Genomic DNA, 54,963 nt, shown 5'->3' on the forward strand with positions numbered 1-54,963 from the left:
GTGTTCGACGGTGACGCGGTCGTTGAGTGCGACCGGCAGCCGGTCGCCGATGGGTTCGACGCGCGGACGGAGCACGTGCTGGGCGATGCCGATCGCGGCCACGTCGCCGAGGGTCTGCGCCACCCGTAATTGGCTGCGGTGCAGGGCGTTCGAGGTGCGGCCCAGGATCGTGAGCACCCCGAGTCGATCGGTGCGCAGGCGCAGCGGCACGGCGTAGGCCGAGCGGTAGCCCTGTCGCCGCGCGTGCCGGGCGAAATCCGGCCAGACCACCGCCGCCGCGCTGAGATCATCGGCCACACACCGGGTTCCGGTGCGGTAGGTGTGACGACCCGGGCCGTCGATCGCCTCGACCAACGGGCGCGCCCGCTCGTCCGTGGCGGCGAGCAGGCGCAGCTCCCCCCGATGGTTCGCCACGAACAGCCCGGCATCGCCGCCACCGGTGAGCGCCACACAGGCGTCGACGAGTTGCTGCGCGAGTTCCACGACATCGAAATCGCCGGTGAGTGTGTCGACGGACCGCACCAGCACGTCCAGCAGCGGTGGCGGTGCGCCCATGGTGGTCTCCTGGCCTGTCGCGGTGGTGCCTGTTCGTGCGGTGGTGCCTGTTCGTTCCGGGCCGACCCGGTGCCGCCGCGTCGGTCGCCGCCGATCGCCCGGCGACAGGACTGCGGGCGGGACCCGCGGGGCGGATGCGGAGCCGATTCCTCATCGTCGCATCGCGGACCGGACGAGTCGACGGGGCGATCGGAGGGCATTGCCGTGCCCCGGCATCGCCTGTCCACTCGGCGCTCGAGCCCGAACAACTGCGCACCCGCGGACCGGCATGGTGGCAGGCCGGGACATCGGCGCGCGAGGTGATCACGGTGGTGCCCGCGTGCCGTCGAGGGGCAGGAGCCGGAGCGGTGCGAGACGGAGCAACCCCAGCGGGTCGAGGTACTCGGGCCGTCCGCGGCGGCCCGCCTCCCGCCGCAGTCCCCAGTGCAGGCACGCCGGTGCGTGGCACCCGGGGTGGCCGGCCTCGAGCGTCCCGAGCACCGTGCCGCGCGTGACCCGGTGCCCGACCGTGACCGCGGGCTGCACCGGCTCGTAGGTGGTGCGCAGCCCGCCGGGATGATCGACCGAGACCACGCGCTTGCCCGCCACCGTTCCGGCGAACACCACGATGCCGTCTCCGGCGGCCAGCACCGGCTGACCGGGCATCCCGGCGAGATCGACCCCGCGGTGCCCCGGCAGCCAGTCCCGCTCGGGCTTGTCGAAACGCCGTTCGATCTGTGGCCGAGGCCGCAACGGCCACCCGAACGCACCCCGCGCCGCGGCGACCGAAGGCACATCGGCAGGCGCTTCGCGCGTCACGGGGGCCGCGCTCGCCGGGGCCGATCCGGTCGACACCGTGGCCACACCGCTCGGCAACAGCAGCGCCAGGACCAGCAGTCCACCGAAGACCGATGCCCGCACCGCATGCCGCGCGCCCCCGCGGATCGTCGCTCCGGGAGGGGCGGAAACCAGTCCTCCGGTCACGACGGTCCCCCGGAGGTCCTCATCGGCACCACCGAAACCACCCCGACTCCGATCGCCGACCCGGTCGGCAGCGGTGCGATCCGCCGCCACGCGCGCCCGGGCGGCTCGATGAGTCGGCAGGCCGCCCCGGTGATCCCGGGCTGCTCGCACACCACCGGCGAACCGGTGCCGGACGGGAGCTCCGCGCGGCCGGGCGGCGCGCCGCTCCCGGTCGGCACCGGCGGCGCGAAGAGGCTGGTGAACAGCGCGGACGCGAAGAACAGCGGCACCAGCATGGTCATGGTGACGGAGAAGCGAGACATGCCGTCGAGCCTGCCGCCGCGTTCCGTCCGCCGGTACCGTCGAACCGGCGATTGGGGATGACGGACGGCCTGGGGACAGACCCGATTTAGCTGGTGGGCCGCACAGACCGTAGACTGGTCGAGCGGTTCGTGCCCGGCATGGACCGACTTCGCGCGCCACCCGTGCTTGTTCGAAGCGGCGCCGTTCGTGAATCCGAGCCCACATCTCGTGTCCTCGCTTCGCGCGGCCCGCACGGACAGGGAATCGCCGGCTGGTCCCGATCACCGATCGGGTCCGACGATTCGGCGGCGCCAGGGCAGATGGTCGCCGACCACCTGCGTCAACCGGCAACGAAAGAGAGATACGGGAGCCATGGCTGTCGTAACCATGAAGCAGCTGCTCGACAGCGGCGCACACTTCGGACACCAGACCCGGCGCTGGAACCCGAAGATGAAGCGGTTCATCTTCACCGACCGCAACGGCATCTACATCATCGACCTGCAGCAGACGCTGACCTACATCGACAAGGCGTACGAGTTCGTCAAGGAGACGGTCGCCCACGGTGGCACCGTGCTCTTCGTCGGTACCAAGAAGCAGGCGCAGGAGTCGATCGCGGCCGAGGCCACCCGCGTGGGCATGCCCTACGTGAACCAGCGGTGGCTGGGCGGCATGCTCACCAACTTCTCCACCGTGCACAAGCGCCTGCAGCGCCTCAAGGAGCTCGAGGCGATGGAGCAGACCGGTGGCTTCGAGGGTCGCACCAAGAAGGAAATCCTCATGCTCACGCGTGAGATGAACAAGCTGGAGCGCACCCTCGGCGGTATCCGCGACATGCAGAAGGTGCCCTCGGCCATCTGGGTCGTCGACACCAACAAGGAGCACATCGCCGTCGGCGAGGCGCGCAAGCTGAACATCCCGGTCATCGCGATCCTGGACACCAACTGCGACCCCGACCTGGTCGACTACCCGATCCCGGGCAACGACGACGCCATCCGTTCGGCCGCGCTGCTGACCAAGGTCGTCGCCTCCGCGGTGGCCGAGGGCGTGCAGGCCCGCGCGGGCCTGGCCTCCGGCGACGCCAAGCCCGAGGCGGGCGCGGGCGAGCCGCTGGCCGAGTGGGAGCAGGAGCTGCTGGCGCAGGCGAACCCGAACGCGGAGGGCTCGGCCGAGGCCGCGCCCGCTGCCGCGACCGAGGAAGCCCCGGCCGCGCAGACCCCGGCCGACTTCTGAGTCGTTCGGAGCCGTTCGTTCACCTTGCCGACCCTTCTGCGTTCAGGAGCGGTCGGCAAGGTGGTTTTCCCACCCCGACCTAGACACTGAGGAGGCTCGCCACCGATGGCGAACTACACCGCTGCCGATGTGAAGCGGCTCCGCGAGCTCACCGGCTCCGGAATGATGGACTGCAAGAACGCGCTGGCCGAGACCGACGGCGACTTCGACAAGGCCGTCGAGCTGCTGCGCATCAAGGGCGCCAAGGACGTGGGCAAGCGCGCCGAGCGCACCACCGCCGAGGGCCTGGTCGCCGCCAAGGACGGCGTGATGATCGAGATCAACTCCGAGACCGACTTCGTCGCCAAGAACGACGAGTTCCAGGCGCTCGCGAACCAGATCGTCACCGCCGCCGCGGCCGCCAAGACCGCCGACCTGGACAGCCTCAAGGCGCTGGACCTGGGCGACGGCCGTACCGCCGACGCCGCCCTGCAGGAGCTGGCCGCCAAGATCGGCGAGAAGCTCGAGCTGCGCCGCGTGGTGTCGCTCGACGGCCCGGTCGCCACCTACCTGCACAAGCGTGCCTCCGACCTGCCGCCCGCCGTCGGCGTGCTGGTGGAGTACCAGGGTGCGGGCGACGCCGCGGCCGAGGCCGCCCGTGCCGCCGCCATGCAGGTCGCCGCGCTCAAGGCCAAGTACGTGACCCGCGACGAGGTCCCCGCCGACATCGTGGAGAACGAGCGCCGCATCGCCGAGCAGACCGCTCGGGAGGAGGGCAAGCCCGAGGCCGCCCTGCCCAAGATCACCGAGGGCCGCGTCAACGGCTTCTTCAAGGACGTCGTCCTGCTGGAGCAGCCGTCGGTGACCGACAACAAGAAGACCGTCAAGCAGCAGCTGGACGAGGCCGGTGTCACCGTCACCCGCTTCGCCCGCTTCGAGGTCGGCCAGGCCTGACCCCGAGCTCAGGCAGGCCCCCCGCGTGACAACGGCGTCGTGCGGGGGGCCTGTTGCTTTGTCCGGGTGCCGAATCACGCGATCGATATTCCGGGGCGCGGATCGGACATATCGCGCCGTACGGCGGAGAATTGCCGCCTTTTCCGGGGGTCTGACGCATCGCGGTCACTCGGGTAAGGCAGGATGAGGAGGCTTTGTTGGGCGGCTTGCGAGCCTGCCGGAAGGTCACCGACCGATGGCTCACACCAGGTGGGCAGACCCCGATCACCGAAGGAGAAGAGCACCGATGACGGACCCGGGTACCGACCGTCCAGGATATCGCCGGGTACTTCTCAAACTGGGTGGTGAAATGTTCGGCGGCGGCAAGGTCGGACTCGATCCCGACGTCGTCGAAACGGTCGCCGAGCAGATCGCCGAGGTGGTCGCCGGCGGGGTGCAGGTGGCCGTGGTGATCGGCGGCGGCAACTTCTTCCGCGGCGCCGAACTCGAGGAACGCGGTATGGAGCGGGCCCGCTCGGACTACATGGGCATGCTCGGCACCGTCATGAACAGCCTTGCGCTGCAAGACTTCCTGCAGAAGCAAGGGGTGGACACCCGGGTGCAGACGGCCATCACGATGGGTCAGGTGGCCGAGCCGTATCTGCCGTTGCGCGCCAAGCGGCACCTGGAGAAGGGCCGCGTGGTGATCTTCGGCGCGGGCATGGGCATGCCGTACTTCTCCACCGACACCACCGCCGCGCAGCGCGCCCTCGAGATCGGGGCCGACGTGGTGCTGATGGCCAAGGCGGTGGACGGTGTGTTCGACGCCGATCCGCGCGTGGTGCAGACCGCCACGATGTACACCGAGATCACCCACAAAGAGGTGATCGAGCGCGGCCTCAAGGTCGCCGATGCGACGGCCTTCAGTCTGTGTATGGACAACCAGATGCCCATCCTGGTGTTCAATTTGTTGACGAAGGGCAATATCGCCCGAGCGGTCGCCGGTGAGAAGATCGGCACATTGGTTCGTTCCTGAGCCCGCGACTTGCGGATCATGACGATGACGACGCTGTGGAGGAAATGGTCGTGATTGAAGAAGCGCTCTTCGACGCCGAGGAGAAGATGGAGAAGGCCGTCTCGGTGGCGAAGGACGATCTCGGGACCATCCGGACCGGCCGCGCGAATCCGGGCATGTTCGCCCGGGTGGTCGTGGACTACTACGGATCGCCCACGCCGGTCACCCAGATGTCCAGCATCACCGTGCCCGAACCGCGGATGGTGGTGATCAAGCCGTACGAGGCGGGGCAGCTCGGCGCGATCGAGACCGCGATCCGCAACTCCGATCTCGGCGTGAATCCCACCAACAACGGTGACATCCTGCGCATCACCATCCCGCAGCTCACCGAGGAGCGTCGCCGCGAGCTGGTCAAGCAGGCCAAGGGCAAGGGCGAGGACGCGAAGGTCGCCATCCGCAATGTCCGTCGCAAGGCGATGGACGAGCTGGCCCGCATCCAGAAGGATGGCGAGGCGGGCGAGGACGAGGTCGGGCGCGCCGAGAAGGAACTCGACAAGACCACCGCCAAATACGTGAGCCAGATCGACGAACTGGTCAAGCACAAGGAAGCCGAACTCCTCGAGGTCTGAGGCCAGATCCGAGGGCCCGCCCGGGCGGGGGACGAACGGAACGACGAGTGAGCGACGGGACAATCGTGGCCGAGAAAGCCGCCGCCGAAGGTGCGGCCGACGAGCCGATGCCGGCGAACGGCACACCTGAAACGATCCACGCGCACCAGGGCGATCCCGCGCCCGCGGCCACCAAATCCCGGGCGGGCCGTGACCTGCCCGCCGCGCTCGCCGTCGGCTTCGGTCTCGGGCTCTCGCTCATCGCGATTCTGCTGTTCGCGCCGCTGGTCTTCATCCCGTTCGCGGCCACCGGGATCGGTGTCGCGACCTGGGAGGTGGCCAAGCGGCTGCGTGAGGCCGACGTCCTGGTGCCGCGCATTCCGCTGATCGTCGGCGGGCAGGCCGTGTTCTGGGCGGGCTGGCCCTTCGGCGCGGAGGGCGTGGTGGCCGCTTTCGCCGCGACCGCGCTGAGCTGCATGGTGTGGCGACTGTTCGACCACGGGCTGCGCACCGCGCCACGGAACTTCCTGCGCGACACCGCCATCACGGTCTTCACCCTCGCCTGGATCCCGCTGCTGGCCGCCTTCGCGACGCTGCTGCTGCTCGAGGAGGACGGCAACCTGCGGGTGCTGACCTTCATGATCCTGGTGGTCTGCTCCGACGTCGGTGGATACGTCGCCGGCGTGCTGTTCGGCAGGCATCCGATGGTGCCCTCGATCAGCCCGAAGAAGTCCTGGGAGGGCTTCTGTGGGTCGCTGGTGTTCAGCGTCATCGGCGGCCTGCTGACCGTCACCCTGCTGTTGCAGGCGAATTCGATGATCGGCGTGGTGCTGGGCGTCGGCCTGGTGCTGGTGGCCACCGTGGGCGACCTCATCGAATCCCAGATCAAGCGGGAACTCGGCATCAAGGACATGGGCACGCTGCTGCCCGGCCACGGCGGCATCATGGACCGGCTCGACTCGATGCTGCCCTCGGCGTTCGTCGCGTGGCTGGTGCTCAGCACCCTGATCTGAGCGGCGCGGGGCCGCGACATCCGGGGAAATCCCGGCGGCCGGTGCGGCGATCGGCCATGATCGAGCCATGGCCGCGAATCCCGAATACGATCCCGACGCGAGCGGGCGGGATGTGCCGCCCGTCGTCGGGGAGACCACCACGCGCTCCATCTCCTCCAAGACCGGCTACACCTGGGTCGGGTTGGTGGCGGGCACGCTGATCCTGGTCGTGCTGTTGATCTTCATCCTGCAGAATCTCGACACCGTCGAGGTGCAGCTGTTCTTCTGGGAGTTCAACCTCCCGCTCGGGGTGGCGGTGCTGCTGTCGGTGATCGGCGGCGCGCTGGTGATGGCGCTGGTCGGCGGCGTGCGGATTCTCCAGTTGCGGCGCGCCGCCAAGCACTGATTCCGGGCGGCTGCACGGCACCCGGGCGGAGATGGGACACTGGAAGCACTATGACGGTCTCCCTCCCCCTGGTTTTCGACGCTCCGCGCCGTGGCATGCCGCCCCGGCACCTCGCCGACCTCGATGCCGAGCAGCGGCGCGCGGCGGTCGCCGAGCTCGGGCTGCCGAAATTCCGGGCCGACCAGATCGCCCGCCAGTACTACGGGCGGCTGGAGGCCGATCCGGCGCGGATGACCGATCTGCCTGCCCCGGTCCGCGAGCAGATCGGCGCGGCGCTGTTCCCGCGCCTGCTGGACGTGGTCAAGCACGTGGCCTGCGACGACGGCCGCACCCGCAAGACGCTGTGGCGGGCCGGTGACGGCACGTTGCTGGAGAGCGTGCTCATGCGCTACGCCGACCGCAACACCCTGTGCATCTCCAGCCAGGCCGGCTGCGGCATGGCCTGCCCCTTCTGTGCCACCGGTCAGGGTGGGCTGAACCGCAACCTGTCCACCGCCGAGATCGTCGACCAGGTGCGCGCGGCCGCGGCCGCCCTGCGCGACGGTGCGGTCGCGGGCGGGCCGGGCCGGCTGTCCAACATCGTGTTCATGGGCATGGGCGAGCCGCTGGCGAACTACAAGCGCGTGGTCGCCGCGGTGCGCCGCATCACCGCACCCGCTCCCGACGGGCTCGGCATCTCCCAGCGCAACGTCGTCGTCTCCACCGTCGGCTTGGCCCCCGCCATCCGCAAGCTGGCCGACGAGGGGCTCTCGGTCACCCTCGCGGTCTCCCTGCACACCCCCGACGACGAGCTGCGCGACACCCTGGTGCCGGTGAACAACCGCTGGCCCGTCGCCGAGGTGCTCGACGCCGCCCGCTACTACGCCGACACGACCGGCCGCCGGGTGTCGGTCGAGTACGCGCTCATCCGCGACATCAACGATCAGCCCTGGCGCGCCGACATGCTCGGTGCGAAGCTGCACAAGGCGCTGGGCTCGCGGGTGCACGTCAACGTGATCCCGCTCAACCCGACTCCGGGCAGCAAGTGGGATGCCAGCCCGAAGCCGGTCGAGCGGGAATTCGTGCGCCGTGTCAACGAGCAGGGCGTGCCGTGCACGGTGCGCGACACGCGCGGCCAGGAGATCGCCGCGGCGTGCGGACAGCTCGCCGCCGAGAACTGACCCGACGACGCGCCACCGCCGGGTCAGGGCAGCCGCCGCGGGGTCAGGGAATCAGCACGGTTCGACCCACCGCGGTCCTGGTCTCGATCGCGGCGTGCGCGCCGGCCGCCTGATCCAACGGAAAGGTCTGGCCGACAACGACTTCCAGGTGTCCTTCGGCGGCCATCCGGAGGGCCTCGGCGCCGAGCGCACGCCAGTCGGGTTTGCCAGCCTGCAGATCGAACAGGCCGACGACCTCGACACCGCGGGCGCGGGCGGCCGCGGCGTGCGCGCCGGCGAACTCGCCGGAGGCGGAGCCGTAGCCGAGGAACCGGCCGCCGTCGGCGGTGACGGCCAGGGCGCCATCGCCGAGCGCGCCGCCCACCCCGTCGAACACCACGTGGAAGCCGGAGCCACCGGTGGCGGCGCGGGCGTGCTCGGCCCAGTCGGGTTCGCTGTAGTCGATGCTCAGGTGGGCGCCGAGGCGGTGGGCGAGCTCGAGTTTGGCCGCGCCGCGCGCCGCCGCCACCACCTTCGCCCCCGCCCGATGTGCCAGCTGGGTCAGCAGGGTGCCGAGACCGCCCGCCGCCGCGGTGACGAGCACCAGGTCACCGGGCTGTACGGTGGCGCGATCGAACGCGGCCAGGGCGGTGCGGCCGTCGTGGACGAGCGCGACCGCCCGGTCGATGTCCAGGCCCGCCGGCACCGCGAGCAGGGTCTGCTCCGTGACGAGCGCACGCTCGGCGTAGCCGCCGGTCGGCACCCCGCCACCGATACCGCTGGCCGCGGTCGGCCCGACCACCCGCGCGCCCAGCCACGCGGTGTCCACCCCGGGACCGACGGCCCGCACGGTGCCACCGACGCCGCCGCCGGGGACATAGGGCGGCCGTACCGGGAAGAAATCGGTGCCCCAGCCGGACCGCAACCGGGTGTCGAGGAACATCACGTCGGCCGCCGCGACCTCGATCAAAACCTCGCCGGTCGCGGGTACGGGATCGGGTAGCTCGCGGACGGCGAGCACCTCGGGTCCGCCGAATCGGGTTGCCTGCACGGCACGCATGGTGTCTTCTCGGGATCGGGGTCGGTGACACCACCAGCCTGTAACCTCGAGCGAGGTTCAGGTCAAGATCGGCGTTCCGGCGCGGTGCCGAAGCGGTTCTTGGCCGGGCGGTTGGTGGCCGCGCGGTGCTCGGCCCGCTTGGCCTTGATGCGCTCGTTCTCGCGCTGCACCTGCGCGTAGTTCTCGCGCTCCCGGATCAGCCATTCCGGCGGATCGGCCAGCAGCGCGGCGATCTCGTCGGCGGTGAGGGCGTCGGAGACCTCGGCGCGGGCCAGGCCACTGTTGGAGACGCCGAGCTTGCGGGCGGTGACGTCGCGCGGGAACGGGCCGGTGCGGCGCAGTTCGGTGAGCCAGGCCGGGGGATCGGTGCGCAGCCGTTCCAGCTCGGCCCGCGAAATGGGGGAGTTGCGGAACTCCTCGGGCGCGGCCGGAAGGTAGATGCCGAGCTTGTTCGCCGCCGTCAGCGGCTTCATCATCTGCGATTTCTGCTCCGGACTCACCGCAACAGCCTAGCGGGCGGCGGGGGCCGCTCCCGCGCCGCCCGTGCAATACGCTGGCTGGAATGAGCCGGTACGCCTCGATCGATCCCACCCGCTTGCGCTGGTTCGCGGAGGTCGCCGAACAGCTGCACTTCACGCGCGCGGCCAAGACGCTCGGGATCGCGCGGCAACGGCTCAGCGCCACCGTCATCGAGCTGGAGAACGAACTCGGGGTGCGGCTGTTCGTGCCCGGGGCACAGCCCACGCAGTTGACCGAGGACGGCGCGGACCTGCTTCGGGCCGCCCGCGAAATCCTGTCCACGCCAGCGGAATCCGAGCCGGCGGCCCGCACGCCGGAACGGTTGCGGGTGGGCTTCGTGCCGGGTGTGACGGTGTCGAAGTGGGAGCGGATCTGGGGCGAGCGGTTCCCGGACACCCCGCTCGAGACCGTGCCGATCGCCGCCGCCGAACAGCGCGGGGCGCTCGACGACGGCCGGGTCGACATGTGCTTCGTGCGCCAGCCGATCGAGCGTGACGGGCTCGGCGTGATCCCGCTCTATCGTGAGCTGCCGGTGGTGGTCGTGCCGAAGGAGCACGAGATCTCGCTGTTCGACGAGGTGAGCGTGGCGGATCTGGCGGGCGAGCGGCTCCAGGACGCCGCGGACATCGACCAGGCCGCGGTCGTGCTCGAGATGGTCGCCGCCGGTGTCGGGCCCGCCATCGTGCCGCATTCCATCGCCCGGCTGCACGCGCGCCGTGACCTGGTGTATCGGACCGTGACCGATCATCCCGACACCGAGATCGCGCTGGCCTGGCCGAGCGAGCGGACCACCGTGCTGGTGGAGGAGTTCATCGGCGTGGTGCGCGGACGATCGGCCCGGAGTTCACGCGGACCCTCGGGACCGGCAGCGAACGCGAAATCCACGGGAAAACAGGCCGCGGGAAAACAGGCCACGGGCAAACAGGCCGCGGGAAAAAAGGCCACGGGGAAGAAGGGTGCGGGAAAGAAGAGTGCGGCGACGGGCGCCGAGAAGGCCGCGTCGCCGCGCGCGGGTGCCCGGCGCGGAAGCGCCGGGCGGCGGGGCCGCTGAGCGGCGACTAGCGCGGCTTGCGGCGGTAGATCCAGTCGTAACCGATGATCGCGAAGATCGCCAGGGCGAAGCCGACCAGGAAGATGTTCTCGATGTTGCCGTGGTGGTTGCCGATGATCATCGCCAGCAGGATCAGCGCGACGATGATGCCCGCGGCCTTGAAGGTGCGGGGCGCCTCGCCGCTCCAGCCCCATTCGGCCGAGGGGACCTCGGCGGTGTCCACGTGAGTGACGACGGCGCGCTCGGTGTGGGCGGGTTCGATGTCCGTGGCGGCCACGATCGCTCCTTTGTCGGGTACCGAAGGGACGGTACGCAGTCGGCTTGCTGCCGCATATCGTGACATACGACGCCGCGTCGTTGGAAGTCGGCCCCGGCCGTGCGCCCGCCGTCGCGGTGTCCGGGCATGCGCCACAATGACGGGGTGTCCGACATCGTGAGAGTCCTGCTGCTGGGCAGCACCGGATCCATTGGTACCCAGGCGCTGGAGGTCATCGCGGCCAACCCCGACAAGTTCGAGGTGGTCGGGTTGGCCGCGCGCGGCGGCAATCCGGCCCTGCTCGCCGAGCAGATGGCCGCCACCGGCACCCGCAATGTCGCGGTGGCCGATCCGGCGGCGGGCGCGGCGTTGGACATCGAGCTGGCCGGGCCGCACGCCGTGACCGAACTGGTGCGCCGCACCGAGGCGGACGTGGTGCTCAACGCGCTGGTCGGTTCGCTCGGCCTGGAACCCACCCTCGCGACGCTGACAGCGGGCACCCGGCTCGCCCTGGCCAACAAGGAATCACTGGTCGCGGGCGGGTCGCTGGTGACCCGCGCGGCCGCCCCCGGCCAGATCGTGCCGGTCGACTCCGAGCACTCGGCGCTGGCGCAGTGCCTGCGCGGCGGCCGCGCCGACGAGGTGGACCGGCTGGTCCTCACCGCCTCCGGCGGCCCCTTCCGCGGCTGGACCGCCCAGATGCTGGAGTCGGTGAATCCCGAGGCGGCGAAGGCGCACCCGACCTGGTCGATGGGGCTGATGAACACGCTGAACTCGGCGTCGCTGGTGAACAAGGGGCTCGAACTCATCGAGACCCACCTGCTGTTCGGTATTCCGTACGACCGCATCGACGTCACGGTGCACCCGCAGTCGATCGTGCACTCGATGGTCACCTTCGTGGACGGCTCGACGCTGGCCCAGGCCAGCCCGCCGGACATGAAGCTGCCCATCGCGCTCGCGCTCGGCTGGCCGGACCGGGTGCCCGGCGCGGCCGTGGCCTGCGATTTCAGCACCGCCTCGACCTGGACCTTCGAGCCGGTCGACACCGAGGTGTTCCCGGCCGTCGAGCTGGCCAGGCAGGCCGGGCAGGCGGGCGGCAGCGTCACCGCGGTGTACAACGCCGCCAACGAGGTCGCGGTGCAGGCGTTCCTGGACGGGCGGATCCGCTTTCCCGAGATCGTGCGCACGGTCGCCCGGGCGGTGGAGGCGGCCGACCGGTGGCGCGCCGAACCGGAGACGGTCGAGGACGTGCTGGCCGCCGACCGCTGGGCCCGGGGTCGGGCCGCCGAACTCGTCGGAGCGTGAGGGAATCGGCGCGCCGACCGGGCCCGCCCTGGCAGACTGGGTGAGGGCCGGGGGAGCGGACCGATAGTGTGGTCGGGTGCTCGCGGCCGTACGGCGCGCGTGCGCGGAATGTCGACGAGCTGCGCAACGCAGGAGGGCTGGAGAGCTAATGGTGTTCGCCGTCGGGTTCGTGCTGTTCGCACTCGGCATCCTCATCTCGGTGGCATTGCACGAATGCGGGCACATGTGGGCGGCGCAGGCCACCGGCATGCGGGTTCGCCGCTACTTCATCGGTTTCGGGCCGACGCTGTGGTCGTTCCGCCGGGGTGAGACCGAGTACGGCCTCAAGGCGATTCCGCTCGGCGGCTTCTGCGACATCGCGGGCATGACGGCGCTGGACGAGGTGCGGCCCGAGGAACTGGACCGGGCCATGTACCGCCAGGCCACCTGGAAGCGCCTGGTCGTGATGGTCGGCGGCATCGTGATGAACTTCCTGCTCGGCTTCCTGCTGATCGTGGTGCTCGCGATCGGCTGGGGCCTGCCCAACCTCGACGAACCCGCCCCTGTCGTCGGCCAGATGCAATGCGTCGCGGACCAGAATCCCGACCGCAGCCAGCAGCAGTGCACCGGCGCCGGACCCGCCGAGCAGGGCGGCCTTCGCCCGGGCGATCGGGTGACCGCGGTCAACGGCGTCGCGGTGAGCACCTGGGCGGAATTCACCGAGCAGACCCGCAAGCAGCAGGGGCCGATCGCCTACACCGTGGACCGCGGCGGGCAGACGGTCCAGGTGACGGTCACCCCGCAGCGGGTGCTGCGCTACGCGACCGACGGCTCCTCCGCGCAGGTCAGCGCGATCGGCATCACGCTGGACGCACCGCCCGCGGTCATCGAGTACAGCCCGGTCTCGGCGATCCCGGCGTCCGTCGCGTTCACCGGCGACTTGTTCGTGCGCACCTTCGAGGCGCTGGCCCAGATGCCCGCCAAGGTGGCCGCGCTGTGGGAGGCCGTGACCGGCGGCGAGCGCGACCCGGAGACCCCGGTCAGCATCTACGGCGCCAGCCGCATCGGCGGCGAGAGCGTGGAGGCCGGCCTGTGGGAGGTGTTCGTGCTCCTGCTGGCCAGCCTGAACTTCTTCCTCGGCGCCTTCAACATCCTGCCGTTGCTGCCGCTGGACGGCGGGCACATCGCCGTCGTGCTCTACGAGAAGGTGCGCAACACCGTGCGCGGCTGGCGCGGGCTCGCCCCGGGCGGCCCGGTCGACTACCTCAAGCTGCTCCCGCTCACCTACGCGATGGTCGCGATCGGCGGCGCGTACATGGTGCTCACCCTGGCCGCCGACATCGTCAACCCGATTCGCCTGGCGCCCTGAGTTCGCTCGCGCGGAGTACCCTGTCGCCCGTACCGGCGGACGCCGCCACGGCGGTGCTGTGGCTTCGACCTCACCTGGTGAGGCGGGCTCCGCCGGTGACTAAGCTCGGAAGCGAACGGCCCGCACGAACGTAGGAAAGTAGGCAGCCGACAGTGACCAGCACCATCGGATTGGGGATGCCGACCGCTCCGGCGGCCGTTCTCGCCCCCCGCCGCAAGACCCGCCAGCTGATGGTGGGCTCGGTCGGCGTGGGCAGCGATCACCCGGTCTCCGTGCAGTCCATGACCACCACCAAGACCCACGACGTCAACGCCACGCTGCAGCAGATCGCGCAGCTCACCGCGTCCGGCTGTGACATCGTGCGGGTGGCGTGCCCGCGTCAGGAAGACGCCGACGCGCTGGCGACGATCGCGAAGAAGAGCCAGATCCCGGTCATCGCCGACATCCACTTCCAGCCGCGCTACATCTTCGCCGCGATCGATGCCGGGTGTGCCGCGGTGCGCGTGAATCCCGGCAACATCAAGGAATTCGACGGCCGGGTCAAAGAGGTCGCCAAGGCGGCGGGCGCCGCGGGCATTCCGATCCGGATCGGCGTGAACGCCGGATCGCTGGACAAGCGGATGCTGGAGAAGTACGGCAAGGCCACCCCGGAGGCGCTGGTGGAATCGGCGCTGTGGGAGGCGAGCCTGTTCGAGGAGCACGGTTTCGGCGACATCAAGATCTCGGTCAAGCACAACGACCCGGTGATCATGGTGGAGGCCTACCGGCAGCTGGCCGCGCAGTGCGATTACCCGCTGCACCTGGGCGTCACCGAGGCGGGTCCGGCGTTCCAGGGCACCATCAAGTCGGCGGTGGCCTTCGGAGCGCTGCTGAGCGAGGGCATCGGTGACACCATCCGGGTCTCGCTGTCGGCGCCGCCGGTCGAAGAGGTCAAGGTCGGCACGCAGATCCTGCAGTCGCTGAATTTGCGCCCGCGCAAGCTCGAGATCGTGTCCTGCCCGTCGTGCGGCCGTGCCCAGGTCGATGTCTACACCCTCGCCAACGAGGTGACCGCGGGGCTGGAGGGCATGGAGGTGCCGCTGCGGGTGGCCGTGATGGGGTGCGTGGTGAACGGCCCGGGCGAGGCGCGTGAGGCCGATCTGGGCGTGGCCTCCGGCAACGGCAAGGGCCAGATCTTCGTCAAGGGCCAGGTGATCAAGACCGTGCCCGAGCACCAGATCGTGGAGACGCTGATCGAAGAGGCGATGCGGATCGCCGAGGAGATGGGCGAGCAGGCCGGCTCCGGCGAGCCGGTCGTCACCGTGAGCTGACCTGGTCTTTCCCACGAGTTGTACCGCGTCGGTCCGGTTCGTGGCAGGCTGTCGGTGTGCGGAGTCTGCGGGAGCCGACGCGTCGGGCGAAATATGTTGCCGCGCGTCCGCTGACGAACCGGGACCTGGCCCAGGTTCTGCGGGTGCTCGACACCGACCCGGTGGCCTCGTGCATGGTGGTCGCGCGGCTGCAGGAGTTCGGGTTGGACGCCCGCGGCGCCCAGGGCGAACTGTGGACCCGGGAGGGCCCGGCGGAGTCGTTGTGCTTCTCCGGGGCGAATCTGGTGCCGTTGCGCGGCGACCACGAGGCACTGCGCGCCTTCGCCGACCGTGCCGCCCGGTGGCCGCGGATGTGTTCGTCCCTGGTCGGCCGCCAGGAACTGGCCTTGCCGCTGTGGGAGATGCTGAGCGAGCGCTGGGGTCCGCCGCGGGAACTGCGCGGCACGCAGCCGCTGCTGGCGCTCGCCCATCCGGCGCTCTACGACCCCGACGCCGAGGTGCGCCGGGCCCGCCCCGACGAACTCGACCGCTACCTCGAGGCCGCGATCGCGATGTTCATCGAGGAAGTGGGTGTCGATCCGCGGGCGGGCGACGGCGGCCGCGCCTATCGCAGGCGGATCCAGAGCCTGATCGAATCCGGTCGCGCCTGGGCGCGGTTCGAGGACGGGCGGGTGGTGTACAAGGCCGAGATCGGGTCGCTGTCCCGGCGGACCGGCCAGATCCAGGGGGTCTGGGTGCATCCGGACCGGCGCGGGCGCGGGCTCGGCACGGCGGGCACGGCGGCGGTCGCGAACGCGGTGGTCGCCTCCGGCCGCACGGCCAGCCTCTACGTCAACGATTTCAACACCGTCGCCCGCCGCGCCTACGGCCGGGTCGGGTTCCGGCAGGTGGCGACCTTCGCCACCGTCCTGCTCGACTGAACGCGCGCCCCGGGGCGCGAGATTCGGTGCGCCGCAGGAGTTTGCCGTTCGGTGGCCAGTACCATCGGCAGCGATGTCGACGCGCATACTGATCCCGGTCGTCGTCGCGATGTTGGTCGCGGCGGCGGTGGTGGGCTGCTCGTCCGGCCCGCAGGGGCCGGTTCCGGTGGCCGAGTCCTTCCTCTCCGCCTTCGCCGCCCGTGAACTCGACGCCGCCGCGGAGCTCACCAGCCAGCCCGAGAAGGCAAGTGCCGCCTTGGCTTCGGCGTGGGAGAAGTTGCAGGCCGAGGAGCTGACCGCCCGCTCGGGTGCGGCCAGGGTGACCGGCGACACCGCGACCGTCGACTACAGCTACGAGTGGCGCCTGCCCAAGAACCGGGTCTGGAGCTACACCGGGCAGTTGCAGATGGGCCGCAGCGAGGGCCGCTGGACGGTGCGCTGGACCTCCTCGAACATCCACCCTCGCCTCGGCGACACCCAGACGTTGGCGCTGCGCACCACGCCCGCGCCGCGCGCCCGCGTCAACGAGCAGTCCGGCAGTGATGTGCTGGTGCCGGGCGAGGTGACGCGGGTGGCGTTCTCGCCCGCGGACGCGCCGGATCCGGCGAAGGTGGCCGGTGCGCTGTCGGCGGCGCTGCTGCGCTTCGACAAGAAGCTCACCCCGGAGGCGATCCTGCGCGCGGCCCGCGCCGCCGACGGGCCCTACACCGTCGCGCTGCTCAGTGAGGTCGAATACAACGAGGTCGGTGCCCTGCTCATCGGGTTGCCGGGGGTGCGGCTCAACCAGGAGTGGGACATGGTGTCCACCGAGCGCGGCTTCGCGCCCGACCTGCTGACCCAGATCCGCAAGACCGTGATCGCCGAGGTGGACGGCAAGGCGGGCTGGAGCGTGGTGACCCAGAACGCCAACGGCGTCGACACCGATGTGCTCACCGAGGTGCCCGCGCAGCCCGCGCCGTCGTTCGCGCTGAGCATCGACCGGTATGTGCAGAACGCGGCGCAGCGTGCGGTGGACGTGCCCAAGGAACAAACGATGATGGTCGTGATCCGGCCGTCGACCGGCGCGATCCTGGCGGTGGCCCAGAACGAGGCGGCCGATCGGGACGGGCCGATGGCCACCATCGGGCAGTATCCGCCCGGCTCGATCTTCAAGACGGTCACCGCGGCGGCGGCCATGCACGAAGGGCTGGCGACCCCGGACACCATCGTGCCGTGCCCGAGCCAGATCGTCATCGGCGAGCGGACCATCCCGAACTACAACATGTTCAGTGTCGGCAGCGTGCCGATGGCCACCGCGTACGAGCGCTCCTGCAACACCTCCTTCGCCAAGCTGGCCAGCGAGCTGCCCGCCGACGCGTTGCACGTGACCGCGGCGGGGCTGGGCGTGGGACCCGACTACACCGTGGTCGGACTGCCGACGACCTCGGGTTCGGTGCCGCCCGCCGAGGACATGGTGCAGCGCAGCGAGGACGGCATCGGGCAGGGCAAGGTCGTGGTCAGCCCGTTCGGGATGGCGCTGATGGCGGCGACGGTCGCCAACGGCAGCGCCCCGGTGCCGTGGCTGATCGGCGGGCGGGAGACGATCGTGGACGGCGAGCGCCCGGCGATCGACCCGGCGGTGATCGAGGGCCTGCGGCTGATGATGCGCAAGGTGATCACCGGCGGAACCGCCACCCGCATCGTCGACCAGGGCGAGGTCTACGGCAAGACCGGTGAGGCGGAGGTGGAGGGCGGTTCGCACTCCTGGTTCGTGGGATACCGCGGCGACATCGCGTTCGCCACGTTGCTGGTCAAGGGTGGCAGCTCCGACAACGCGGTCGCGGTGACCAGGGACATGTTCGCGGCGTTGCCGCCGGAGTACTGAGCGCTCAGCGGGCCGGGGTGAGGCCGACGGCCACCACCGAGCCGAACCGCTGGGTCGGTCCCGCGGCCTGGGGATCCGGGACGGCCGCGGCGCAGCTGTGCACGGCGGCCGGCGAGCCGGCGGGCGCGGCGGTCGATTCGCTGCCGCCGAGCAGTTCCACGGCGAGCGTGCCGCCGAGCAACAGACCGGCAGTGGCCAGGACGGTGGTGGACAGCTTCATGGTCGGACTCCTCGCTACGCGACTCCCGGCGGTTTGCTGACGATTTGCTGAAACCGATTGACACGGTAGTGCGCCGCGGCGGACCGGACAAGACCCCGGTGACGCAGCCCGCAACCGCGCGCTCGTGTGCAGTTCGCAGCACACCGGCGGAACGGATGGTGGCGAGGACGCGGCGGCCGGGGCTCGCGGGCTGGGCTCAGTCCCGGTGCAGTGTGGCGGCCAGGTGGTGGGTCAGCGGCTCGCCGACCGCCGCCATGCGCAGCGAGTACTCGATGGTGTCGCCGGCGACCCGGAACGAACGGCCCAGGGCCGTCACGAGTTTCGCCGTGCTGCTGCGGCCGATGTGGGTGGAGTCGAAGTCCATCCGCAGCTCACCGTCGGCGATCGTCAGCGACCCCTCGCAGATCTCGGTGATCCCGGTCGGGTGCGCCAGGATGAGCTCGACATGGTCGGGGCGCGGGCGGCGCAGGTAGCCGGTCTCGGCGTGCATGGGCCTGCTGCCGTCGGCGGCGCGGGTGCGCTGACGGTAGGTGAGGAACGGACGGCCGAGATGGCCGAAGCTGATCTCCTCGTGGTAGTCGAACGACTCGATCGTCGGGTACTGCCCGTGACCGGCGCCTCGCCAGGTGCCCAGCAGCGGCGCGAGCGCGGCGATGTCGGGATGCAGGGCTACGGACGGTTGCGGTTCGGCCACGGCGGACAAGGATAGCTGGCGTCACCGGGGACGGCACCACAGGCCGCCGCGCGGGTCACCGTCGGCGGCCGAATCGCCGCAGCCCTCGGCTGCGGCGCCGCGGCAGGGTGGCGTAGACCATCGTCATGTCGGCGAACACCTCCGCCTCCTGCTCGCGGTCCTGGCCGAACTCCGCGCGGCCGAGCACGTGCTGGCCGGGCACCGCGGGCACCAGGGCGGCCAGCTCCGGCGGCAGCTCTGCGGCGGTCGGCGCGTCGTCGGCAGGCCCGTGCCCGAGCAGCATGTGGCCGATTTCGTGCAGGATGATGTGATCGGCGTTGCGGTCGGTGGCTTCGGCGTCGTAGACGATGATGTCGTCGAATCTGCGCGACACCCACAGCCCCGCGCCGCGGCAGCCGTTTCCGGCGAGCAGCTCGGCGGGCACCGGCCGCAGCGAGATCGATCGTCCGCGGTGGGCCGCCACCCTGGCCAGATACTCGTTGACATCCCACGGACCGGGCAGCGGCACCGTCCGGGTCGCGTCGCCGAGACGGGCTTCCATGCTGGTCATCGGCGCTCACTCTACCGACGCCCCGGCGACCCGTCACGTCCGTCGTCGGTCACACCGCCGCCGTGATGCGCTCGCCGCGACCGGTTTTCGCGTGCGCCGACGAGAACGGCACCCGGCCCGACCAGTGCGGATGAACCAGGCGCGAGCGCCGCGCGTGTATTCGGGATGCGCGCCGTGACCGACCGGACCCGTCTGCCGGGAGACCGCCGCCGCCCGGCGCACCGTGCGACGCAGCCCAACCGAGTGGTCCTGCCGTCGCGGCCGCACCCGTCAGCCGCGGCGCAGTGGTGGACGCTCACCGCCCGGCTGCTGCGTCCCTCGCTGCGCAACGGGGAGGTCCTCACCGCGGTGCTCGCCCCGACGGTGTTCACGCTGGGCTTCTACGTGCCGATGAACGCGGTGATGGCGGCCTACGGGCACGGGCTGAGCAGCTACGCGCAGTTCCTGCTGCCGATGATCGTGATGCAGGCGGTCGCGTTCTGCGCGGTGTCGGCGGCGCACCGGGCCGCGGTGGACGCCAGGGCCGGACTCGACGAACGCCTGCGCACGCTGCCGCTGCCCCGGCTGGTGCCGCCGGCGGCCCGGCTCGCCGCCGCGCTGTACCGCGGCGGCATCGCCGGGGCGGCCGCGTTGGTGTGCGGCGGGGTGATCGGCGCGCGGTTCTTCGGGCCGTGGTGGCAGACCGGGGGCTTCCTGCTGCTCGCGCTCGCCGTCGGCGCGGTCCTGAGCCTCGGCGCCGACCTGCTGGGCAGCCTCTCTGCCGGCCCCGAGGCGACGACGCAGCTGCTGGCGCTGCCGCAGCTGATCCTCGGTCTGGTGTCCACCGGATTGGCCCCCGCCGAGCACTTCCCGCCGTGGCTGGCCGGATTCGCGGCACACCAACCGGTGTCGGCCTTCGTCGACGCGTTGCGCGCGCTGGCGGGCGACGCCACCGGGGCGGCAGGCACGATCGGCTGGTCGACGCTGGGTCCCGCGGTGGCGTGGATCCTCGGGCTGGCTGCGGTGTTCGGCGCGGGTGCGGTGTTCGTCGCGAGTCGGGGCGGGCGGTGAGGGATGCGCACCGAACCCCCCGTGGTCACCGGCCCCACCGAGACCGTGGCGCTGCTCGGGGGCCAAAGCGTGCTGCACGCGCGCAGATTGCTGCTGCGCGTCGCGCGCGACCCGCAGATCGTGGTCGCGACGGTGGTGTTCCCCGCCGGGCTGCTGATGGTGCTGAACGCGGTGACCGGGCGCCAGGTGTCGGCGTTCGCCGGGGCGAGTGCGCTCTACGGGACGGTGCCGATGGTCGCGCTGGTCGCGGCGATGTCCGGGTCGGTGGCCGGCGCCGTCGCGCTCGGGCGGGAGCGCGACGCGGGGTTGCCCGCCCGGTTCTGGGTGCTGCCGGTACACCGCGGCGCCGATCCGCTGGCGCGGCTGCTCGCCGAAGCCGCGCGCATCCTGGTGGCGACCGCGGTGATGGTGATCGTCGGTGTCCTGCTCGGATTCCGGTTCCAGCAGGGGGTGCTGGCCGGCGTCGTGTTCCTGGCGGTGCCGCTGGTGTTCGGGCTGGGGTTCGCGACGATGGTGTTCGCGGCGGCGATGGTCACCACGCGCACCGCCTTCGTCGAGGCGGTGTCGCTGCTGTCCTCGCTGCTGATGTTCTTCAGCACCGGTTTCGTGCCGCTCGCGGCGTATCCGGCGTGGGCGCGCCCGCTCGTCGCCCATCAGCCGCTGACCCAGGCGATCGACGCGATGCGGGGACTGTCGCTCGGCGGCCCCGTGCGCGGCCCGCTGCTGGCGACACTGGCCTGGTCGGCGGGCGCGTTCGCGGTGTTCGCGGGCCCGGCCCTGCGCGGATATCGCCGTGCCGCCCGGTCCGGCGCCGGTCGCGGCGCGTGACCCCGGGAGTCCTCAGCGCATGGTCGCGGCGGTCGATTCGATCAGCCCCACCGAATCACGCGGGCTCAACGCCATCGCGCGCAGCTGATCGAAGATCACCCCGAACCGGCGCACTTCCGCGTGCCCTTCCACCAGCTCGTCCCCGGCGATCCCTTCGACGTACACCAGCTCCGGGTCGTTGGGGTCGCGGAAATCCAGCAGCGTGAACGAGCCGGCCATCCCCGGATGCGCCCCGGCGTCGAACGGCAGGATCTGCAGGATCACGTTCTTCAGTTTGCTCATCTCGAGCAACTTCTCCAGCTGGCCGCGCATGGTGTCGGGTCCGCCGACCACACGCCGGATCGCCGCCTCGTCCAGCACCACCCACAGCTCCAGCGGTTCGGGCTTGGACAACACCACCGCGCGGTTCATCCTGGCCTGGGTGCGCGACTCCATCACCGCGGCCTCCACCTTCGGCATGGAGGTGTCGATGACGGCCATCGCGTACTGCGGGGTCTGCAACAGGCCGGGGATGAACGAGGTCTGGTAGTGCCGGGCCGACAGGGCCTCGGCCTCGAAGTTGATGTATGCCGCGTACACCTCGGTGAGGTTGGCCTCCCACGGCCGGGACATGCCCGGCTTTTGCGCGTCGACCAGCAGGTCGAGCGCATAGCGGCGGCGTTCGTCGTCGACGGCGTAGAGGTCGAGCAGCGCGGTGAGGGTGCGCCGCTGCGGCCGGGCCTGCGCCGCCTCGATCCGGTAGAGCGTGGTGACGTTGATGCCGGTGCGGGCGCTGACCTCCTCCTTGCTCAGCCCCGCACTCTCTCGCATCTCCGACAGCAGCGCCGCGAGGCGGCGCAACCCGGCCGTGAGGACGGTGCGCTTGCCAGCCATGAGACGGATTTCCTTTCGCCCGGCGCGATCGGGACGCATCCGGGTCCGCCGTGCTTCCGGCGCGGCGTCGCCGATGCGCGTTCCGGGCAGATTACCTGTCCGCCATCGACTTCGGGCCGCGGGTGAACGGTTGTCCGATGCCCTGTCCGGTGCCCGTGGTTTGCCCGTCCCCCGGCCGGGTAGGCCGAGGCTACGCGGGCGGGGGCCGGCACTCGGGAAGGAGCAGCGGTGCACTACATCGACACGGTCAAGGATCAGGTGAGCGGCGTCAAGGATCAGGTGACCGATCTGGTCGGCAAGGTCGCCGGAACGGTGGGCTCGCGCACCAGCGCGCAGACGCTCACCGTCGCCGCGCCGCGAGAGCGGATCGCCGCGTTCTGGCGCGACCCGGCCTCGCTGTCGCAGGTGCTCGGCGAGTTCGGTGCGGTGAGCTGCCCGGAACCGGACCGCTACGACTGGACGCTGCGCCGCGACGGCGAGGCGATCGCGACCTGGCACACCACCCTCAGTACCGACGCCGACGGCTTGCGGTACACCGGCGCGGCCGCCGACGGCGTCGACGCCCAGCTGCGCATCGAATTCGCCGAAGCCCCCGCCGATCTGGGCACCGAGGTGACGCTGCGGGTCACCGCGCCGGTGCCCGGCCTGCTCACCGGCGCCGTGGCGTTCAAGGTGCTCTACCGGGCGCGTGCCCTGCTGCAGACCGGTGAACTGCCCACCCTCGCCCACAACCCGAGCGCGCGTGCGGGCGCGCGCTGAACAGGAGACGAGATGCGCGCACTGTGCTGGAACGGCGTCAACGACCTCGCCGTCGAAACCGTGGAGGACCCCAGGCTGGTCAACCCGCACGATGTGATCGTGCGCGTGCGACTGACCACCACCTGCGGCTCCGACCTGCACTTCATCGACGGCTACCTGCCGGGGATGCGGGCGGGCGACGTGTTCGGCCACGAGTTCATGGGCGAGATCGTCGAGGTCGGCCGGGAGGTCCGCGACCGCAAGGTCGGCGACCGGGTGGTGGTGCCCTCCTTCATCGGCTGCGGCACCTGCTTCTACTGCACCCGCGACATGTACTCGCTGTGCGACACCACCAACCCCAACGCCGAACTGCAACAACCGGTGTTCGGTTATCCGACCGGCGGCATCTACGGCTACACCCACCCGTTCGGCGGCTATCAGGGCTCGCACGCGGAGTACGTCCGGGTGCCGTTCGGCGATGTGAACAGCTTCGTCGTGCCCGAGGGCATCACCGACGAGCAGGCGCTGTTCGTCTCCGACGCGGTGCCGACCGGGCTGATGGGCGCCGACTTCTGCGACATCGCCCCCGGCGACACCGTCGCGGTGTGGGGCAGCGGCGGCGTCGGCCTGATGGCCGGGCACACCGCGCGCCTGCTCGGTGCGGGCCGGGTCGTCGTGATCGATCGCATCCCGGAGCGACTCGCCTTGGCGCGCAAGCACTTCGACGCCGAGACCATCGACTACACCGCGGTGGACAGCGTCCAGGAGGCGCTGCGGGAGATGACCGGCGGCCGCGGGCCCGACGCCTGCATCGACGCGGTCGGCATGGAGGGCCACGGCGCCGGATTGCAGCAGATCTACGACCGCGCCAAGCAGTTGCTGCGGCTCGAGACCGACCGGGCCACTCCGCTGCGCGAGGCGATCCTGGCCTGCCGCAAGGGCGGTGTGGTCGCGGTGCTCGGCATCTACGGGCTCACCGACAAGTTCCCGATGGGCGTGGTCACCAACAAGGGCCTGACCATCCGCACCGCCCAGCAGCACGGGCAGCGGTACGTGCCGCGCATGTTCGACCACATCCTGCAGGGCGACCTCGATCCCTCCTACCTCGTCACGCACGACCTGTCGCTCGAGGACGGGCCGCGCGGCTACGAGGTGTTCAAGAACAAGGACGAGGGGTGTGTCCGCGCGGTGTTCCGGCCGTGAGGCGCGTGAGCGCGGCCGGCCCGGGTAACCGTCCGGTATGACCGAACCCGAACACACCGAGCCCGAACGTCCCGGTTCCGCGGCACGACCCGCCGACCGCGAGGATCTCGACGATCGTCTCGCCGGGGACTCCCGCGAGGTCCCCGACGCCGAGGACGTGAGCGAGGAGGCGGGCGCCGTCGAGCCCCCGGACTGAGTTCGTCTGCACGTCACGGCCCGCGTGAGGCATGATAGAAAGTCCCGCACGGTTGTGACGAAGAAGACTGTCACGAGGAAGCAAGGAAGTGGGACAGTCCCGGCAGATGAGTCAGCGCGAGATGGCACCACCCAGCACGCTCTCGCAGCGCAGAGCTGCGTTGGAGCAGGAGTGGGCCCGCCGCGTGCCGGGACCGCCACCCGCCGCGCCCCCCGAGCCGCCCGCCGCGGTCCGGGAGGAGGTCGCCGAATCGTGGCGGCGCTCGCTGGCCACGGTCGACCCGGCCCGCGACAGCGCCCCGCACGCGGGTAGTGACGACATCGGGGCCCGCTGGCTGGAATCACCGCTGCGCAAGCCCGTCACCGAACTGGCCGATCAACTGCACGACATCGCCCACGACGCCGGGTTCGTCGCGGCGGTCACCGACGAGAGCGGCACCATCCTGTGGTCCTACGGCGGTCCGGTGATGCGCCGCCGCGCCGAACGGGTGAACTTCGCCCCCGGCGGCTGCTGGGACGAGACACACATGGGCACCAACGCCCTGTCGCTGTCGCTGCGCACCGGCAGGCCGAGCACCGTGTTCTCCGCCGAGCACCTGGTCGCGGCGCTGCACGGCTGGGTCTGCTACAGCGCACCGATCAAGAGCCCCGACGGGCGCAAACTCGGCGTGCTGGACCTGTCCTCCACCTGGGACCGCGCGCATCCGCTGGTGTTGTCCACCGTGCGCACGCTGGTGAGCGCGATCGAGGCACGGCTGCCGATGGCGTCCGCACCCGACACGGTGCGGTTGACCTGTCTCGGTGCGGGCCGGTTGGTGCGCGAGGGCCGGCCGGTGCGGCTGCGGCCGCGGCAGCTCGAGATCCTCACGCTGCTGGCGCTGGAGCCGGAGGGCTTCACCCCCGAACGGCTGCAGTGGGCCATCTACGGCGATCGTCCGGCCACCCTGACCACGGTGAAGGCCGACGTCTCGCATCTGCGCCGCGTCACCGGCGAGGAGATCACCAGCCGGGTCTACCAGTTGTCGGCGCCGCTGGCCTGCGACGCCGTCGAACTGCTCGCCGCGCTGCGCACCGGCGACACCGCCTCGGCGGTGCGGCTGTACCAGGGCCCGCTGCTGCCGGATTCGGAGGCGCCGGGCATCGTCGAATGGCGCGAGCATCTCGAGGTGGGCGTGCGCACCGCCGTCCTGGCGAGCCTCGAACCCGAACACGCGCTGCGCTTCGGCGAGCGCGCCCCCGACGACATCGAGGTGCACGAGCACGCGCTGGCGCTGCTCCCGCGCGACGACGCCCGTCGGGCGGTGGCCGCCGCCCGCCTGCACACAGCCCTGCGCGGCTGATCCATCGTCCACAGCACCGACCCGCGCTGGAAAGCCCTCTTACACATACCCTTCGGCATGTCGTGCGAGTCGCTCGCGGCTTCCGGCCGCATGACCACGGTTTTCGTCCGGCCCGCCCGCGCGGTGCCGTGCATGGATCCGAACGCACTATTGCGTTCGGCGTTGCGTTCTTGCATCTGCACGCGCATGATCCAGCTAGCCGGTGTCGCCGCTCCAGCGGCGGCGGCGCCCGGAACGCCGGACAATCGAATCGAGAAGCCGATCATGCCGAGATTTGCGATGACCGTGGCGGATGCGGGGGCGCGGGGATGAGCGCACCGACGATAGGGGTGCTGCCGACGGCGCCACAGCTGCTGAGCGCCTTCCAGGGCAGGCGGTTCGAGGATCGGGAGCTGTTGCGCTCCGCGCACGCCCTCGCCGAGCTGCACGCGCGCCGCGCCCAACTGGCCGACGCCCACCTGCTCGCCGAAATCGACTGCCGTCGTAGCGAACTGGTCGACGACATCGACGAGTGGATCGCGCACGAGGTGCCGGTGCACCGGCCAGACGCCGCCCTGCACACCGAGAGCCTGGGCGCCGTGGTGGACCGGATGGCGCGTAGCTGGGTCGATGCCAACCAGGCCATCGACAGTGCGGGCCCGCGCAGCGACACCACCCATAAACACTGGTATCACCTGGCCGAACTCGTCGACGGCTACACTGATCTGGTCACCGACGTGGCGGGCGGCCGTCGCCGCCTCCCCGGCCGGTAGCCCGGGCGACCCGCATCGAGGTCACCGCGCGATCCGCCGGGCCTGCCGCGTCGCAGGCGCAGGGACGGCGGGCGCAACGGCGCGTCTCGCCCGGCGTACCGCGTCGACCGGCGCGGTACGCCCGGCCCGCGCCGCGCCGTCCTTCTCCCGACGCTCAGCAAGAGCCCTTATGCCCTCCCCAGGGGCTGCCCTCCCCATGGCCTCAGGCCCTCAGGCCGTCGGCAGCGTCCGGCGCTCCCGCCGCTCGCGCCACCGCCGCCGGTACCGGCGGATCCGCCCGGCCAGCAGGACGACCACCGTCAGCCCGATCAGCAGCAGCAGTGCCGCCACGAGCGCCGCGGCCAGCGGATGGAAGATCGCCAGCGTGATCACCGCCGCCACCCCGACGTCCTCGGCGGCGCTGGTGACGATGTTGCTGGCGGGTTCCGGTGAGGTGTTGATCGCCATCCGGAGACCGGCCTTGACCAGGTGACTCACCAGCGCCGTGGTACCGCCCACCGCGGCGGCGGCCAGTTGCGTGAGCGATTCGTCGGAGCCCGCGATGAGCGCGGCGACCACCGCGCCCGCCGCCGGACGCACGACCGTGTGCAGGGAATCCCAGAAGGAGTCCAGGTAGGGGATCTTGTCGGCCACCGCCTCGATCGCGAACAGCACCGCCGCCGCGATCAGCACATCGGCGCGTTGCAGGCCCGCGGGCACCTCGTCGGACAGGCCGGTGACGCCGAACAGCCCGAGCAACAGCACCACCGCGTAGGCGTTGATCCCGCTGGCCCAGCCCGCGGTGAAGATCAGGGGGAGCAGTGACACCCTGCGATGGTAGTGGCGAATCGTGCCGTCCGGCCGTGCGCGGCGACACGGCCGTGACCGGACACGCCCACTCGGGGGACAATGCAGGGGTGAGTGACGTGACCAGCCCGACCGACCGGTGCCGTGGCCGCCGGCTGCCCGCACCATGACGGACAGGGAAGCACCCGGACCGCCGGAGGCGGGAAAGCGCACGGTGCGCGATCAGCTGCGCCGCAAACTGGACGAATTGAAGCCCGCGAGGAACGACCCGGCGCGCGGCGCGGAGGAGCCGTCCACGGTCGTTCGGCTGCCGCGGCAGCCGCGGCGGGTGGTCGAGGAACCCGCGGGACGCCGGGACAAGCCCTGGCGGGACAACGCACCGGGCGATCCCCCGCCGACCCGGCCGGTGCTGCGCTCGGAACTGCAGGCCGAGACCGGGGCGTGGCAGGCCGGGGCGGACGGGCCGGTCGGGTCCGCGGCGGAGCCGGGTAAGGCCGAGCGCGGCGGCGAACTCGTCGAGCTGCACGCCTGGCAGCGGAAACGCGCGAGCGGCAAGCCCCCCGCCCCGCGCCGGATCCGGCCACGCCGGATCGACCGGAACGCGGGTGACCGGGGCGGCGCCGACCGCGACGGTGACGCCTGATCGCGGACGACCCCGTCGCCTGCGGTTGCCGCGCCAAGCCGCAGGTCACCGCAGGTGCGGCGCGACCTTCTCGCCCAGCAGCTCGATGGTGTGCCGCACCTTCTCCGGCGGTAGCGTGCCGACGCTGGTGTGCAGCATGAAGCGGTCCAGCCCGAGGGTGTCGCGGATGCCGGCGATCTTCTCCGTCACCTGCTCGGGATCGCCGAGGACCAGGGAGCCCGCCGGTGCGCGCAACTGGTCGAAGTGCGCCCTGGTCATCGCGCCCCAGCCGCGTTCGCGGCCGAGCCTGCTCATCGCCACCGCGTAGGAGTCGTAGAAGTCGGCGACCGCCTGTTCCTCGGTGTCGGCGACGTAGCCGTGCGCGTGCACCGCCACCGGCTGCCGCTCGTGTCCACCCTCGGCCAACGCGCGGTGATAGAGCTCCACCAGCGGCTTGAACCGCGCGGGTTCGCCGCCGATGATGGCGAGCGCGAGCGGCAGGCCGAGCAGCCCCGCGCGGATCACCGATTCGGGACTGCCGCCCACCGCGATCCACACCGGCAACGGCCTGCCCTCGGTGCGCGGGTACACGATCGTGCTGCGCAGCGGCGGCCGGAACTTGCCCGACCAGGTGACCGGCCCGTCCTCGCGCAGCCGCAACAGCAGGTCCAGCTTCTCCTCGAAGAGTTCGTCGTAGTCGGCTAGGTCGTAGCCGAACAGCGGGAACGATTCGGTGAACGAGCCGCGACCCGCCATCAGCTCGGCCCGGCCGTTCGACAGTCCGTCGAGGGTGGCGAACTGCTGGTAGGCGCGGACCGGGTCGTCGGAGCTGAGGACGGTGACCGCGCTGGTGAGCCGGATGCGCTCGGTGCGCGCGGCGATCGCGGCCAGGACGACCGCGGGCGCGGACGCGGCGAAGTCGACGCGGTGGTGCTCGCCGACGCCGTAGACGTCCAGGCCGGCCTGCTCGGTGGCCACGGCCTCGTCGACCACCTGGCGCAGCCGCTCGGCGGCGGTCGGGGCCGGGCGGTCGCCGACCGGGTAGCGCTCGGCGAAGGTTGTCAATCCCAGTTCCACGGCGTGTCCCCTCGGAGAAGTTTCTATGTCAACTACTCGACTGAACCGGGCGGCGGGGTGCGGTATTCCGGGCCGGATCGGCGCCGGTCACTCGGCCCGGCCGGGATCGGGGTGGCCCGGGCACCACTGGTCGGCGGGGACCTGGGCGCGGACCTGGTCGACGTGCTGACCGCATCCGGTCCAGGTGATCTTGCCGCAGGTCGAGCAGCGGATCGGCTGGCACACGGTGATTTCCTTTCGGTGCTGGGTCGGGATTCTCGGTCAGCAGCATATCCCCCTGGGGGGATGTAGGCTCGACGGTGGAGGAAAGGAGACAGCCGATGGACTTCACACTCGAGGCCACGGTGGCCGAGCCGTACGAGCAGACGCTGGCGCGGGTGCGGGCCGGGCTGGCCGACGCCGGGTTCGGCGTGCTCACCGAGATCGATCTGAGTGCGACGCTGCGTGCGAAGCTGGGGGTCGAGACCCCGCCGCAGGTGATCCTCGGCGCGTGCCGCCCCCAGCTCGCCCATCGGGCGGTGCAGGCCGATCCGCGGGTGGCGGCGCTGCTGCCGTGCAATGTGGTGGTCCGCAGCGCGGGCGAATCGGCGACCGCGGTCACCGTGATGGATCCGGATGTGCTGACTTCGCTCAGCGACCGGCCCGGACTGTCGGAGGTCGTGGCCGACGCCAGGACCCGGCTCACCGGCCTGCTCGCCGATCTCACCGAGGCGGAGGCCGGGCATGCGCCTCGAAGCTGAGGAGATGAAGGCGGTGACCACCCGCCTCAAACGGGCACACGGTCACCTCGCCTCCGTCATCCGGATGATGGAGGCGGGCGCCGACTGCGAGGACGTGCTCACTCAGCTCGCCGCGGTCGACAAGGCCATCAGCCGCAGCGGCTACGCCCTGGTCGCCACCGGCCTGCAACGCTGCCTGGCCGAGGGCGACCTCGACTCGGTGGACGTGAAGAAGATGGAGAAACTGTTCCTCGCCCTGGCCTGAGGCCGGTGCCGGAACCCGCCCGCTGGAGCAGATGCCGTCCCGATCAGCGAGACGAGCGGGCTCAGCCGCCCCCCTGACCGCCGTAGCCTTCCCGCATCCCGGGCCTGATCCACACGCCCCGGGTCGCGATTCGAGAGGGCTCAGGAGGGCGGATGACCGCGGAGACCAGTGTCGGCCTCAGGGCTGCCGGGGGCCCGGCTGCGCCGGATTCGCGCGCACGCGTGGTTCGCGTGGTCGAGGTGATCGACGAAACCGCCGATGCGCGGTCGTTCGTCGTGGAGCCGCATCCGGACCACGCCGCGTCCTTCGGCTACCGGCCCGGTCAGTTCCTGACGGTCCGGGTGCCGGACGTGGGCAGCGGGTCGGGGCGCTGCTACTCGCTGGCGAGTTCGCCGCACAGCGACACCGCCATGAAGTTCACCGTGAAGCGGGTCGAGGGCGGCCACGGCTCCAACTGGCTGTGTGACACCGTCGCCGCGGGCGACGAACTCGAGGTGCTGGCACCGGCGGGCACCTTCACGCCGCGCTCGCTGGACGAGTCGGTGGTGCTGGTGGCCGGGGGCAGCGGCATCACCCCGGTCATCGCGATCGCCAAATCGATCCTGTTCGGCGGTGCCGGCGAGGTCGTGCTGATCTACGCCAACCGGGACGAGGCCTCGGTGATCTTCGCCGCGGAACTGCGCGCGCTCGAGGCCCGCTTCGGTGACCGGTTCACGGTGATCCACGTGCTCGAGTCGGTGCAGGGCTACCCGTCCCGCCGGTTGTTGTCGACCCTGCTGCGGCCCTTCCTCGACCGCAGCGTCTTCCTCTGCGGACCGGCCCCGCTGATGGACCTCACCGCGCAGGTGTGCGAGACGCTCGGATTCCCCGGCGCCCGAGTGCATTCCGAACGGTTCCTGTCGTTGCAGGCCGACCCGTTCGCCGCCGACACCGAACCCGCCGACGGAAGCGACGGCGGCGAGGTGGTGTGCCAGGTGGACGTCGCCATCGACGGGGACGAGCGCCGGGTGCCGTGGGCGGCTGGGCGCACCCTGCTCGACGCGCTGCTCGCCGCGGGGGTGGACGCGCCGTACTCGTGCCGGGAAGGTGCCTGCAGCGCCTGCGTGTGCACGTTGAAATCCGGCCGGGTCCGGTTGGCGCACAACGAGATCCTCACCGAGGACGACCTCGCCGACGGCTACATCCTGGCCTGCCAGGCCGAGCCCGTCACCGACGAGATCGCCATCGAGTACTGAACGCCCCGAGTACTGACAGCAACCCATCGTCCCCCATCTCCGGCACGTCACCGGCGGTCGGTTCGGAAAGGAAACACGAGCAACCATGACCGAAATCAAAGGACTCGGCTACGTCCGGGTGTACGCCACCGACATGGAGCGCTGGCGCGAACTCGGTTTCGAGGTGTTGGGTTTCGCCCCCGGCTTCGGCGTCGAGGAGGACGCCCTGCACTTCCGGATGGACGAGCGCCCCGCGCGCATCACCGTCGAACACGGTGAGGTGGACCGGGTGACCGCCGTCGGCTGGGAGGTGCGGGACGCGCCCGCGCTGCGCAGGCTGGCGGCCACCCTGGAGGCCGCGGGGGTGGAATACACCGAGATGTCGCAGGAACTGGCCGATCGCCGCAAGGTCGAGGCGGGTATCTGCGCCAAGGACCCCGGCGGCACACCGCTGGAGTTCTTCTACGGGCCCGTGCTCGAACACAGCCCGGTGCTGACCAAGTGGGGCCAGCGTTTCGTCACCGGCGAGCAGGGCCTCGGCCATGTGGTGATGCCCACGACCAACTTCGACGAGTCGTTCGCCTTCTACACCGAGACGCTGGGCTTCCTCGCGCGCGGGGCGTTCCGGATGCCGTCGCCGCCGGACGCGCCGCCGCAGCGGATCCGGTTCCTCGGCGTCAACCAGCGCCACCACAGCCTGGCCATCATGCCGAGCCTGGAGGGCCGCGACCCCGGCCTGATCCACGTGATGGTCGAGGTCGACGAACTGGACGCGGTCGGCCGCGCCTACGACCAGGTGATGGCGCGCGACTTCCCGGTGTCCTCGACGCTGGGCCGCCACACCAACGACAAGATGATCTCCTTCTACGTCCGGGTGCCCGGCGGCTGGGACATCGAGTACGGCACCGGCGGCAAGCTCGTCGACGAGACCTACTACACCGCCGAGGAGATCACCGCCGACAGCTACTGGGGCCACGAGTGGATGTGGATGCGGGAGATGAAGCAGGCGCAGCAGGAGGCCGCCGCGCAGACCGCCGAGCCGCGGGAAGTGGCGTCGTGAGCACCGAATTCGATGCCGTGGTGGTCGGAGCCGGGATCTCGGGCCTGTACGCGGTGTACAAACTGCGGCAGCGCGGGATGCGGGTGCGGGGCTTCGAGTCCGCCGAGGGGCTGGGTGGCACCTGGTACCACAACCGGTATCCGGGCGCCCGGTGCGATGTGGAGAGCATCGACTACTCGTATTCGTTCGACGAGGAGTTGCAGCAGGAGTGGACCTGGTCGGAGCGGTTCGCGACGCAGGAAGAGATCCTGCGGTATCTCGAGCACGTCGCCGACCGGCACGATCTGCGCTCGGCCTACGAGTTCTCGACCCGGGTGACCGCGGCGGTCTTCGACGAACAGACGGCGCGGTGGACGGTCTCCACCGACACCGGCCGAACGGTGACGGCCCGCTACTGCGTGCTCGCCACGGGTGTGTTGTCGGCGACGAACAAACCCGACATCCCCGGCCGAGACAGTTTCGGCGGGGAGCTGTACCACACCGGTGAGTGGCCGCACGAGCCGGTGCGTTTCGCCGGCAAGCGCGTGGGCGTGATCGGCACCGGATCGTCGGGGATCCAGGCGATTCCGGTGATCGCCGAGGAGGCCGCGCAGGTGGTGGTGTTCCAGCGCAGCCCGAACTATTCGATCCCGGCGGGCAACCGGCGGTTGGATCCGGAGTTCGTGGCCGAGGTGAAGGCCAATTACGCGGAGCGGCGGCGATTGTCGCGGATCAGCGGGGGCGGCACGCCGAACAGTCCGTATCCCAAGGGTGCGCTCGAGGTCGACGAGGCCGAGCGCAGGCGGATCTACGACCAGTGGTGGCAGCGGGGCGGCTACCTGTTCGCCAAGGCGTTCCCGGACCAGACGACGAACCCGGCGGCGAACGACACCGCGCGCGAGTACGTCGAGGCCAAGATCCGGGAGATGGTGGCCGACCCGGAGATCGCCGAGCAGTTGATCCCGACCGACCATCCGATCGGCACCAAGCGGATCGTCACCGACACCGGCTATTTCCAGACCTACAACCGCGACAACGTCACCCTGGTGAACCTGCGGCGGACTCCGATCGAGGAGATCACCGCGACCGGTGTGCGCACCAGCGGCGGGTCCTACGAGTTGGACATGCTGATCTTCGCGACCGGGTTCGACGCGATGACCGGCTCGCTGCTGCGGATCGACATCCGCGGCCGCGGCGGGCGGGAGTTGCGGCAGGAATGGGCGGCAGGCCCGCGCACCTACCTGGGCCTGGCGGTGGCGGGCTTCCCGAACATGTTCATCCTGGCCGGGCCGGGCAGCCCCAGCGTGCTGGCGAACATGGTGTTGGTGGCCGAGCAGCACGTGGACTGGATCGCGCGCTGCCTGGATCATCTCGACGAGCACAACGTGACCACCATCGAGGCCGGTGCCGAGGCGGTGGACCAGTGGGTGGCCGAGTGCAACACCAAGGCCGCGGCCACGTTGTTCCCGCAGGCCAACTCCTGGTATCTGGGCGCCAACATCCCCGGGAAGCCGCGGGTGTTCATGCCCTACATCGGCGGGTTCGGCAACTACAGCCAGATCTGCGACGAGGTGGCCGCCGCCGGGTACAAGGGCTTCGTCCTCGACGGCGCCGCGGCGGACGAGTGAGGGGTGACCGAGATGGGCGCACAGCGACGGTCCGATCTGCACCCCGACGTGGCGGCGATGCTCGCGGCACTGGAGTCGTTTCCGGATGTCACCCGCTACGAGGCCGCCGAACTCCGCGAGATCATCGCCGCCCGGCGCGCGCCGCTGACCCGTCAGCCGGACATGCGGACGGCGCGGGATCACGTGATACCCGGTCCGGGCGGGGATCTCACGGTGCGGGTGTACGTCCCGCACGGTGACGCCCTGCGGCCGGTGGTGGTGTTCGCCCACGGCGGCGGATTCGTCTTCTGCGATCTGGACAGCCACGACGAGTTCTGCCGCAGCACCGCGCAGGCGGTGGACGCGGTGGTCGTCTCGGTCGACTACCGCCGCGCGCCCGAGCACCCCGGTCCGGCGGCGATGGAGGACCTCTACGCCGCGGTGACCTGGGTGCACCGGCACGCGGGCGAGTTCGGCGGCGACCCGGAGCGGATCGCGGTGGCCGGTGACAGCGCGGGCGGGAACCTCGCCGCCACGGTGAGCCTGGCCGCGCGCGACCGGGGCGGCCCGCCGATCGCGGCGCAGGTGCTGATCTATCCGGTGATCGACGACGACTTCGACACCGAGTCCTACCGCCGTTACGGCGCGGGGTACTACAACACCACCGAGGCCATGCGGTGGTACTGGCAGCAGTACGCCCCGCACGGCACCGACAGTCCGTATCTGGTGCCCACCAGGGCCGACAGCCTCGCCGGGCTGCCGCCCGCGGTGGTCGTCACCGCCGAACTCGACCCGCCCTGCTCGGCGGGGGAGGACTACGCCCGGCGGCTGGCCGCGGCGGGCGTGCCGGTCACCGCGCACCGCTTCGACGGTCTGTTCCACGGGTTCCTGACCTTCCCGAAGCTCTCGCTCACCGGACCTGCCCGCGCGGAACTCTGGCAGATGATGCGCGCGGTCCTCGCCTCGCCGCGCCCCGCGGTCGGCGAGGGCACGGCATGAGCCGGCGGCCGACGGTCAGGCCGCGCGACACCCACGCCCGCACGGGCGCCGCACTCCTGGAAGGTGACCCATGACCGACACCCTCACCGGCACCGACCTGCCGGAGCTCGACCCCACCCTGATGCGGCATGTGCTGGGGCATTTCGCCACCGGCGTCGTCGCGATCACCGGTATCGACCCCGAGACCGGGCAACCCACCGGGCTGGCGGCCAACTCGTTCACCTCGGTCTCGCTCGACCCGCCGCTGATCGCGTTCTGTGTGGCCGCGACGAGCACATCGTGGCCACGGGTGCGCGCGGCGGGGCGGTACGTGGTCAACATCCTGGCCGCGGCGCAGGAGCCGGTGTGCCGCCAACTGGCGGCTCGCGGCGCCGACAAGTTCCAGGGCCTGGACTGGACGCCGTCGCCGCTCGGCGCTCCGGTGCTCGGCGAGTGCCTGGCCTGGATCGAAGCCGAGCCGCAGGCCGAACACGAGGCGGGTGACCACACCATCGTCGTCTCCCGGGTGCGAAGCCTGCACGCCACCGACCGGGACCCGCTGGTGTTCTTCCGCGGCCGCTACGGCAGTCTCGGCACCCCGCGGTGAATCCGGCGGCCCCGGCGGAAAGCTGTGCCGGTCACCGGGAATTCGGCCCGGCGGGGCGCCGCTCCGGTGGCAGGCTCGGGGCATGAGTACTCCAGTCGATACCCTCGCCGTCCCCGAACTGCGCGAACTCGCCACCGAACACGGGGTGTTGCGCTACCGCGAATGCGGGGACGGGCCGCCGCTGCTGCTGCTGCACGGCTCCGGCCCCGGCGTCACCGGATGGCGCAACTTCGGCGGCAACGTCCCGGTCTTCGCCGAGCGCTACCGGACGTTGGTCCTGGAGTTCCCCGGGTTCGGCGTCAGTGACGATTTCGGCGCCGTCCACCCGATGCTGTCGGCGCAGCAGGCCGTGCGCGCCTTCCTCGACGGGCTCGGCCTGGAACAGGTGCGCATCATCGGCAACTCGATGGGTGGTTTCGTCGCCACCGATTTCGCCATCGCCGCGCCCGAGCGGGTGGAGCGCCTGGTCACCATCGGCGGCATCGGGACCCCGTTGTTCAGCGCGCAGCCGGGGGAGGGCATCATCCGGCTCGGCGAGTTCGTCGACAACCCCACCCGGGAACGGCTGATCGCGTGGCTGCGGTCGATGGTGTTCGACCAGTCGCTGGTGACCGAGGAACTGATCGAGCAGCGCTGGCAGCAGGCGACCGACCCGGCCACGCTGGAGAATTCGCGGCGCATGTACGGCAGTGCCGCGCTGGCCCGTATGGCCGAGGCGGCGCGCGCCGCCGACACCACCCCGGGGTGGGCGAATCTCGGCCGGATCACCGCCCCGGTCCTGGTCACCTGGGGCCGTGACGACCGGGTCAGCCCGGTCGACATGGCGCTGCTCCCGATGCGCACGCTCCGCAACGGCGAAGTGCACATCTTCCCCAACTGCGGGCACTGGGTGATGATCGAGCAGAAGCGCGCCTGGGAGGCCGTGGTGCTGGCCTTCCTCGGCCGCTAGCCGGCCGCCGCGACCGGCGCCGCGTCGACCACCGGCGTCGGTCGCGCGCGAGAGCTGCCGACGCGCGACAGCAGCAGGCGAGAGCTGTCGACGGCCGCGCGGTGCGCGCGCACGTCGCCGCCGTTGCGCGCCTGCGGCAGGGTGCGGGCGACCGGCCGGGTCACCTCATACATCGCACAACCCCGCCACATCCTCGTGGTGCGCGGCCGTGGACCGGCTGCGCTCGGCGATCATCGGCGCCATCGATTCCCACCACCGCGCCGGCCCGGGATCGTGGCGGCCGCGCACGGCCGCCGCCCACCACTCCGACGGGCCGCGCACCGTCCAGGTGGCGGTCACGGTGTTCGGCTCGCCCTCGATCCACACGGGCGGACTCACCAGGATCCGCTCCAGCGTCAGCCCCCGCTCGCGCGCCCCGGGCACGTACCCGGTCAGATAGGCGTCGAGGAAAGCGCGAGCGGTCCCGGGTTTCAGCACCACCCGGTCGATGATGTAGAGCGTGCGATCGTCCATGTACCCGAACGTAGGTGGGGACCGCGTGGGCGGCGGGGCGATCTCCCGGTGGCCGGGAGCGCCGCGGTACTCCCGCGCACCGGACGCCGGATACTCCCGCTGAATGGACACGCGCGGCGGCGGCGCGCCCGCGACGTTCTACGTTACGTCCACTCGCGTCCCGACCCCCGGAGTGGAGTCCGAACTGATGGTGAACAACTGATGGTGAACAAGACGATGCCCCCGCGCACGCCCGCCCACGATGTGACCGTCGATCTGCTGGTCGTCGGCTCGGGCACGGGCATGGCGGCCGCGCTGGCCGCACACGAACTCGGACTCTCGGTCGTCATCGCCGAGAAGACCGCCCACGTGGGCGGTTCCACCGCGCGTTCGGGCGGTGCGTTCTGGATTCCGGGCAGCTCGATACTGCCCGACCAGGGCGCGCAGGCGCTGGCGGAGGCGGGCACGTATGTCCGGTCGGTGGTCGGTGATTCGGCGCCCGCCGAGCGCGGTCAGGCGTTCCTGGACAACGGCCCCGCGGCGGTCGCCATGCTGGAGCGCACCACCCCGATGCGGTTCTTCTGGGCCGAGGGCTATTCGGACTACCACCCCGAGCAGCCCGGCGGCCGCGCGGAAGGCCGCACCTGCGAATGCCGTCCGTTCGACGCCTCCGTCCTCGGCGCGGAACGGCCCCGGCTGCGGCCCGGCGTCATGGAGGCGCCGGTGCCGATGCCGGTCACCGGCGCCGACTACAAGTGGATGAATCTGCTGGCGCGCAAACCGCTGAAGGCGCTGCCGCGCATCGTCAAACGCGCCTCCCTCGGCCTCGGCGGCATGCTGATCGGCCGGGAGTACATGGCCGGCGGTCAGGCGCTCGCGGCCGGCCTGTTCGCCGGTGTGCTGCGCGCGGGCATCCCGGTCTGGACCGAGACCAGCCTGGTGCGCCTGGTCATGACCGGCGACCGGGTGACCGGTGCCGTGCTGGTGCAGGGCGACCGCGAGGTCACCGTGACAGCCCGCCGCGGTGTCGTCCTCGCCGCGGGAGGCTTCGACCACGACATGGCGGCCCGCCGCAAGTACCAGTCCCCGGCGCTGCCCGAACACGCCAGCCTCGGCGCGGAAGGCAACACCGGTGACGCCATCGAGGCCGCCCAGCAGCTCGGCGCGGGCATCGCGTCGATGGATCAGGCGTGGTGGTTCCCGGCGTTCGCGCCGCTGCCCGGCGCCGCGCCCGCGGTGATGCTCGCCGAGCGTTCGCTGCCCGGCTCGTTCATCGTCGACCAGACCGGCAAGCGGTTCGTCAACGAGGCCGTCGACTACATGTCCTTCGGGCAGCAGCTGCTGGCCAGGGAACGCGCGGGCGACCCGGTCACCGACATGTGGCTGGTGTTCGATCAGCGCTACCGCAACAGCTACATCCTGGCCGGGCAGTTCTACCCGCGCCAGCCGCTGGCGAAGTCATGGTACGAGGCGGGCATCGCGCACAAGGCGGCCGATCCGGCCGCGCTGGCCCGGGCGATGGGGGTGCCCGAGGAGACCTTCACCGCCACCTTCCGGCAGTTCAACGACCTCGCCGGAACGGGTGTGGACACCGAATTCGACCGCGGCGCCAGCGCGTACGACCGCTACTACGGCGACCCGACGGTGTCGCCGAACCCCAACCTGGCCGCGCTGGCCAAGGCCCCGTACTACGCGGTGAAGATGATCCTCAGCGATCTGGGCACCTGCGGCGGCGTCGTCGCCGACGAACACGCGCGGGTCCTGCGCGAGGACGGCAGCGCCATCGACGGCCTCTACGCGATCGGCAACACCGCCGCCAACGCCTTCGGCGCCACCTACCCCGGTGCGGGCGCGACCATCGGCCAGGGACTCGTCTACGGCTACATCGCGGCCCAGCACGCGGCACAGACGCGCGGGGACGGCGGATAGATACCGGCTGCGCCGTCCCCGAGCGACAAGGCCCGCCACCGGATCCGGTGGCGGGCCTTCCTTGGTGCGTTCGGTTGCCGGGGACGGCGATCACATGTGCGAGCCGCCGTCGACGCGCACCTCGGTGCCGGTCATGAAATAGGCGTCCGGGGAACCGAGCATGGCCACCACCGCGGCCACCGAGTCCGGCCCGGCGAAGATCGCGCCGCCGGGCAGCGGCAGCGCGGGGGAGGCCTTGGCGAACAGCGCGAAGTCGGCGTCGGCGGGCAGGCCGGGGCCCACACTCTGCTTGGCGGCGCCGCTGCCGTCGGTCATGCCCGAGGAGATCGAGCCGGGCTGCACCGAATTGAAGCGGATCCCCTCCTTGCTGAACTCCGAGGCCAGCGCGTGGGTCATCGCCTGCACACCGGCCTTGGACGCGGCATAGGCCGACATGTACGGGTGCGCGAACGCGGCCGAGGTGGAGCTGAAATTGACCACCGCCGGGCTGGTGCCCGCCCGCAGTGCCGCGATCGACTCCCGCGTCACCAGGAAGGTGCCCACCAGGTTGATCCGCAGCACCTGCTCGAAATCGGCCAGGCTGGTCTGCTCGAAATGCGCCGAGCGCAGCACGCCCGCCGCGTTGACCAGCGTGTCGAGGCCGCCGAGGTGCCGCACCGCCTCGGCGACACCGGACCGCACCGACTCCTCGTCGGCGATGTTCATCACGACGGTGGTCAGGTTCTCCGCGTGCTCGCCGGCCTTGGCGACGGTGTCCTGCAAACCGGCCTCGCTGATGTCCGCGGCGACGACACGGCCACCCTCGGCAAGGATGCGCAGCACCGTGGCCTGGCCGATGCCGCTGCCGCCCCCGGTGACAAGGACCCGTCGGTTGTCATAACGCTGGAGGTGGGGCATACGAGTGAGCTCCTGTTCTGGTGACGGCGGCGCTCACCCGATGCGGCGCCGCCCGGCACCCCAGGATGCCGCGCCACCTGGTCGGGAGTACACGAGTGTCTCACTCAGCGGGTCGCCGCGGCGCCTTCCCGCGGTCGTCACCACCGCCGCTGCCGATAGGCTGTCGGCATGTCCGTGCGCACTCGTCAGCCCCTCGTTCCCGGCACACCGACCCCGATCCGGGAGGTGCCGCGCTCCATCGAGCGACCGGAGTACGCGTGGAAGAAGACCGCGAAAGAGGGCAGCGAACCGTGGGTGCAGACCCCGGAGACCATCGAGAAGATGCGGATCGCCTGCCGCATCGCCGCGCAGGCGCTGGAGGAGGCCGGTAAGGCCGTCGCACCGGGGGTGACCACCGACGAACTGGACCGGATCGCGCACGAGTACATGTGCGATCACGGCGCCTACCCGTCCACGCTCGGCTACAAGGGCTTCCCGAAGTCCTGCTGCACCTCGCTGAACGAGGTGATCTGCCACGGCATCCCGGATTCGACGGTCATCCAGGACGGCGACATCGTCAACATCGACGTCACCGCCTACATCCACGGCGTGCACGGCGACACCAACAAGACCTTCCTGGCCGGCGACGTCGACGAGGAGGTCCGGCTGCTGGTCGAGCGCACCGAGGAGGCCACCAACCGGGCCATCAAGGCGGTGCGGCCGGGCCGGGCGCTCAACGTCATCGGGCGGGTCATCGAGGCCTACGCCAACCGTTTCGGCTACGGCGTGGTGCGCGACTTCACCGGGCACGGCGTCGGCCCCACCTTCCACAACGGCCTGGTGATCCTGCACTACGACCAGCCCGCGGTGGAGACCGTCATCGAGCCCGGGATGACCTTCACCATCGAGCCGATGATCAACCTCGGCGGCATCGACTACGAGATCTGGGACGACGGCTGGACCGTGGTGACCAAGGACCGCAAGTGGACCGCGCAGTTCGAGCACACGCTGGTCGTCACCGAGACCGGCGCGGAAGTGCTCACTCTGCCGTGACCGCGGCCGGACACCGCCGGTGAAGGGCGCGCTGCTGGTCGCGGGCACCACCTCCGACGCGGGAAAGAGCGTGGTGGTGGCCGGGCTGTGCCGGATGCTGGCGCGCCGTGGCGTGCGGGTGGCGCCGTTCAAGGCGCAGAACATGTCCAACAACTCCGTGGTCACCCTCGACGGCGGGGAGATCGGCCGCGCCCAGGCGTTGCAGGCCCGCGCGTGCGGGCTCGAACCCAGCGTGCGGTTCAACCCGGTGTTGTTGAAACCCGGCAGCGACCGGCGCTCGCAACTGGTGGTGCGCGGTCAGGCCGTCGACACCGTCGGCGCCGCCGACTACTTCCGCCACCGCACCGCCCTGCGCGAGGTCGTCGCCGCCGAATTGGCTTCGCTGCGGGCCGAATTCGACGTGGTGCTCTGCGAGGGCGCCGGTTCGCCCGCGGAGATCAACCTGCGCGCCACCGATCTGGCGAACATGGGGCTGGCCCGCGCCGCGGACCTGCCGGTGCTCGTCGTCGGCGACATCGACCGCGGCGGCGTGCTGGCCCACCTGTTCGGCACCGTGGCCGTGCTCGAGCCCGACGACCAGCGGTTGATCGCCGGCTTCGTGGTCAACAAGTTCCGCGGCGACGTCGACCTGTTACGGCCCGGGCTCGACCGGCTCGCCGAACTCACCGGCAGGCCCACTCTCGGCGTCCTGCCGTTTGCCGAGGAGCTGTGGCTGGACGCCGAGGATTCGCTCGGCACCGTCGCCGACGCGCCGGTCGGCCGGCCGCGCCCGCCGGTGGGGACCGAGTGGCTGACGGTCGCGGCGGTGCGGTTGCCGCGCATCTCCAACTCCACCGACGTGGAGGCGCTGGCCTGCGAACCCGGCGTCGCGGTGCGCTGGGTGAGCGAGCCCTCCCGGCTCGCCGACGCCGATCTCGTCGTGGTGCCCGGCAGCAAGTCGACCGTCTCGGATCTGGCGTGGTTGCGCCGCACCGGTCTCGGCGAGGCGTTACGGGCGCGGGTGGCCGCGGGCCGGCCGGTGCTCGCGATCTGCGGCGGGTACCAGATGCTCGGGCGGCGCATCGTGGACGAGGTCGAGTCCGGGGCGGGCGAGGTCGCCGGGCTGGGCGTGTTCGACCTGGAGACCGAGTTCGCCGCGCCGAAGGTGCTGCGGCGGGTGACCGGGGTGGGCGCGGGAAACCCGGTGCGCGGGTACGAGATCCACCACGGCCGGGTGCGCCGGTCCGGCGATGCGCCGTGGCTCGGGCTCGTCGACGCACCGGAGGCGGCGGTCGACGGGGGCGAGGACGCCGTGCCGCTGTCGCCGGAAGGGTCCGTGACGGGCGGGGCCTGGGGCACCCACGTGCACGGGCTGTTGGAGAGCGACGGGTTCCGCCGCGCCTGGTTGCGGGAGGTCGCCGCGCGCGCCGGTCGCCACGGCTTCCAGGTGGCGCCCGACACCTCGGTGGCCGCCGTGCGCGCCGGACAACTGGACCTGCTCGCCGATCTGGTCGAGAAGCACCTCGATCAGGACGCGCTCGAGCGGATCCTCACCGATGGTGCGCCCACCGGGCTCCCGGTGCTCACCGTCGGGCAGGCGTAGCGGCATCGGTGTGACGCGACCCCTTCGACGCCACCCCGCGCCGGTGTACCGTCTCGACATGGAGTCTCGCCGGATCACGGTCGGCGACCGGACGTTCACCGTCCGCGTCGACGGCCCCGAAACGCGACACACGGTGCTGCTGCTGCCCGACGTGGGCGACCCGGTCGACGTGTTCGACCAGGTGGTGGCCCGGCTGACGACCTCGGATCTGCGCACGCTCGCGGTGGAGTCGGTCGAGGGCCTCGAACCCGCCGATGTGCATGCCCTGCTCGACGCCCTCGGTGTCCCGTACGCGCACGTCGCCGGGCGTGGCGCGGGCGCCGAGATCGGCTGGCAGCTGTGCTCGGGCCCGTTCGGACGGTTCATCAGCCTCGTCGTCGCCGACCGCGCCCACCCCGCCGTCCCCGGCCCGGACGGCACCGTCGCCGACACCCACTGCCGCCCGCTGGAACTGCCGGTGACCGTGCTGGTCACCAAGGGGCTGCCGCGGCCGGTGGCCGACGCCTCCGGCCGCCACGTCTACGGCGAATTCCGGGTGGTGGAGGTCGACGTCGACAATGTCGCCACCGAGGCCGACCACGAAATGGCCACCGAGATCGTGCTACGCACCAGTCTCTGGTGAGGCCGCCGCGCGCCGGTATTCGGCGAGCCAGTCCAGCCACCGGTCCAGCTCGGCGAACGCCTGCGCCCGCGGCTGCTCCGACGACAGGAACACGTCGTGGCGGGCGCCGTCGATCGGCACGATGTTGGTGCGGTCGCCCAGGCAGCCCGACCAGCGCTGGATCTGCTTGACATCGAGCACCGTGTCGGCCACGTCGGCGGCGGGACCGTACTTGCGCAGGAACTTCGTCAGCCGTGAGCGCAGGATCAGCGAGGGCACCCCCACGTCCAGGCCCTGGTGCAGCCGGAAGTGCCCGCGCCGGATCGCGCGCAGCCAGCCGAACCGCACCGGCGCACCGGCCAGCGGCTTCCAGTCCAGGTTGTAGTCCCATTCCCCGGCCACGCTCTTGTGCAGGCTGTCGCCGTAGGTGCTGATCCCCGCGCCGGGCAGCCGGGAGGTGGCCCGGAACCGGCCGAGCGCGTCGATCAGCGGCGTGCCGATGGTGCGGTAGTACGAGGGCCCCTGCAGATCGAACCAGGGGCTGTTGAGCACCAGCCCGATCACGCCGGCGGCGGCGGTGCCCCCGGCCCGATTGCGCCGGTCCAGCCACAGCGGCACGATCAACCCGCCGGTGGAGTGCGCGACCAGCAGCACCGGCGCGCCCGTCTCGGCGCGCACGATGCGCAGCGCCTCGTCCAGTTCGGCGTCATAGAAGGCCAGGTCGGTGACGTAGTGCGGGCTCTGGCCGGAGCGCAGCGAGCGGCCGCACTTGCGCAGGTCAAGCGCATAGAACCGGTGCCCCCGCGCGGCGAAGTGCTCGGCGAGGTGGCGTTGGAAGAAGTAGTCGGTGAACCCGTGCACGTAGAGCACGGCGCAGTCGGTGGCCTCGCTTGCCGAGCCCGGCACGTGCCGCACCAGCGTCGCCGCGATGTCACCTTCCCCGTCGGGGTCGGCGCCCAGCTCGATGGTGTGCTGTTCGTAGTCCGCGCCAAGGACGTCCGGCCGCCACCGCGCCCCGCTCGCCGCAGTGATATCGGACACGCCCGCGGAGGATTCTTTCGTCACGAGAGCCAATCTAGGCCAGCGCTACCCAGGAAAGTAGACCCCACACGACCAGCGGCGCAGGAGGAATCTTTGTCACATTCACCGGGTCCGCTGCCGGGATCGCAGGAGATGAGGTGCACAATTGGCCTCAGGTGAACGGCGGGTAACCTACCCCCGCCGAGTCACGCCAGGCTCGTTACAACCCAGGCAGGCCACGGTGGCCGCGCCAGACAGTGACAAGGAAGTCGATCTACCCGTGCCGAACGCTGCCAGGACTGAAAAGACCGATGTGGTACTCATCGGTGCCGGAATCATGAGTGCCACCCTCGGCGCGCTGCTCCGCCGGCTCCAGCCGGAGTGGTCGATCTCGTTGTTCGAGCGACTCGACGCCGCCGCCGCCGAGAGCAGCGACCCGTGGAACAACGCGGGCACCGGCCACTCGGCACTGTGCGAGCTCAACTACAGCCCGCAGCGCCCCGACGGCTCGGTGGACGTGAGCAAGGCGATCGACATCAACGAGCGCTTTCAGGTCTCGCGGCAGTTCTGGGCCTACGCGGTGGAGAACGGCATCCTCGGTGATCCGTCCCGCTTCATCAACCCCATCCCGCACGTCAGCTTCGTGCACGGCGCCGACGACGTGCAGTACCTACGCAAGCGCTACGACGCGCTCGCGCCGCACCCGCTGTTCGAGGGCATGGAGTTCATCGACAGCCCCGACGAGTTCAGCCGCAGGCTGCCGCTGATGGCCAAGGGCCGCGACTTCTCCGACCCGATCGCGCTGAACTGGACCGACGGCGGCACCGACATCGACTTCGGTTCGCTCACCAAGGAACTGCTCGCCTACCTCGGCGCCACCGGCGCGGACCTGGCCTTCGGCCACGAGGTGCGCAACCTGTCCAAGGAGTCCGACGGCAGCTGGACGGTCACCGTGCGCAACACCCGTACCCGCCGGACCCGCACCATCTCGGCCAAGTTCGTCTTCGTCGGCGCGGGTGGCGGCGCGCTGCCGCTGCTGCAGAAGTCCGGCATCAAGGAGATCAAGGGCTTCGCCGGGTTCCCGGTCAGCGGCCAGTTCCTGCGCTGCACCAACCCCGAGCTGATCGACAAGCACGAAGCCAAGGTCTACGGCAAGGCCGCCGTGGGCGCGCCGCCGATGTCGGTGCCGCACCTGGACACCCGCGTCATCAACGGCAAGCCCGGCCTGCTGTTCGGCCCCTACGCGGGCTGGACCCCGAAGTTCCTCAAGGACGGCAGCAACGCCGACCTGTTCAAGTCGGTGCGCCCCGGCAACATCGCGCCCATGCTCGGCGTCGGCGTCACCGAGTTGTCGCTGGTGAAGTACCTGGTCTCGGAGCTGCTCAAGTCGCAGGCGGGCAAGGTCTACACGATGGAGGAGTTCATCCCGCGCGCCAACGGCCGCGACTGGGAACTCATCACCGCGGGCCAGCGCGTGCAGATCATCCGCCGCAAGGGCGTGGGTGGGGTGCTGGAGCTGGGCACCGCCGTCATCGCGGCCCAGGACGGCACCATCGCCGGTCTGCTCGGCGCCTCGCCGGGCGCGTCCACCTGCGTCACCGCCATGCTGGACGTGTTGCAGCGCTGCTTCCCGCGCGAATACGCCGACTGGACCCCGCGACTGCGCGAGATGATCCCCTCGCTCGGGGTGAAGCTGTCCGAGGACAAGGCCCTGTTCCACGAGGTGTGGGACTGGACGACCAAGGCGCTGCACCTGTCGGAGTCGAACACGCCGCAGGCGGCCGGGGTCGGTTCCGCCGTCTGAGCCGTCCGAGCCGTCCGCGCCGTCTGCCGTACGGCCGTGACCTGCTCGGAGCCCGGCGACGGCGCGCTGTGCGACCGCGCAGCGCGCCGCAGATGTGGCGGGCAGCGGCCCGGGTGTGATAGCAAAGCGCGATGATGTCGACAGTTGTTCTCAAACGTTCCTGGGCCGCGGATCTCGACACCGCCACCCTGTACCAGCTGTTGAAACTCCGCGTCGAAGTGTTCGTCGTCGAACAGAAGTGCGCGTACCCGGAGTTGGACGGGCTCGACCTGCTGCCGGAGACCCGCCACTTCTGGCTCGACGACGAGGGTGAGGTCATCTGCACCCTGCGCCTGCTCGAAGAGCACAACGACGGCGTCAAGTCCTTCCGCATCGGCCGCCTCTGCACCGCCCCCGCCGCCCGCGGCCACGGCTACACCACCCGCCTGCTCCAGGCCGCCCTCGCCGAGGCCGGTTCCGCCACCGTCCGCCTCAACGCCCAGACCTACCTCGTGGACATGTACGCCAAGCACGGCTTCCAGCCCGACGGCGCGGAATTCGTCGAAGACGGCATCCGCCACGTTCCCATGCGCCGCGGATAGACCGACTCCGGATCGACCGGCTGCTTCGGCATCGACGGCCGGTGGATCGGCGATCCGGCAGACATACCGTCCGCCGCCGCCGTCGCGGGGGAGCGGCGGCGGGGTGGTGGTCCGGGGGTGGTGGCGGCGTGCTTAGGGTGGGGGTGTGTCGTTGTCCCACGCTGAAAGAGCGCATGCCGGTGGTTCGTCGGTGACGGAGGAGGCGGGGTTTCCGTTCTCGGCCGTGGTCGGGCAGGAGCGGCTGCAGTTGGCGCTGATCCTGTGTGCGGTGCATCCGGGGATCGGCGGGGTGTTGGTGCGCGGCGAGAAGGGCACCGCGAAGTCGACGGTGGTGCGGGCGCTGGCGCAGCTGTTGCCGCCGGTGGTGGACGAGACCGGGGCGCGGCCCGCGCGACTGGTGGAGCTGCCGGTCGGCGCGACCGAGGACCGGGTGGTCGGCTCACTGGATCTGGAGCGGGTGCTGCGCGACGGCGAACAGGCGTTCCGGCCCGGGCTGCTGGCCGCCGCCCACCACGGCGTGCTCTACGTCGACGAGGTCAATCTGCTGCACGACCACCTGGTGGACGTGCTGCTCGACGCGGCCGCGATGGGCCGGGTGCACGTCGAACGCGACGGCGTCTCGCATTCGCATCCGGCGCGCTTCGTGCTGGTCGGCACCATGAACCCGGAGGAGGGCGAGCTGCGTCCGCAGCTGCTGGACCGTTTCGGCCTCACCGTCGACGTGGCCGCCTCCCGTGACGTGGACGTCCGCATGACCGTGGTGCGGCGCAGGCTCGACTACGAGGCCGACCCGGCCGGGTTCGCCGCGCGCTACGCCGCCGCCGACCGGGAGATCGCCGACCGCATTCTCGCCGCTCGCGAGCGGGTCGCCTGCGTCGAACTCGACGACACCGAATTGCGCCGGATCGCCGCCCTGTGCGCGGCTTTCGACGTCGACGGCATGCGCGCGGACCTGGTGGTCGCGCGCACGGCCACCGCGCACGCCGCGTGGCGTGGGGCCGACGCGGTCGAGGTCGAGGACGTGCGGGTGGCGGCGGAACTGGCGCTGCCGCATCGCCGTCGCCGTGACCCCTTCGACGAGCCGGGCATCAGCGAGGACCAACTCGACCAGGCCATGCGCGACGCGGCCGAGCAGGCCGAACCGCCTGCCACGGACGAGCCGGACCAGCCGCCGCGCTCCGCGGACCGCGGCGAGGATCCCGGCGACGGCCCCGACGACCCCGGCACACCGCCCGAGGGCGGGCCGGGTGGCGGGCAGGCCCCGAAGGCCGGACCGGCACCCCGGCGCCCGGCGCCGCGAAACCGCCGCGCTGGGAGGTGCCCGGCGTCGGCGAGGGCGCCCCCGGCCGCCGTTCCCGCGCCCAGACCCGCACCGGCCGGGTGGTCCGCTCCACCACCGAGCCGGGCACCGGCCTGCACCTGCTCGGCACCGTCTTCGCCGCCGCGCCGCACCAGCGCACGCGCGGCCGCCTCGCCGGGCCGCTCGCGCTCGCCCCGGAAGATCTGCGCGGCGCGTATCGCGAAGGCCGCGAAGGCAATCTGGTCGTGTTCGTGGTCGATGCCTCCGGCTCGATGGCCGCCAGGGACCGGCTGTCGGCGGTGACCGGCGCGATCGTCACCTTGCTGCGCGACGCCTATCAGCGCCGCGACAAGGTGGCGGTGGTGAGCGTGCGCGGCGCGACCGCGGACCTGGTGCTGCCGCCGACCTCCTCGGTGGACATCGCGGTCCGCAGGCTCGCGGGCCTGCGCACCGGCGGCAAGACCCCGCTGGCGGCGGGTCTGCTGCGGGCGCGCGAGATCGTCGCCCGCGAGCGCGTCCGCGACCCGCGCAGGCGGCCGATGCTGGTGTTGCTCACCGACGGCCGCGCCACCGGCGGCGCCGATCCGGTGGGCCGGGCGAAGACGGCGGCGGGGCTGCTGGCCCGCGACGGCGTCACCGCGATGGTGGTCGACTGCGAGCGCGGCATGGTCCGCCTCGGGCTGGCCGCCGACCTGGCGCGGGCGCTGGGCGGCACGCTGGTGCGGCTCGGCGAGCTGACCGGAGCGGCGGTCGCCGACGTCGTGCGCGCGGCCGACCCCGCCCGATCGCCGCGCGCCGCCTGAGCGGGTCAGCGGCCGGAGGTGGTAGCGCAGCTGGCCGCCCGCTCGACGGATCGGGTGGTGAAGTGAAAGTGCCTGTGCGGCACGGGAATACGAGGAGTGAGGATGCCTAAGGGTGTGCCGGAGACGGTGCCCGACGACGGGCTGACCACGCGGCAGCGCCGCAACCAGCCGGTGCTGGCCGTGCACACCGGTCCGGGCAAGGGCAAATCCACCGCGGCTTTCGGGATGGCGTTGCGCGCCTGGAACCAGGGCTTCGATGTGGCGGTGTTCCAGTTCGTCAAGAGCGCCAAATGGAAGGTGGGGGAGGAGGCCGCCTTCCGCACGCTCGGAAAGCTGCACGAGGAGACCGGCGTCGGCGGCCCCGTGCAGTGGCACAAGATGGGCGAGGGCTGGTCCTGGACCCGCAAGCACGGCAGCGAGGAGGACCACGCCGCCGCCGCGCTGGCCGGGTGGCGGGAGATCGCGCGCAGACTCGCCGCCGAGGAGCACCGGTTCTACGTGCTCGACGAGTTCACCTATCCGCTCAAATGGGGCTGGGTCGACGTGGACGAGGTGGTCGCCACCCTGGTCGACCGGCCGGGCAACCAGCACGTGGTGATCACCGGCCGGGACGCGCCGCCCGCGCTGCTGGAGGCCGCCGACCTGGTGACCGAGATGACGAAGGTGAAGCATCCGATGGACGCGGGCCGCAAGGGCCAGCGGGGCATCGAGTGGTGAACGGCCCGGTCCCCGCGGTGGTCGTCGCCGCGCCCGCCTCGGGGAGCGGCAAGACCACGCTGGCCACCGGCTTGATCGGCGCGCTGCGCCGCGCCGGGCACCGGGTCGCGCCGTTCAAGGTCGGGCCCGACTACATCGATCCCGGCTATCACGGTCTGGCGGCGGGACGGCCCGGCCGCAACCTCGACCCGGTGCTGGTGGGCGCCGAGCGGATCGCGCCGCTGTACCGCCACGGCACGGCGGGCTGCGACCTGGCCGTGGTGGAGGGGGTGATGGGCCTGTTCGACGGCCGCATCGACGAGGGCGATCCGGCCCCGGTCGCGGAGGGCTCCACCGCCCAGGTGGCCGGGCTGCTCGGCGCGCCGGTGGTGCTGGTCGTCGATGCCCGCGGCCACAGTCAGAGCCTGGCCGCGCTGCTGCACGGCTTCGCCACCTTCGACAGCGGCGTGCGGCTCGGCGGTGTGATCCTCAACCGGGTGGGCAGCGAACGGCACGAACAGGTGCTGCGCGCGGCCTGCGCCCGCGTGGGGCTGCCCGTGCTCGGCGCGCTGCCGCGGATGGGGGCACTCGAGGTCCCGTCCCGGCACCTGGGTCTCATCCCGGCCGTGGAGCACGGTCGCGCCGCCACCGACGCCGTGGCGGCGATGACCGATCTCGTCGCCGCCCACGTGGACCTGGGCGCCGTCGCGGCCCTGGCCCGGTGCGCGGTGGCCGAGCCCGCGTGGGATCCGGCGGACGTGGTCCGCACTGCGCCGGCCGGCCACCGGGGGACCACCGATGCGCAGCCTGCCGCGGCGGACGGACCGGTGATCGCGATGGCCGGTGGAGCCGCCTTCACCTTCGGCTACGCCGAGCACCGCGAGCTGCTCGCGGCGGCAGGCGCGCGGGTGGTCGTGTTCGATCCCTTGCGTGACGAATTACCCACGGGCACAGCGGGTCTGGTGTTGCCCGGCGGGTTCCCCGAGGAGCACGCCGCGGCGCTGGCGGCCAACACCCCGTTGCTCACCGAGGTGCGGGAACGCGCCGCCGCCGGGCTGCCGATCCACGCCGAATGCGCGGGCCTGCTGTATCTCACCCGATCCTTGGACGGCCACGCGCTGGCCGGGGTGGTCGACGCCGAGGCCGAATTCGGTCCGCGCCTGACCCTCGGGTACCGCGAGGCCGTCGCGCTGGCCGATTCCCCGCTGTGGCAGGCCGGCGAACGCGTCCGCGGCCACGAATTCCACCGCACCCGCCTGACCACCGCCGTGGTCGACCGGCCCGCCTGGGGCTGGCGCGACCCCGCCGGTGCCACCGTCCGCGAAGGGCTGCTCACCCGCCGCGTGCACGCCTCGTACCTGCACACCCATCCCGCCGGAAACCCGAGCGCGACGGTCCGGTTCGTCGCGGCGGCCGCCGACCACGCCCGGATGCCGCGGTGACCACCGCCGGTGCCGCCGGGCTGTCGGCGCGGGAACTCGCGGTCGGCGTCGGGTGCCGCCCCGGCACCCCCGCCGCCGACATCGTCGCGGCGGTGCGCGCCGTGCTGGGCGAGCACCGCTGCCGTCGGCTGGCCACCCTCGACCGCCGGGTGGCCGACAGCGGGTTGCCGGACGCCGCGGTACAGCTCGGTGTTCCGCTGCTGGCCTACCCACCCGACCGGCTGGCCGCCGTCTCGGTGCCGAACCCGTCGGCCCGCGTGGCCGCGGCGACCGGCGCGACCGGCATCGCCGAAGCCGCCGCGCGCCTCGCCGCGGCGGGCGGGCCGCTGGTCCTGGCCAAGACCGTGGTCGGCGGGGTCACCGTCGCGGCGGCGGCGTGCGCCTGATCGTCCAGGGCTGCGGTTCGTGCCGGGCCGAGGGCTCGGTCACGGCGCGACCGCGCCCCAGTCGGCGAAGCCGGTGGGATCGTGCCGTCCGATGCTCGCGTGTTCGAACAACCCCCAGCCCTCCGCGTCCCCGCAGCGGGCGTGCGCGACATGGTCGGTGACACCGAACGGGATGCGGGGGACGATCGCCGGATCGGTGAGGTCGTAGCGACGGAACTCCGCCCAGCCGCGCCCCTTCCACTGGCCGTGCTGCCAGTCCGGGTCGCCGCCGTACCCACAGCCGACATGCAGGGGAATGCCGGTCCCGGTGCGGATCTCCACCTCGAGCGGTTTACCGTCGGGTGTGGTCATCGACAGCCGGGCGCCGACCGGATGCCGCGATCCGGACCGGTAGTCGATGTCGACGCGCGGCCAGCCCAGCTGCTCGACGCGTCCGTCCGGCCAGACCCGCACCGCGTCGTTGAGGGTGCGGTAGCCGTCCGGGTTCTCCTGCACGATCACCACCACGGCGAAGTCGTCGAACCGCAACGGCACGTACAGCCACCAGAAGCCACCGGAGGGCTCGGCGGCGGCCCGTCCGGGCGGCTCGGCCTCCCCGACCGGGCGGATGCCCCAGGACCGGTCGCGGGTGCCGGTCCACACCTGCTCGTCCACGGTGATGTCGGTGCCCTCGACACTGAGCGTGCCCGACCACGCGCCCACCTGCGCGAACCGGGACGCATCGATGATCGGGCGGGCGCCGTTGAGGATCAGGTGCGGCTGCTCGGCCACCGTGGGGAACGCGCCGGTCCAGGTGAGGTCGCAGGCGAGGTCGTCGTGCTCGCAGACCACCCGCAGCCGGTGCAGCGGTTCGAGCACCTCGATGCGGTAGCCGCCGACCCGCATGTCCAGTCCACGATCGCCCAGCGCGTCGGAGAAGCGCACCGACCGCACCAGGTCGCCGCGCCGCACCGCCAGGTAGGCGTCGGTGACGCCGAGATTGGGGTACACCCCGAACCCGGTGATCGCCAGGGTGCCGCCGTCGCGGTCGTGGGCGTTGAAATAGCTGCGGTCGTAGAAGTTCCGGTCGCTGCCGGCCACCCGGGCCAGCGAGAGCGGGGTCTGGTGGACGGGATATTCGTCCAGGGGTACCGGCGCCGAGCCGGGCACGCGCGTGGCTGCGCTCATCGTGTCCTCAATCCCATTCGTAGGTGCCGTCGAGCATCGCGGCCAGCACCGCGCGGTGCATGACGTAGTCGTCGCGGTCGGCGCAGTCGGTGTCCTCGCCGAAGTGCAGCATCCGCCGCTTGATCCTGGCCATCACGATGGCGTGTCGCAGCGCGGCGTAGACCAGGTAGAAGTCCAGGTCGCGCACGGTGTGGCCGGTGATCCGCTGGTAGGTGGCGACCACATCGGAGCGGCGCAGGAAATCGGGCAGGCCGGGCTGGTCGAAGCGGGTGGCGATGTCCTGGAAGAAGCGATGGATGAACACCGTCCAGGCCACGTCGATCTCGCGGGGGCCGAGCGCGGCCATCTCCCAGTCCAGCACCGCGACCGGTTCGAAGCCGTCGAAGATGATGTTGCCGGGCCGGGCATCGCCCCAGGAGAGCACTTCCGGGCCGGGATCGGCGGGCCAGTGCGCCTCGAGCCAGTCGAAGCCGCGCTCGATGATCGGGATGCGGTAGCCGTCGTCGGCCAGCGCCCAGTCGTACCAGGCGCGATGCCAGTCCACGTGCCTGCGCAACGCCGGGCCGGGACCGTCCAGCATCGGGAACCTGGCGGCGGCGTCGGGGATGGCGTGGACGGCGGCGATCGTCTCGACCGTGCGGGTGGCCAGTAGCGCCCGTTCCTCGGGGGTGGCGTCGAAGAGCCAGCCGAGGAAGACGTAGGGCGGATTGTCGGTGGGAATACGGCCCTCCACCCGTCGCATCACGAAGAACTCGGTGCCCAGCACCGCCGGGTCGGTCTCGAGCCAGTACAGCTGCGGCACCGGCACGTCGGTGGCCGCGGCGACCCCGGCCATCACGTGGTACTGGGTGGCCAGGTCGTAGGTGTGGAAGACGGGGAAGTCGCGCGGGTCCGGCGCCAGCCGCGCCACGAACGCGCCCTGCTCGGATCGCCCGCCGACCTGCCAGGCGGCGTCGAAAAGCACCGAGGTACTCGACATTCCGGAGTTCTGCGGTCTGCTGAGTCCCGTCACCACCGGTGCCGAATCCGCGCCGGTCCGCTCGTGCAGCCAGGCCGACAGGTCGGCGGCGAGGCCGTCGAGATCCCGCTCGCTGACCGTCAACTGCCGCCGCTGCGCGGGATCTGCCTCGCCTGCCATCGTGAACCTCCTGAGGCTGTGCTTCATCGCCCGAGCGGGACGCCCACGGGGGCCGGCGCGCCGTCGCATCGAGTGAGGCCGACTGTAACGCGTTACAGTTCTCTCGCGGGGGTGAAATCGTCGGAAACCGCGAGCGACACGCCGAGAATCGACCGGCCGGGAAGGTTCCCGGTCTGCGTGCGAACGCCGGGCGGGCAGGCCGTAGGCTCGACCACTGTGCCGAACACGTCAGACACCACCGAGGACCAGGTAGCCGAGCCGCATTATCTCGTCGGACTCGATCTGCGCGGCCGCCGCGTCGTCGTGGTCGGCGGCGGGACGGTCGCCGCGCGCAGGCTCGGGCTGCTCATCGCCGCGGGCGCGGACGTGCACGTCATCAGCCGGGAGGTGACACCGACCGTCGAGGGCATGGCGAGCTCCGGCCAGATCCGGGTGACGCTGCGCCCTTACGCCGACGGCGACCTCGCCGAGGCCTGGTACGCCATCGCCTGCACCGACGAACCGGAGACCAACGCCGCCGTCGTCGCCGAGGCCGAACGGCGCCGGGTGTTCTGCGTGCGCGCCGACAACGCCCGCCTCGGCACCGCCGTCACCCCCGCCACCGCCCGCTACGAGGGCCTGACCCTGGGCGTGCTGGCCCGCGGCGCGCATCGCCGCTCGGCCGCGGTCCGCACCGGGCTGCTCGAGGCGCTGCAATCCGGTGTGGTGGCCGACGATTCGGTGCCGGTCACCCCCGGCGTCGCCCTCGTCGGCGGCGGTCCCGGTGACCCGGACCTCATCACCGTGCGCGGCCGCAGGCTGCTGGCCCGCGCCGACATGGTGGTCGCCGACCGGCTCGCGCCGCCGGAACTACTCGCCGAACTCGGCCCGCACGTGGAAGTCGTGGACGCGGCGAAGATCCCCTACGGCCGGGCGATGGCGCAGGAGGCGATCAACACCGCACTCGTCGAGGGCGCCCAGGCGGGCAAGTTCGTGGTGCGACTCAAGGGCGGCGACCCGTACGTGTTCGGCCGCGGCTACGAGGAGGTGCAGGCCTGCGTGGCGGCGGGCGTGCCGGTCACCGTGGTGCCCGGCGTCACCAGCCCGATCTCGGTGCCCGCGGCGGCGGGCATCCCGGTCACCCATCGCGGCGTGACGCACGAATTCGTCGTCGTCAGCGGTCACGTCGCGCCCGATCACCCCGATTCGCTGGTGGACTGGTCCGCGCTGGCGCAGTTGCGCGGCACACTCGTGCTGATGATGGCCGTCGAACGCATCGAACAGTTCGCCGACGCGCTGCTGGCGGGCGGCCGACCGGCCGACACCCCGGCAGCGGTCGTCCAAGAGGGCACCCTGCGCACCCAGCGCGTGCTGCGCGCCGACCTCGGCACGGTCGCCGCGCGGGTGCGGGCCGAGGGGATCCGGCCGCCCGCCATCATCGTCATCGGACCGACCGCCGCCTTCGCGCTCGCGGACATCGGCGCCCTCACCGGTTCGGCCGGTCAGTAGCCGTACCCGTGCGTACCGGAAACCGTCGAGCCGTCCACTACAGTGGCTCACTGTGCTCGAGAACCCCGCTGCGACGACGCAGTTTCCGGTGACGCAGCGCGCCTTCGGGCTCGCCATCCTCGTGTTGAGCGGGCTGCAGCTGATGGTCGTGCTCGACGGCACGGTGGTGATCTTCGCGCTGCCGCGGCTGCAGGACCAGATGGGGCTGTCCAGCGCGGGCAGCGCCTGGATCGTCACCGCCTACGGCCTGACCTTCGCCGGGCTGATGCTGCTCGGCGGGCGCCTCGGCGACGCGTTCGGCCGCAAACGCATGCTCATCGCCGGCGTCGGGCTGTTCACGGTCGCCTCGCTGCTGTGCGGCCTCGCCCACTGGCAGGCGATGCTCATCGCGGCGCGCGCGCTGCAGGGCGCGGGCGCGGCCATCGCGGCCCCCGTCGCCTTCGCACTGGTCGCCACCACCTTCGCACCCGGTAAGGCCCGCAACCAGGCGATCGCCATCGTCGGCTCGATGGTCGGCATCGGTTCGGTGGGCGGGCTGGTGGTCGGCGGCGCGCTGACCCAGCT

Annotated in this window: 60 protein-coding genes and 1 pseudogene (2 of these 61 running past the window's edge); 42 read left to right on the forward strand and 19 right to left on the reverse strand. The window is 71.5% G+C overall.

Annotated features, from left to right (window positions below; genetic code table 11):
• The 3 genes from AMO33_RS28070 to AMO33_RS28080 all read right to left on the reverse strand — a co-directional run.
• Positions 1–555, reverse strand: the 5' portion of a protein-coding gene (locus AMO33_RS28070; protein WP_060594844.1) for a GAF and ANTAR domain-containing protein. 168 nt of this gene lie to the left of the window's left edge; only the first 555 of its 723 coding nucleotides appear in the window; it begins with the start codon at positions 553–555; its stop codon lies off the left edge, out of view.
• A gap of 303 nt (positions 556–858) precedes the next feature.
• Entirely contained in the window at positions 859–1,455 is a 597-nt protein-coding gene (locus AMO33_RS28075) for a murein hydrolase activator EnvC family protein (protein ID WP_060594845.1), read from the reverse strand.
• Between the two features lie 59 nt (positions 1,456–1,514).
• Entirely contained in the window at positions 1,515–1,820 is a 306-nt protein-coding gene (locus tag AMO33_RS28080) for a hypothetical protein (RefSeq protein WP_062954124.1), read from the reverse strand.
• Between the two features lie 352 nt (positions 1,821–2,172).
• On the opposite strand from AMO33_RS28080, the gene rpsB reads away from it, so the two are divergent.
• The 7 genes from rpsB (at position 2,173) to rlmN (ending at position 8,123) form a co-directional block, all read left to right on the forward strand.
• Positions 2,173–3,030, forward strand: coding sequence for a 30S ribosomal protein S2 (gene rpsB, locus AMO33_RS28085; protein ID WP_011210665.1), 858 nt, complete (start codon positions 2,173–2,175; stop codon positions 3,028–3,030).
• Positions 3,031–3,135: 105 nt separating this feature from the next.
• The gene (gene tsf / locus AMO33_RS28090; RefSeq protein ID WP_011210664.1) at positions 3,136–3,963 is read left to right on the forward strand and encodes a translation elongation factor Ts; all 828 of its coding nucleotides are present in this window, start codon (positions 3,136–3,138) and stop codon (positions 3,961–3,963) included.
• Between the two features lie 286 nt (positions 3,964–4,249).
• The gene (gene pyrH, locus AMO33_RS28095) at positions 4,250–4,978 is read left to right on the forward strand and encodes a UMP kinase (protein WP_011210663.1); all 729 of its coding nucleotides are present in this window, start codon (positions 4,250–4,252) and stop codon (positions 4,976–4,978) included.
• 50 nt (positions 4,979–5,028) lie between these two features.
• Positions 5,029–5,586: a ribosome recycling factor gene (frr, locus tag AMO33_RS28100; RefSeq protein ID WP_011210662.1), complete on the forward strand. Its 558-nt coding sequence runs from the start codon at positions 5,029–5,031 to the stop codon at positions 5,584–5,586.
• A 107-nt stretch (positions 5,587–5,693) separates the two neighbouring features.
• The gene (locus tag AMO33_RS28105) at positions 5,694–6,578 is read left to right on the forward strand and encodes a phosphatidate cytidylyltransferase (protein WP_011210661.1); all 885 of its coding nucleotides are present in this window, start codon (positions 5,694–5,696) and stop codon (positions 6,576–6,578) included.
• A 67-nt stretch (positions 6,579–6,645) separates the two neighbouring features.
• Positions 6,646–6,963 (forward strand): LapA family protein, encoded by a 318-nt coding sequence (locus AMO33_RS28110; RefSeq protein ID WP_011210660.1) that lies wholly within the window; start codon positions 6,646–6,648, stop codon positions 6,961–6,963.
• Positions 6,964–7,013: 50 nt separating this feature from the next.
• A complete protein-coding gene (gene rlmN / locus AMO33_RS28115) occupies positions 7,014–8,123 on the forward strand; it encodes a 23S rRNA (adenine(2503)-C(2))-methyltransferase RlmN (protein WP_011210659.1) in 1,110 nt (369 codons plus the stop codon).
• Between the two features lie 43 nt (positions 8,124–8,166).
• Here the strand turns inward: rlmN and AMO33_RS28120 are convergent, their stop codons facing one another.
• Positions 8,167–9,162 (reverse strand): zinc-binding dehydrogenase, encoded by a 996-nt coding sequence (locus AMO33_RS28120; RefSeq protein ID WP_060594847.1) that lies wholly within the window; start codon positions 9,160–9,162, stop codon positions 8,167–8,169.
• A 62-nt stretch (positions 9,163–9,224) separates the two neighbouring features.
• Positions 9,225–9,662, reverse strand: a complete 438-nt coding sequence (locus tag AMO33_RS28125; RefSeq protein ID WP_060594848.1) for a DUF5997 family protein — start codon at positions 9,660–9,662, stop codon at positions 9,225–9,227.
• Positions 9,663–9,724: 62 nt separating this feature from the next.
• Between AMO33_RS28125 and AMO33_RS28130 the strand changes: the two genes are divergently transcribed.
• Positions 9,725–10,732: a LysR family transcriptional regulator gene (locus AMO33_RS28130; RefSeq protein ID WP_060594849.1), complete on the forward strand. Its 1,008-nt coding sequence runs from the start codon at positions 9,725–9,727 to the stop codon at positions 10,730–10,732.
• A gap of 7 nt (positions 10,733–10,739) precedes the next feature.
• Here AMO33_RS28130 and AMO33_RS28135 read toward each other — a convergent pair whose 3' ends face one another.
• On the reverse strand, positions 10,740–11,009 hold the full coding sequence (locus AMO33_RS28135; protein WP_011210655.1) for a DUF2631 domain-containing protein: 270 nt from the start codon (positions 11,007–11,009) through the stop codon (positions 10,740–10,742).
• A 126-nt stretch (positions 11,010–11,135) separates the two neighbouring features.
• On the opposite strand from AMO33_RS28135, the gene dxr reads away from it, so the two are divergent.
• The 5 genes from dxr (at position 11,136) to AMO33_RS28160 (ending at position 17,735) form a co-directional block, all read left to right on the forward strand.
• Positions 11,136–12,293: a 1-deoxy-D-xylulose-5-phosphate reductoisomerase gene (dxr, locus tag AMO33_RS28140; RefSeq protein ID WP_060594850.1), complete on the forward strand. Its 1,158-nt coding sequence runs from the start codon at positions 11,136–11,138 to the stop codon at positions 12,291–12,293.
• Positions 12,294–12,441: 148 nt separating this feature from the next.
• Positions 12,442–13,641, forward strand: coding sequence for a M50 family metallopeptidase (locus tag AMO33_RS28145; protein WP_011210653.1), 1,200 nt, complete (start codon positions 12,442–12,444; stop codon positions 13,639–13,641).
• Positions 13,642–13,793: 152 nt separating this feature from the next.
• Positions 13,794–14,951 carry a flavodoxin-dependent (E)-4-hydroxy-3-methylbut-2-enyl-diphosphate synthase gene (gene ispG / locus AMO33_RS28150; protein WP_011210652.1) on the forward strand — a complete coding sequence of 386 codons (1,158 nt, stop codon included), beginning with the start codon at positions 13,794–13,796 and terminating at the stop codon, positions 14,949–14,951.
• A 56-nt stretch (positions 14,952–15,007) separates the two neighbouring features.
• Positions 15,008–15,871: a GNAT family N-acetyltransferase gene (locus tag AMO33_RS28155; RefSeq protein ID WP_011210651.1), complete on the forward strand. Its 864-nt coding sequence runs from the start codon at positions 15,008–15,010 to the stop codon at positions 15,869–15,871.
• A 73-nt stretch (positions 15,872–15,944) separates the two neighbouring features.
• A complete protein-coding gene (locus AMO33_RS28160) occupies positions 15,945–17,735 on the forward strand; it encodes a penicillin-binding transpeptidase domain-containing protein (RefSeq protein WP_011210650.1) in 1,791 nt (596 codons plus the stop codon).
• 4 nt (positions 17,736–17,739) lie between these two features.
• Here AMO33_RS28160 and AMO33_RS28165 read toward each other — a convergent pair whose 3' ends face one another.
• From AMO33_RS28165 to AMO33_RS28175, 3 genes are all read right to left on the reverse strand, one after another.
• Entirely contained in the window at positions 17,740–17,955 is a 216-nt protein-coding gene (locus AMO33_RS28165; RefSeq protein ID WP_060594851.1) for a hypothetical protein, read from the reverse strand.
• Positions 17,956–18,151: 196 nt separating this feature from the next.
• Positions 18,152–18,658 carry a peroxynitrite isomerase gene (locus tag AMO33_RS28170; protein ID WP_060594852.1) on the reverse strand — a complete coding sequence of 169 codons (507 nt, stop codon included), beginning with the start codon at positions 18,656–18,658 and terminating at the stop codon, positions 18,152–18,154.
• Between the two features lie 46 nt (positions 18,659–18,704).
• The gene (locus AMO33_RS28175) at positions 18,705–19,199 is read right to left on the reverse strand and encodes a hypothetical protein (RefSeq protein ID WP_011210647.1); all 495 of its coding nucleotides are present in this window, start codon (positions 19,197–19,199) and stop codon (positions 18,705–18,707) included.
• Between the two features lie 243 nt (positions 19,200–19,442).
• Here AMO33_RS28175 and AMO33_RS28180 point away from each other — a divergent pair, with 243 nt between their 5' ends.
• The gene (locus AMO33_RS28180; protein ID WP_060595195.1) at positions 19,443–20,249 is read left to right on the forward strand and encodes an ABC transporter permease; all 807 of its coding nucleotides are present in this window, start codon (positions 19,443–19,445) and stop codon (positions 20,247–20,249) included.
• A gap of 3 nt (positions 20,250–20,252) precedes the next feature.
• A complete protein-coding gene (locus AMO33_RS28185) occupies positions 20,253–21,077 on the forward strand; it encodes an ABC transporter permease (RefSeq protein ID WP_060594853.1) in 825 nt (274 codons plus the stop codon).
• Between the two features lie 12 nt (positions 21,078–21,089).
• On the opposite strand, the gene AMO33_RS28190 is transcribed toward AMO33_RS28185, so the two are convergent.
• Complete coding sequence (locus tag AMO33_RS28190; protein WP_060594854.1) at positions 21,090–21,950, reverse strand: helix-turn-helix domain-containing protein; 861 nt, start codon at positions 21,948–21,950, stop codon at positions 21,090–21,092.
• Between the two features lie 228 nt (positions 21,951–22,178).
• Here AMO33_RS28190 and AMO33_RS28195 point away from each other — a divergent pair, with 228 nt between their 5' ends.
• The 6 genes from AMO33_RS28195 to AMO33_RS28210 all read left to right on the forward strand — a co-directional run bounded on the left by AMO33_RS28195 (position 22,179) and on the right by AMO33_RS28210 (position 26,178).
• Entirely contained in the window at positions 22,179–22,709 is a 531-nt protein-coding gene (locus tag AMO33_RS28195; RefSeq protein ID WP_060594855.1) for a hypothetical protein, read from the forward strand.
• A gap of 12 nt (positions 22,710–22,721) precedes the next feature.
• Positions 22,722–23,891 (forward strand): zinc-dependent alcohol dehydrogenase, encoded by a 1,170-nt coding sequence (locus AMO33_RS28200; RefSeq protein ID WP_060594856.1) that lies wholly within the window; start codon positions 22,722–22,724, stop codon positions 23,889–23,891.
• A gap of 37 nt (positions 23,892–23,928) precedes the next feature.
• Positions 23,929–24,087, forward strand: coding sequence for a hypothetical protein (locus AMO33_RS31800; protein ID WP_159005421.1), 159 nt, complete (start codon positions 23,929–23,931; stop codon positions 24,085–24,087).
• A 106-nt stretch (positions 24,088–24,193) separates the two neighbouring features.
• Positions 24,194–25,426 (forward strand): helix-turn-helix domain-containing protein, encoded by a 1,233-nt coding sequence (locus AMO33_RS28205; RefSeq protein ID WP_011210641.1) that lies wholly within the window; start codon positions 24,194–24,196, stop codon positions 25,424–25,426.
• 90 nt (positions 25,427–25,516) lie between these two features.
• The gene (locus tag AMO33_RS32375) at positions 25,517–25,738 is read left to right on the forward strand and encodes a hypothetical protein (protein WP_170916163.1); all 222 of its coding nucleotides are present in this window, start codon (positions 25,517–25,519) and stop codon (positions 25,736–25,738) included.
• Positions 25,739–25,818: 80 nt separating this feature from the next.
• A complete protein-coding gene (locus AMO33_RS28210; RefSeq protein ID WP_041561235.1) occupies positions 25,819–26,178 on the forward strand; it encodes a DUF4254 domain-containing protein in 360 nt (119 codons plus the stop codon).
• Positions 26,179–26,388: 210 nt separating this feature from the next.
• On the opposite strand, the gene AMO33_RS28215 is transcribed toward AMO33_RS28210, so the two are convergent.
• Positions 26,389–26,985, reverse strand: a complete 597-nt coding sequence (locus tag AMO33_RS28215; RefSeq protein ID WP_060594857.1) for a DUF4126 domain-containing protein — start codon at positions 26,983–26,985, stop codon at positions 26,389–26,391.
• A 145-nt stretch (positions 26,986–27,130) separates the two neighbouring features.
• Between AMO33_RS28215 and AMO33_RS28220 the strand changes: the two genes are divergently transcribed.
• Complete coding sequence (locus tag AMO33_RS28220; RefSeq protein WP_060594858.1) at positions 27,131–27,607, forward strand: hypothetical protein; 477 nt, start codon at positions 27,131–27,133, stop codon at positions 27,605–27,607.
• Between the two features lie 45 nt (positions 27,608–27,652).
• On the opposite strand, the gene AMO33_RS28225 is transcribed toward AMO33_RS28220, so the two are convergent.
• Together AMO33_RS28225 and AMO33_RS32135 are read right to left on the reverse strand one after the other, a co-directional pair.
• Positions 27,653–28,663 carry an LLM class flavin-dependent oxidoreductase gene (locus tag AMO33_RS28225; protein ID WP_060594859.1) on the reverse strand — a complete coding sequence of 337 codons (1,011 nt, stop codon included), beginning with the start codon at positions 28,661–28,663 and terminating at the stop codon, positions 27,653–27,655.
• Positions 28,664–28,750: 87 nt separating this feature from the next.
• Entirely contained in the window at positions 28,751–28,888 is a 138-nt protein-coding gene (locus tag AMO33_RS32135; protein ID WP_167547544.1) for a hypothetical protein, read from the reverse strand.
• Between the two features lie 95 nt (positions 28,889–28,983).
• On the opposite strand from AMO33_RS32135, the gene AMO33_RS28230 reads away from it, so the two are divergent.
• The 8 genes from AMO33_RS28230 to AMO33_RS28265 all read left to right on the forward strand — a co-directional run bounded on the left by AMO33_RS28230 (position 28,984) and on the right by AMO33_RS28265 (position 36,041).
• Positions 28,984–29,403, forward strand: a complete 420-nt coding sequence (locus tag AMO33_RS28230; RefSeq protein WP_011210635.1) for a DUF302 domain-containing protein — start codon at positions 28,984–28,986, stop codon at positions 29,401–29,403.
• Positions 29,387–29,647 (forward strand): metal-sensitive transcriptional regulator, encoded by a 261-nt coding sequence (locus tag AMO33_RS28235; RefSeq protein ID WP_041560309.1) that lies wholly within the window; start codon positions 29,387–29,389, stop codon positions 29,645–29,647. Before AMO33_RS28230 ends, AMO33_RS28235 begins: the two co-directional genes overlap by 17 nt.
• Positions 29,648–29,799: 152 nt before the next feature.
• Positions 29,800–30,882, forward strand: a complete 1,083-nt coding sequence (locus AMO33_RS28240) for a ferredoxin--NADP reductase (RefSeq protein WP_062954123.1) — start codon at positions 29,800–29,802, stop codon at positions 30,880–30,882.
• Positions 30,883–30,967: 85 nt separating this feature from the next.
• On the forward strand, positions 30,968–31,921 hold the full coding sequence (locus AMO33_RS28245) for a VOC family protein (RefSeq protein ID WP_011210632.1): 954 nt from the start codon (positions 30,968–30,970) through the stop codon (positions 31,919–31,921).
• On the forward strand, positions 31,918–33,528 hold the full coding sequence (locus tag AMO33_RS28250; protein ID WP_011210631.1) for a flavin-containing monooxygenase: 1,611 nt from the start codon (positions 31,918–31,920) through the stop codon (positions 33,526–33,528). The genes AMO33_RS28245 and AMO33_RS28250 overlap by 4 nt, the downstream gene beginning before the upstream one ends.
• A 12-nt stretch (positions 33,529–33,540) precedes the next feature.
• The gene (locus AMO33_RS28255; RefSeq protein ID WP_041561232.1) at positions 33,541–34,506 is read left to right on the forward strand and encodes an alpha/beta hydrolase; all 966 of its coding nucleotides are present in this window, start codon (positions 33,541–33,543) and stop codon (positions 34,504–34,506) included.
• A 70-nt stretch (positions 34,507–34,576) separates the two neighbouring features.
• Positions 34,577–35,092, forward strand: coding sequence for a flavin reductase family protein (locus AMO33_RS28260; RefSeq protein ID WP_011210629.1), 516 nt, complete (start codon positions 34,577–34,579; stop codon positions 35,090–35,092).
• Positions 35,093–35,174: 82 nt separating this feature from the next.
• Positions 35,175–36,041 carry an alpha/beta fold hydrolase gene (locus AMO33_RS28265; protein ID WP_060594861.1) on the forward strand — a complete coding sequence of 289 codons (867 nt, stop codon included), beginning with the start codon at positions 35,175–35,177 and terminating at the stop codon, positions 36,039–36,041.
• On the opposite strand, the gene AMO33_RS31805 is transcribed toward AMO33_RS28265, so the two are convergent.
• Positions 36,038–36,214, reverse strand: coding sequence for a hypothetical protein (locus AMO33_RS31805; protein WP_159005419.1), 177 nt, complete (start codon positions 36,212–36,214; stop codon positions 36,038–36,040). The genes AMO33_RS28265 and AMO33_RS31805 overlap by 4 nt on opposite strands.
• Positions 36,207–36,554, reverse strand: a complete 348-nt coding sequence (locus AMO33_RS28270; protein ID WP_060594862.1) for a hypothetical protein — start codon at positions 36,552–36,554, stop codon at positions 36,207–36,209. The genes AMO33_RS31805 and AMO33_RS28270 overlap by 8 nt, the downstream gene beginning before the upstream one ends.
• A gap of 201 nt (positions 36,555–36,755) precedes the next feature.
• Here AMO33_RS28270 and AMO33_RS28275 point away from each other — a divergent pair, with 201 nt between their 5' ends.
• Positions 36,756–38,462 (forward strand): 3-ketosteroid-delta-1-dehydrogenase, encoded by a 1,707-nt coding sequence (locus AMO33_RS28275; protein WP_060594863.1) that lies wholly within the window; start codon positions 36,756–36,758, stop codon positions 38,460–38,462.
• A gap of 90 nt (positions 38,463–38,552) precedes the next feature.
• Here AMO33_RS28275 and AMO33_RS28280 read toward each other — a convergent pair whose 3' ends face one another.
• Positions 38,553–39,359 (reverse strand): SDR family NAD(P)-dependent oxidoreductase, encoded by an 807-nt coding sequence (locus AMO33_RS28280; protein ID WP_011210624.1) that lies wholly within the window; start codon positions 39,357–39,359, stop codon positions 38,553–38,555.
• Between the two features lie 168 nt (positions 39,360–39,527).
• On the opposite strand from AMO33_RS28280, the gene map reads away from it, so the two are divergent.
• Genes map through AMO33_RS28295 form a run of 3 tightly spaced genes read left to right on the forward strand, consistent with a single transcriptional unit; the run spans position 39,528 to position 42,595 of the window.
• Positions 39,528–40,391: a type I methionyl aminopeptidase gene (gene map / locus AMO33_RS28285; RefSeq protein ID WP_011210623.1), complete on the forward strand. Its 864-nt coding sequence runs from the start codon at positions 39,528–39,530 to the stop codon at positions 40,389–40,391.
• 19 nt (positions 40,392–40,410) lie between these two features.
• On the forward strand, positions 40,411–41,973 hold the full coding sequence (locus AMO33_RS28290; protein ID WP_060594864.1) for a cobyric acid synthase: 1,563 nt from the start codon (positions 40,411–40,413) through the stop codon (positions 41,971–41,973).
• 58 nt (positions 41,974–42,031) lie between these two features.
• Entirely contained in the window at positions 42,032–42,595 is a 564-nt protein-coding gene (locus tag AMO33_RS28295; protein WP_011210621.1) for a hypothetical protein, read from the forward strand.
• On the opposite strand, the gene AMO33_RS28300 is transcribed toward AMO33_RS28295, so the two are convergent.
• Positions 42,575–43,615: an alpha/beta hydrolase gene (locus AMO33_RS28300; protein ID WP_011210620.1), complete on the reverse strand. Its 1,041-nt coding sequence runs from the start codon at positions 43,613–43,615 to the stop codon at positions 42,575–42,577. The two genes, AMO33_RS28295 and AMO33_RS28300, sit on opposite strands and share 21 nt — an antisense overlap.
• A 316-nt stretch (positions 43,616–43,931) precedes the next feature.
• Here AMO33_RS28300 and mqo point away from each other — a divergent pair, with 316 nt between their 5' ends.
• The 6 genes and pseudogenes from mqo (at position 43,932) to AMO33_RS28330 (ending at position 50,606) form a co-directional block, all read left to right on the forward strand.
• Complete coding sequence (mqo, locus tag AMO33_RS28305; protein WP_050768308.1) at positions 43,932–45,398, forward strand: malate dehydrogenase (quinone); 1,467 nt, start codon at positions 43,932–43,934, stop codon at positions 45,396–45,398.
• Positions 45,399–45,529: 131 nt separating this feature from the next.
• The gene (locus AMO33_RS28310) at positions 45,530–45,979 is read left to right on the forward strand and encodes a GNAT family N-acetyltransferase (RefSeq protein ID WP_011210618.1); all 450 of its coding nucleotides are present in this window, start codon (positions 45,530–45,532) and stop codon (positions 45,977–45,979) included.
• Positions 45,980–46,130: 151 nt separating this feature from the next.
• Positions 46,131–48,082, forward strand: a pseudogene (locus AMO33_RS28315) (magnesium chelatase subunit D family protein).
• A 102-nt stretch (positions 48,083–48,184) separates the two neighbouring features.
• Positions 48,185–48,799 (forward strand): cob(I)yrinic acid a,c-diamide adenosyltransferase, encoded by a 615-nt coding sequence (gene cobO, locus AMO33_RS28320; RefSeq protein WP_060594865.1) that lies wholly within the window; start codon positions 48,185–48,187, stop codon positions 48,797–48,799.
• Positions 48,796–50,220 (forward strand): cobyrinate a,c-diamide synthase, encoded by a 1,425-nt coding sequence (locus AMO33_RS28325; RefSeq protein WP_060595196.1) that lies wholly within the window; start codon positions 48,796–48,798, stop codon positions 50,218–50,220. The genes cobO and AMO33_RS28325 overlap by 4 nt, the downstream gene beginning before the upstream one ends.
• Entirely contained in the window at positions 50,217–50,606 is a 390-nt protein-coding gene (locus AMO33_RS28330; protein ID WP_240327340.1) for a cobalamin biosynthesis protein, read from the forward strand. The genes AMO33_RS28325 and AMO33_RS28330 overlap by 4 nt, the downstream gene beginning before the upstream one ends.
• A 39-nt stretch (positions 50,607–50,645) precedes the next feature.
• Here the strand turns inward: AMO33_RS28330 and AMO33_RS28335 are convergent, their stop codons facing one another.
• A complete protein-coding gene (locus AMO33_RS28335; protein ID WP_060594866.1) occupies positions 50,646–51,773 on the reverse strand; it encodes a DUF7064 domain-containing protein in 1,128 nt (375 codons plus the stop codon).
• A gap of 7 nt (positions 51,774–51,780) precedes the next feature.
• On the reverse strand, positions 51,781–52,911 hold the full coding sequence (locus tag AMO33_RS28340; protein ID WP_060594867.1) for a phosphotransferase family protein: 1,131 nt from the start codon (positions 52,909–52,911) through the stop codon (positions 51,781–51,783).
• A gap of 216 nt (positions 52,912–53,127) precedes the next feature.
• Here AMO33_RS28340 and cobA point away from each other — a divergent pair, with 216 nt between their 5' ends.
• On the forward strand, positions 53,128–54,399 hold the full coding sequence (gene cobA / locus AMO33_RS28345) for a uroporphyrinogen-III C-methyltransferase (protein WP_060594868.1): 1,272 nt from the start codon (positions 53,128–53,130) through the stop codon (positions 54,397–54,399).
• Between the two features lie 52 nt (positions 54,400–54,451).
• A protein-coding gene (locus AMO33_RS28350) for an MFS transporter (RefSeq protein ID WP_011210610.1) crosses the window boundary here: on the forward strand, positions 54,452–54,963 show its start. 973 nt of this gene lie beyond the right edge of the window; the window shows 512 of its 1,485 coding nt (coding positions 1–512); the start codon lies at positions 54,452–54,454; its stop codon lies beyond the right edge, outside the window.

The sequence above is a fragment of the Nocardia farcinica genome, from assembly GCF_001182745.1.
In the GTDB taxonomy this organism is placed as follows: domain Bacteria; phylum Actinomycetota; class Actinomycetes; order Mycobacteriales; family Mycobacteriaceae; genus Nocardia; species Nocardia farcinica.

Coding starts and splice junctions, on each gene's coding strand:
- AMO33_RS28230 (WP_011210635.1), top strand. CDS start 28,984: ATGGACTTCACACTCGAGGCCACGGTGGCCGAGCCGTACGAGCAGACG.
- cobO (WP_060594865.1), top strand. CDS start 48,185: ATGCCTAAGGGTGTGCCGGAGACGGTGCCCGACGACGGGCTGACCACG.
- AMO33_RS28205 (WP_011210641.1), top strand. CDS start 24,194: ATGAGTCAGCGCGAGATGGCACCACCCAGCACGCTCTCGCAGCGCAGA.
- AMO33_RS28190 (WP_060594854.1), bottom strand. CDS start 21,950: ATGGCTGGCAAGCGCACCGTCCTCACGGCCGGGTTGCGCCGCCTCGCG.
- dxr (WP_060594850.1), top strand. CDS start 11,136: ATGCGCCACAATGACGGGGTGTCCGACATCGTGAGAGTCCTGCTGCTG.
- AMO33_RS28335 (WP_060594866.1), bottom strand. CDS start 51,773: ATGAGCGCAGCCACGCGCGTGCCCGGCTCGGCGCCGGTACCCCTGGAC.
- AMO33_RS28200 (WP_060594856.1), top strand. CDS start 22,722: ATGCGCGCACTGTGCTGGAACGGCGTCAACGACCTCGCCGTCGAAACC.
- AMO33_RS28275 (WP_060594863.1), top strand. CDS start 36,756: ATGGTGAACAAGACGATGCCCCCGCGCACGCCCGCCCACGATGTGACC.
- AMO33_RS28340 (WP_060594867.1), bottom strand. CDS start 52,911: ATGGCAGGCGAGGCAGATCCCGCGCAGCGGCGGCAGTTGACGGTCAGC.
- AMO33_RS28270 (WP_060594862.1), bottom strand. CDS start 36,554: ATGGACGATCGCACGCTCTACATCATCGACCGGGTGGTGCTGAAACCC.
- mqo (WP_050768308.1), top strand. CDS start 43,932: ATGAGTGCCACCCTCGGCGCGCTGCTCCGCCGGCTCCAGCCGGAGTGG.
- rpsB (WP_011210665.1), top strand. CDS start 2,173: ATGGCTGTCGTAACCATGAAGCAGCTGCTCGACAGCGGCGCACACTTC.
- AMO33_RS28240 (WP_062954123.1), top strand. CDS start 29,800: ATGACCGCGGAGACCAGTGTCGGCCTCAGGGCTGCCGGGGGCCCGGCT.
- AMO33_RS28105 (WP_011210661.1), top strand. CDS start 5,694: ATGCCGGCGAACGGCACACCTGAAACGATCCACGCGCACCAGGGCGAT.
- AMO33_RS28120 (WP_060594847.1), bottom strand. CDS start 9,162: ATGCGTGCCGTGCAGGCAACCCGATTCGGCGGACCCGAGGTGCTCGCC.
- AMO33_RS28245 (WP_011210632.1), top strand. CDS start 30,968: ATGACCGAAATCAAAGGACTCGGCTACGTCCGGGTGTACGCCACCGAC.
- AMO33_RS31800 (WP_159005421.1), top strand. CDS start 23,929: ATGACCGAACCCGAACACACCGAGCCCGAACGTCCCGGTTCCGCGGCA.
- AMO33_RS31805 (WP_159005419.1), bottom strand. CDS start 36,214: ATGTATGAGGTGACCCGGCCGGTCGCCCGCACCCTGCCGCAGGCGCGC.
- AMO33_RS28080 (WP_062954124.1), bottom strand. CDS start 1,820: ATGTCTCGCTTCTCCGTCACCATGACCATGCTGGTGCCGCTGTTCTTC.
- AMO33_RS28310 (WP_011210618.1), top strand. CDS start 45,530: ATGATGTCGACAGTTGTTCTCAAACGTTCCTGGGCCGCGGATCTCGAC.
- map (WP_011210623.1), top strand. CDS start 39,528: ATGTCCGTGCGCACTCGTCAGCCCCTCGTTCCCGGCACACCGACCCCG.
- AMO33_RS28280 (WP_011210624.1), bottom strand. CDS start 39,359: ATGCCCCACCTCCAGCGTTATGACAACCGACGGGTCCTTGTCACCGGG.
- AMO33_RS28130 (WP_060594849.1), top strand. CDS start 9,725: ATGAGCCGGTACGCCTCGATCGATCCCACCCGCTTGCGCTGGTTCGCG.
- AMO33_RS28165 (WP_060594851.1), bottom strand. CDS start 17,955: ATGAAGCTGTCCACCACCGTCCTGGCCACTGCCGGTCTGTTGCTCGGC.
- AMO33_RS32375 (WP_170916163.1), top strand. CDS start 25,517: ATGACCACGGTTTTCGTCCGGCCCGCCCGCGCGGTGCCGTGCATGGAT.
- AMO33_RS28295 (WP_011210621.1), top strand. CDS start 42,032: ATGGAGTCTCGCCGGATCACGGTCGGCGACCGGACGTTCACCGTCCGC.
- rlmN (WP_011210659.1), top strand. CDS start 7,014: ATGACGGTCTCCCTCCCCCTGGTTTTCGACGCTCCGCGCCGTGGCATG.
- AMO33_RS28255 (WP_041561232.1), top strand. CDS start 33,541: ATGGGCGCACAGCGACGGTCCGATCTGCACCCCGACGTGGCGGCGATG.
- AMO33_RS28175 (WP_011210647.1), bottom strand. CDS start 19,199: ATGACCAGCATGGAAGCCCGTCTCGGCGACGCGACCCGGACGGTGCCG.
- AMO33_RS28265 (WP_060594861.1), top strand. CDS start 35,175: ATGAGTACTCCAGTCGATACCCTCGCCGTCCCCGAACTGCGCGAACTC.
- AMO33_RS28260 (WP_011210629.1), top strand. CDS start 34,577: ATGACCGACACCCTCACCGGCACCGACCTGCCGGAGCTCGACCCCACC.
- AMO33_RS28110 (WP_011210660.1), top strand. CDS start 6,646: ATGGCCGCGAATCCCGAATACGATCCCGACGCGAGCGGGCGGGATGTG.
- AMO33_RS28220 (WP_060594858.1), top strand. CDS start 27,131: ATGACGGACAGGGAAGCACCCGGACCGCCGGAGGCGGGAAAGCGCACG.
- AMO33_RS28185 (WP_060594853.1), top strand. CDS start 20,253: ATGCGCACCGAACCCCCCGTGGTCACCGGCCCCACCGAGACCGTGGCG.
- tsf (WP_011210664.1), top strand. CDS start 3,136: ATGGCGAACTACACCGCTGCCGATGTGAAGCGGCTCCGCGAGCTCACC.
- AMO33_RS28235 (WP_041560309.1), top strand. CDS start 29,387: ATGCGCCTCGAAGCTGAGGAGATGAAGGCGGTGACCACCCGCCTCAAA.
- AMO33_RS28145 (WP_011210653.1), top strand. CDS start 12,442: ATGGTGTTCGCCGTCGGGTTCGTGCTGTTCGCACTCGGCATCCTCATC.
- AMO33_RS28160 (WP_011210650.1), top strand. CDS start 15,945: ATGTCGACGCGCATACTGATCCCGGTCGTCGTCGCGATGTTGGTCGCG.
- pyrH (WP_011210663.1), top strand. CDS start 4,250: ATGACGGACCCGGGTACCGACCGTCCAGGATATCGCCGGGTACTTCTC.